The sequence below is a fragment of the Nocardiopsis rhodophaea genome (assembly GCF_039530945.1).
Taxonomy (GTDB): Bacteria; Actinomycetota; Actinomycetes; order Streptosporangiales; family Streptosporangiaceae; genus Nocardiopsis_C; species Nocardiopsis_C rhodophaea.
In genome coordinates this window covers 57,672-114,596 of the sequence record NZ_BAAAPC010000011.1, presented here as the reverse complement: position 1 = coordinate 114,596, position 56,925 = coordinate 57,672, and the positions used below count along the sequence as shown (strand labels likewise).

Sequence of the window (56,925 nt, the reverse complement as noted above, 5' to 3'; positions counted from 1 at the left end):
CCGGCTGCTCCGGATGGAGATCGAGGAGCTCAACCCGGAGGGCGGCGACGGCGGTCCGCGGACGCGGCTGAACTTCACCGAGCCGGGGAGCGCGGACGTCGACAAGGTCTTCGAGGACCTGATCGGCGCGGCCGAGGACGACCTGTCCGATTCGCGTGACGCCCGCGTCCCGGTGGCCTGGGAGAGCCAGCTCGAACTCAACTGCCAGACCGGCGGTAAGTGCACGGTCAGCGGCACCGTGGAGGACGACTCCACGGGCGGGCAGAAGGCCGAGGGCACCGTCCTGGTGCGGCTCGACGCCACGCTCCAGAACGACGAGTTGGGCGAGAAGAAGTGCGACGACACCGCCTCGCTGAAGGCCGGGGGAACCGCCGACGTCTCCTGCAGCGTCGACTACAAGCTCGGCGCCAGCTCCAGCCCGAAGTCCTACGAGGTCACGGGCAAGGGCCTGCTGTCCACCCGGGGCCTGAGCGGTAAGGACAAGGACCAGCTGGTGAAGTCCCTCAAGGAGCAGCGCAAGGCCGCCAATGAGGGCGGAGCGGGCGACAAGCAGGACTCCTCTGAGGAGCCCTCCGACAACTGATCGCGCTGGAGTGGCGGGGCGGTCCTGGGGCGGCGGCACGGGTGCGTCGCCCCGAGGGGCCGCCCCGTCGGCGTGGAAGCGGCGGTTGGCGGGAGCCGCCGCCGGCAGGGCGCACCCGGCCGCCCCAGCAGGTAGCCTAGGAAGCCAATCCCGAGACGAAGGACTGGCCAGACTCGTGTTCGAGACGCTTTCCGACCGGTTGACATCGGTCTTCTCCTCGCTGCGCGGCAAGGGCCGGCTGTCCGAGGAGGACATCAACGCCACCGCGCGCGAGATCCGTCTCGCGCTGCTGGAAGCCGACGTCGCGCTGCCCGTCGTCCGCGAGTTCATCGGACACATCAAGGAGCGCGCCCGCGGCGAAGAGGTCTCCAAGGCGCTGAACCCGGCGCAGCAGGTCATCAAGATCGTCAACGAGGAGCTCGTTCAGATCCTCGGTGGCGAGACCCGTGAGATCCGCTTCGCGAAGAACCCGCCGACCGTCATCATGCTGGCGGGTCTGCAGGGTTCCGGTAAGACCACCCTCGCGGGCAAGCTCGCCCGGTGGCTGGCGGGGCAGCGGAACACGCCACTGCTCGTCGCGGCCGACCTGCAGCGCCCCAACGCCGTAACGCAGCTGCAGGTGGTGGGCGAGCGCGCGGGAACCCCGGTCTTCGCACCGGAGCCGGGCAACGGCGTCGGCGACCCGGTCGCGGTCGCCAAGGCGTCGATCGAGCACGCCGAGCGCAACAACCACAACGTCGTCATCATCGACACCGCCGGCCGCCTGGGCATCGACTCCGAGATGATGCAGCAGGCCGCCGACATCCGCGACGCGGTCACGCCCGACGAGATCCTGTTCGTCGTCGACGCGATGATCGGTCAGGACGCGGTCAACACGGCGCAGGCGTTCCTCGACGGGGTCGGCTACGACGCGGTGGCGCTCACCAAGCTCGACGGCGACGCGCGCGGCGGTGCGGCGCTGTCCATCCGGCACATCACCGGGCGGCCGATTATGTTCGCCTCCACCGGTGAGAAGCTGGAGGACTTCGACCTCTTCCACCCGGACCGGATGGCCGGGCGCATCCTCGACATGGGTGACGTCCTCACCCTCATCGAGCAGGCGCAGCGGACGTTCGAGGAGTCCGAGGTCGAGAAGATGGCCAGCGCGCTGGCCTCCGACGAGGACTTCACGCTCGACGACTTCCTGCAGCAGATGTCGATGGTCCGCAAGCTCGGACCGATCAGCAGCCTGCTCGGCATGATGCCCGGTATGGGGCAGATGCGCGACCAGATCAACAACGTCGACGACAAGGACCTGGACCGCATCGCGGCCATCATCCAGTCGATGACACCCGGCGAGCGCGCCAACCCGAAGATCATCAACGGGTCGCGGCGGCTGCGTATCGCCAACGGCTCCGGTACGCAGGTCAGCGACGTCAACGGCCTGGTCACCCGTTTCTTCGACGCGCAGAAGATGATGCGCCAGATGAAGAACGGCGGCATGCCCGGCATGCCTGGGATGCCGGGCATGCCGGGGGGTGGCGGCCGGAAGAAGGCCAAGGCCCAGGCGAAGAAGCCCAAGAAGGGCAAGCAGCGCAGCGGCAACCCGATGAAGGCCAAGGAGCAGGAGGCCCAGAAGGCGGCCGAGCGCCAGAAGCGCCGCGAGGAGGGGGGCGCGGCAGGCCAGCCGCAGCTGCCCCCGGGCCTCGGCGGTGGCGCTGGCGGCGCACAGGTTCCGCCCGGCCTTGGCGGGGGCAAGATGCCCGACCTGTCGGACTTCAAGCTGCCCAAGAAGTAGCAGCGGCCGCGGTGCCGCGCCGTGGGGGTGTCACCCGGGACGACCGGGTGGCACCCCCACGCTCGTTGGGTGTGATGTGCCGCTCATCGCGGCGGCGCGGCGACCGCGCGCGTCGCGCGGCGCGGGCCGGTGCGGCGTCTGCTGAGCGGTTGGCGGCCGGGGGTGGCGGTGCGGACGCGCCGAGGAACCTTCGGGCGCGCACGCGGGCCCGTCAACATCTGGCACAATTGAGTGTTGACTAACGGCGAACCGGACCGGCCCTCTACTTGTCCGGTCGCCCACGTCCTCGCTTCGGTGGCGTGCCGCAACCCCACGCGGCGCTGATCCGGGCACCCATACCGTAATCAGGAGAAGACCACTCCGTGGCTGTCAAGATCAAGCTCAAGCGACTGGGGAAGATCCGCACGCCCCAGTACCGCATCATCGTCTCCGACGCTCGCACCAAGCGCGATGGCAAGCCCATTGAGGAGATCGGCCTCTACCACCCGAAGGAAGAGCCGAGCCGCATCGAGGTGAACTCCGAGCGGGCGCAGTACTGGCTGTCCGTGGGGGCCCAGCCCACCGGCCCGGTGAAGACCCTCCTGCGTCGCACCGGCGACTGGCAGAAGTTCAAGGGCCTTCCCGCGCCGCAGAACCCGCTCAAGGTCGCCGAGCCGCGCGACAAGGAGGCCGAGGAAGCCGCCTTCCAGGCCGTCCTGAAGGAGCTCGTCCTGCCCGGTGATGAGGGCAAGGGCAAGGGTAAGAAGGCAGACAAGAAGGCTGAGAAGGCCGACAAGTCGGAAAAGGCCGAGGAGAAGACCGCCGAGGCCGCGGAGAAGTCCGAGGGCGAGGCCTAACGTGCTGGAAGAGGCGCTTGAGCATCTGGTCAGGGGGATCGTTGAGAACTCTGACGATGTCCAGGTGAGAGCCAGGAGGCTCCGCAAGGGCAAGGTGCTCGAAGTCCGGGTCCACCCCGATGACCTCGGGAAGGTGATCGGCCGCAACGGCCGTACCGCCAAGGCCCTGCGGACCGTTATCGGTTCGCTCGCCGGCGGTCGGTACGTCCGTGTCGATCTGCTGGACCTGCACGAAGTGCGCTGAATCGCGCGCTAGGGCGTCGACCGATCACCGGATGGGTCGGCGCCCTAACGTCGTGTCCGGACACCCCACTATCGCGGGGGCGTGGACACCTGCCTCAAGGAGAAGGATGCGTCTCGTCGTCGGTCGGATCGGCCGGGCGCACGGGATCCGCGGCGACGTCGCGGTGGACGTGCGCACGGATGATCCGGCGGAGCGTTTCGTGGCCGGTGCGAAGCTGCTGACCGACCCGGTCGGGGCCGGACCGCTCACCGTGAAGTCAGTCCGCACGCACGCGGGTCGGCTGCTCGTGCGCTTCGAGGGGGTCTCGGACCGGAACGGCGCCGAGGAGCTGCGCGGTGTGACCCTGCTCGTCGAGTCCGCCGACATCCCGCCCGTGGACGACCCCGACGAGTTCCACGACCACGAGCTCATCGGTATGCGCGTCCTGACCGTGGAGGGGGGCGAGGTCGGCGTCGTCGATGACATCCTGCACCACGCCCAGGACGTCCTGGTTATCAAGGACCCCTCCGGCGAGGACGTGCTCGTCCCGTTCGTCCGAGAGCTCGTGCCCCAGGTCGACACCAGCGCCGGGCGCATGGTGATCGACCCGCCACCCGGCCTGCTGGACCTGGGCCGTTAACCGCAGGTCACGGCCCCGAGAGAGCCGCACACGCTTATGCGCATCGACATCATCACCATCTTCCCCGACTACTTCACCCCGCTGGAGCTGTCGCTGATCGGCAAGGCGCGGGCGTCGGGGATCCTCGACGTGCGCCTGCACGACCTGCGGTCCTGGACCTATGACCGGCACAACACCGTCGACGACACCCCGTACGGCGGCGGTCCCGGCATGGTCATGAAGCCCGAGCCGTGGGGCGAGGCGCTGGACGCCGTCACCGCGGACCCTCCTGAGGGCGCGCCCGAGGGTGAGACCGCCGCCCCGCCCGTGCCGCGGCTGATCCTGCCCACGCCCAGCGGGGTCCCCTTCACGCAGGCGCACGCCGACCGGTTGGCGGGTGAGCCGTGGCTGGTCTTCGCGTGCGGCCGCTACGAGGGAATCGACTCCCGCGTCGCCGAGGACGCCGCGCGGCGGATGCCGGTGGAGGAGCTCAGCATCGGTGACTACGTCCTGGCGGGCGGAGAGTCGGCGACGCTGGTCATGGTGGAGACGATCTCCCGGCTGCTGCCGGGGGTGCTGGGCAACCGCGACTCGGTGGACCAGGACTCCTTCGCGACCGGCGAGATGGAGTATCTGGTGGAGGGGCCGGTCTACACCAAGCCCGCGGTCTGGCGCGACCACGAGGTCCCGCCCGTGCTCCTGTCCGGAAACCACGGTGCCGTCGACCGCTGGCGGCGTGACCAATCGCTCCGAAAGACCGCCCGCAACCGCCCGGATCTGCTGGAGAAGATGCCGCCCGACCGGCTTGACCAGCGGGACCGGGACGTCCTGGAGGAGGCTCGGTTACAGACCGGTGCCGAATCTGTGGCAGACTAGACGAGTTGCCCCTGCCGATGAACATCTTCTGCGTGTCGTCATCGCCGTTGGAACCAGAGCGAACGGCCGCGGATGAGCCGCCAGAGGCACGCCATTTCGACCCGAGCAGCAGATCCGCCCGCGCGAACCGCCATGTCCGTCGCCGCGGCGCGCAATCGATGAGGAACCGCTGAGATGCACACCGCTATTCAGGAGCTTGAGAAGGCGCAGCTGCGCTCCGACATCCCCGACTTCCGCCCGGGCGACACGCTGAACGTTCACGTTCGGGTCACGGAGGGCAACCGCTCCCGGATCCAGGTTTTCAAGGGTGTCGTCATCCGGCGGCAGGGCGCCGGGAACCGCGAGACCTTCACGGTCCGCAAGATCAGCTACAGCGTCGGCGTGGAGCGGACCTTCCCGATCCACACCCCGGCGATCGAGAAGATCGAGATCGCGGCTCGCGGCCGCGTCCGTCGCGCCAAGCTGTACTACCTGCGTGACCTGCGCGGCAAGGCCGCCCGCATCCCCGAGCGCCGCGAGCCCTCCAAGGGCTAGGCGCACCCGGCCGCGGCCGTCGCCCCCGTCGGGGATCAGCCTTTACCGACGAGCGGCGTCCCGCTCGGCTAGGCTTCGTTGCCGATGAGCAACGAGGAATCGCAGTCGCGACCGGACGGGCAGCCCGACGCCGAAGCCGATCGGAGTGAATCGGGCGGTCCGACCGATGACACTGGCTCCCCCATGACCGATCATGGGGGAGCCAGAGTTATATCCGGGGGTACCGGGAACACTGCGTCAAATGAGGGCCCGGCCGCGGACGCGGCCGACACGGAGGAGAGCGTTGGCAAGACGATGAGCGCCAAGAACGAGGGCTCGAAGGAGAAGCAGGGTTCCTTCTGGAAGGAACTGCCGATCCTGATCGTGATCGCGCTGGTCCTGGCGTTCGTCATCAAGACGTGGGTCGTCCAGGCGTTCTACATCCCGTCGAAGTCGATGGAGGAGACCCTCCTCGTCGGTGACCGGGTGCTGGTCAACAAGCTCGTCTACCAGGTGCGCGATATCAAGCGGGGCGACGTCGTGGTCTTCAACGGCTCCGGCTCCTGGGACGAGGGCGAGACCGTGGTCGTGGAGGAGCCGACCAACCCGGTGTCGCGGTTGTTCACCTGGGTGGGGCAGCAGCTCGGTGTGCAGCCCACCGGCAAGGACTACATCAAGCGCGTCATCGCGCTGCCCGGCGACACCGTCGCGTGCTGCGACGCGAAGAACCGGGTCACCGTCAACGGCGTCCCGCTGAACGAGGAGGACTACCTCTTCCCGGGCAGCGCCGCCACCGAATCCGAGTTCGGACCCGTGACCGTGCCCAAGGGCCGGGTGTGGCTCATGGGCGACCATCGCTCCATCTCGTATGACTCCCGCCTGCACCAGAACGATCCGGGGGAGGGGAGCGTCGCCATCGACAGCGTGGTCGGCCGCGCCTTTGTGATCGTCTGGCCACTGGACCGGTGGGGCACATTGCCGATCCCCGATACGTTCGACAGGCTGAACGACGAGACCGAGGGCGGCGAAGAGTCGGCGAGCGGATCGGACGTCGCGGGTGAACCCGATATCGCGAGCGCACCCGTGGCCGCCGCCGCACTCCCGTTCGCCCCCCTCGCTCTGGGAACCGCTGCTGCTGTCCCCCTCCACCTGGGCGGACGTAGCGCTCAGCGGGCGCTGCGCCGACGGTTCCGGAGGTCACACGCCGGAGATTCCGGGGATTGATCGCGCGTGGTTGACATGTGTCGCATCATGGATTGAGTGACGACGAATTCGTCGGGTCCCGCGCCGGGCCGGGCGACGTCACCGACACGTGTACAGCTACGGGGTCGAAGGGGGCCAGAAGACCGAACCGGGAGTGCACGACGAAAGCGAGCGCGAAATGAGTTCTGAGGACCTGGAGAAGTACGAAGCCGAGATGGAGCTGCAGCTCTATCGCGAGTACCGAGATGTCGTCGGCCTCTTCGGGTACGTGGTGGAGACCGAACGCAGGTTCTACCTGACCAACCACGTCGACCTCCAGCCGCGCAGCACCGAGAACGGTGAGATGTACTTCGAGGTCACGATGGAAGACGCCTGGGTCTGGGACATGTACCGCCCCGCCCGGTTCGTCCGCAACGTGCGCGTGGTGACGTTCAAAGACGTCAATGTCGAAGAGATCACCAAGTCCGACCTCGAAGTCCCCGGTTCCGGCCACACGGTCTAGGGAATCTCGACGGCGTCTCCCAACCCCGTTGCCTGACCACCCGCGGTTGCGCGGTGGCACACGGCGATCAGGAACCGCATGACCGGCCCCTCCGGTCATGCGGTTCTTTTTTGCGCGCATAGCGCCTCGCGGGCCGCGAGCGACTGCGGTCCCGTCCTCCAGGACGGGACCGGCGCGCCCAGCCCGCTCCGGCGTCGGTGCCGCCTCGTACCGCCGAGCATCGGGCAGGCGATCGCGGGCGAGGCAGCCCAGCGGCCCCAGGTTCCCCGCCCGCCGGTGGGGCATGTCGGAATGTGGTGGGCACGAGGTTTTTCCACAGCCGGGAAAACGCGGGTCGCGCCGGACTTCTCCACCCCCGCACCTTGGGGTGGGGAGGTGATCGCGCATGGCGGTCGAAGTCCGGGCATGGGTCCGGCGCAGGAGGGACCTGGGACAGCGAGGGGAGGAGCTGGCCGCCGCCTTTCTGGAGCGCCAGGGGATGCGCGTACTGGCACGCAACTGGCGATGCCCCGAGGGCGAGATCGACATCGTGGCCCGTTACGGGGCCACACTCGTCATCGCGGAGGTCAAGACCCGGACCAGCCTGCGGTTCGGGTCGCCACTAGAGGCGGTCGACCGCCGGAAGCGCGACCGGTTGCGCTCGCTGGCGCGGCTGTGGTCGGCGCGCAACGGGGGAGCGGCCGCGCGGATTCGGATTGATGTCGTGGCCGTCCTGGTCCGATCCGACGGCCGCACCTATATCGGTCACCACAAGGCGGTGGCGTGAGATGGGGCTGGCGCGCGCCCGGTCCATGGCCCTGATAGGGGTCGATGGGCACCTTGTGGAGGTGGAGGCGCACATCGGTGATGGTCCGGCGGGGCTCACCCTGGTCGGGTTGCCGGATACCGCTTTGCGGGAGGCCCGCGACCGCATCCGCGCGGCCGTGGCCAACTCGGGAGAGCGCTGGCCCGAGGGCCACATCACGGTCAGCCTGTCGCCCGCCAGCCTGCCCAAACGCGGCAGCGGCTTCGACCTCGCCATCGCCGCCGCCGTCATCGCGGCCGACGGCGCCATTCCGGTCGAAGGCGTTCAGAACTCGGTCTTCCTCGCCGAGCTCGGCCTTGATGGCCGCACCCGGCCGGTCCCCGGGGTGCTGCCCGCCGTCCTGTCCGGCGTCCGCGCCGGGTACCCGAGTTTCGCGGTCGCGCGCGGAAACGCGGACGAAGCCCGGCTTGTCCCCGATGCCGAGGTCGCCCCCACCGGCTCGCTCGCCGAACTCTTCGCCCAGCTGCGCGGCCACCCCATCGAACCGCCGCTCTTCGACGAGGACACCGCGTCCTCCGCCCCGGCAGCACGCCCGGAGCGACAGCTGGACCTCGCCGATGTCCTGGGGCAGCCCGTGGCCCGCCGCGCGCTCGAAATCGCGGCGGCCGGAGGCCACCACCTGATGCTCCTCGGCCCACCGGGAACCGGCAAGAGCCTGCTGGCCGAGCGCCTGCCGACCATCCTCCCGCCCCTGAGCCAGGAGGAGGCCATCGAGGTCACCGCCGTCCACTCGGTGGCCGGAGAGTTGCCCGAGGGCGCGCCGCTGGTCGACCGCCCTCCGTTCTGCGCGCCTCACCACACCGCCACCCGGGCCGCGATGATCGGCGGCGGCAGCGCGCGGCTCCACCCCGGCTGCGTCTCACTGGCCCACCGAGGCTGCCTGTTCTTGGACGAGGCTCCCGAATTCGACCGGAACGTCCTCGACTCGCTCCGGCAACCCCTGGAGAGCGGCGAGGTGACGGTGTCCCGGGTGGCGGCCACCGCGCTCTTCCCGGCACGATTCCTCTTGGTCCTGGCCGCTAACCCCTGCCCCTGCGGCAAAGGCGGCCCGGCGTGCGCGTGCCCGTCGGCGCAGCGTCGCCGATACCTGGCACGGTTGTCCGGGCCACTGCTCGACCGTGTCGACCTCAAGGTCGAGCTACAGCCGGTCGCGCACGCCGAGCTTCTCGCCGACCGCGCGTTCGCCGAGTCCTCCGCGACCGTTGGCCAGCGCGTGGTCCAGGCGCGGGAACGGGCGGCCAAGCGGCTCGCCGCGACGCCGTGGTCTACGAACGCCGAGATCCCCGGAGCGGAGCTGCGACGCCGCTTCCCGGTCGCGGCCGACGCGCTGCGCCTCCTCGGAGCAGCACTCGATCGTGGCGAGGTCAGCGCTCGGGGCGTCGACCGCGCGCTGCGTGTCGCCTGGACGCTGGCCGATCTGGCGGGTCGCGACGAACCCGGGATCGACGACACCGCCTACGCGTTCGCGCTGTGGTCGGGGCGGGCGCAGTGAGCGGCGTGGCGACCGACGACGCCCACGCGCGTGCCTGCCTCAGCGCTGTGGCCGACGCCGGGGACCCGCTCATGGGCGCGCTGATCGACGAGTACGGTGCCGCCGAGATCTGGGCCTCGCTGCGCGCGGGGGCCGAGCTCCCCGCCGTGGAAGCGGCGGGCGGACAGCGGCCGGCGACCCCTCCGGCCCGACAGGAGCGGTGGCGCGCCCGCGCCCCGGGGATCGACGCCGATGCCCTGCTGTCCGCCTCGGCCGAGATGGGAGGTCGGCTGGTCGTTCCCGGCGACCCGGAGTGGCCCGGGCGGTTGGACCGGCTGGGTGACCGGCGCCCCTATGCGCTGTGGCTGCGTGGCGTCCAGGACCTGCGCAACGCCTGCCTGCGGTCGGTGGCGATGGTGGGCTCCCGCGCCGCGAGCGGTTATGGGCTGCACGTCGCCGCGGATCTGGCCTGTGGGCTCGCCGAGCGCTCCTGGTCGGTGGTCTCAGGGGGCGCCTACGGCATCGATGGAGCCGCGCACCGCGGGGCGCTCGCGGGCGGCGCGCCCACCGTCGCCATCCTCGCCTGCGGACTCGACATCGACTACCCGCGGGGGCATGAGGCCCTGTTCGCCGACATCGCCGCGCGGGGCACACTGGTCAGCGAACACCCCCTCGGGGCCGGCCCCACCCGCCACGGCTTTCTGGTCCGGAACCGGATCATCGCCGCTCTGACGCCGGGCACGGTCGTGGTCGAGGCGGGACTGCGGAGCGGCGCGCTGAACACCGCCCGGCACGCCCTGGACCTGTGCAGCGCTCTCATGGCGGTACCCGGACCGGTCACCTCCGCTCTGTCAGCCGGCTGCCACCGCCTGCTCCGGGAATGGCAGGCCGCCTGTGTCACCGACGCGGCCGACATCGCGGAACAGCTCGGGCCGATCGGCGAGGAGCTGCGTCCTGGCCGGGGCACCGCGCTGGCACGCGATGGCCTGGACGAAGAGTCACAGCGCGTCCTGGACGCGGTCCCGGACCGCACGGGGGCTGGAACCGCCACCATCGCCCTCGCGGCGGGCCTGGACCTGGATGCCGCCATGGGGCGCCTCGGCCTGCTCGCGGCCGGAGGCTTCATCGAACGGTGCCCCGCTGGCTGGCGCACCCGGCCCGACAGTGGCACGGAGGGGAGGTGACCCGCTCGATCCAGCTGGGGCCGGACCCGCCTCGTCCCCCGTCCCCCTGGCGTGCCTTCCGGCGGGGCTGGCGGGTCCGCGCGCCCACGCCGGATCCGGTCGAACGACGCGCGGCCCCGATTCCCTCGCGCCCCCGACAGTGCCGTGAGGGGGCCAGCCGCGTCCGAAAACCGGTAACTTGAGGGCCTTGGAGGGTAATGTTGCGCCATGACGAGGAACTACAGCGCCGCATTCCTGGCGGATGGACCGCTTGTTTTCGTCTCCGGCCAGACTCCCGAGGCCCCGGACGGCAGTGTCGCCTCCGGTGACGCGGTGGAGCAGACCCGGCAGGTCTTTCGCAACGTCGAGGCGGCACTCGCTCCGTACCAGGCCGATCTGCGGAATCTGGTCAAGGTCAACTACTACCTGCGGCACATCGCCGACCTCCAGGCCGTCCGGCAGGTGTTGAACGAGTTCCTTGTGCAGCGACCACGTCCGGCCAGCACCCTCCTCGAAGTGACCGGACTGGTCGACTCCCGGTTTCTGGTAGAGATCGACGCGGTGGCGTGCCTCCCCGGTTCGGGGAGCACGGGTGGGCCGAGATGAGTGAGGATCACCCCCCACACGGGACGAGCCGCGGGCAGGGGGAGGACGCCGCCGCGGACCCGCACGCAGCGCACGCCGAACTCCTCGCCGCGTTTCGCGGCCACCTCGAAAGCGCGGGGCGTTCGCGGCACACGGTCCGCGCCTACCTCAGCGATCTGCGCGGCCTCCTCGCCCACCTCGACGACGCCGGTGGCGGAATCCGCGACATCGACATCGCCCTGCTGCGCGATTGGCTCTCCCGGTCGCATGAGGCGGGCGCCGCACGCTCCACCATGGCGCGGCGCACGGCCGCGGCCCGTGGCTTCACCGCCTTCCTCCACCGTTCCGGGCGACTCGCGGTCGACCCGGGGCCGCTGCTCGCCACCCCGGCCCCCCGGCGGCCGCTTCCCGACGTCCTCGACGAGGAACAGGCGCACATGGCACTGCGGCCGAACGGTGAGGACGACGAGTCCCCGACCTCCCTCCGCCGCACCGCCATCGTCGAGGTCCTCTACGCCACCGGTATCCGCGTGGCCGAGCTCTGCGCGCTCGATCTCGACGATGTCGACCGCGACCGCCGCACCCTCCGCGTCCACGGCAAGGGCGGCAAGGACCGCGTCGTGCCGATCGGTGTCCCCGCGCTGGACGCGGTGGACCGCTGGCTGTACGCGGGACGCCCGCACTGGGCGACCCCCAACAGCGGCCCCGCCCTCTTCCTCGGCGCGCGCGGTGGACGACTGGGAACCCGCACGGCCCGCCGCGACGTCCACGAACGGATGCGGAACGAAGAGACGGGCGACGGCATCAGCCCGCACGGCCTCCGGCACAGCGCCGCCACCCACCTGCTGAACGGTGGCGCCGACCTGCGCAGTGTCCAGGAGATCCTCGGCCACTCCTCACTGCGCAGCACGCAGATCTACACCCACGTCTCCATCGAGCGTCTCACCCGCGCCTACAACCAGGCCCACCCCCGCGCGTGACGCGCGTCCCGTGCCCAGCAGCGGAAGCAGCCGGACCTCACCCACCCCGAGAAGCGCCAGAGGATCGGTGTAGGCGCGCTCGCGCAGTAACCCCCAGTGCAGACAGTCCCGCCGACCGCAGTGCCGCGGCGCGGCCGCGACGGCGCCGATGGTGTCTCCCGCCGCGACCGGGGCGCCGCGCTCCACCTCGGCCTCGACCGGCAGATAGGTCGTGCGCAGATCGCCGTGGGCGACGCTCACCACGCCCGTCCCGCCCACGGGACCGGCGAAGGCCACCCGCCCCGCGCCCGCCGCCACGACCGCCTCGCCCTCCTTCGCCGCGAGGTCGACGCCCCGATGCCCCGGCAGCCACCTCTCCGCCGGCGGCTGGAACGGACGGACGACCTCCGGCTCTCCCTCCAGCGGCCACCGCCACGCCCCGCCGTCCGCCAACGCCGACGGCCCCCAGATCAGGGCCAGGAGGAGAACGGCGACGGCGCTGAGCGCCGTCGGCACGAGCGCGGCGGTGGTCGACGGCGGTACGGCTGGGGCTGAGGCGTGCACAGGAGGGGAGGACAGTGGGATGGGACGGCAGAGGCGGGAGATGGGAGGCCGGTAGCGGCGGCGCGAGATCTTCATGGGCACCAGCGTGGGGAGAGCACGCCCTTTTTCGCCACGAGGATCCTGCCGCCTGTGGACGGTCACGTCGCCCACACAAATCCGATCGGTGGCCTCGACGTGCTTGACATCTCTCCATCGCGGCGTCTGATCGGCGCGCGGAGGCGCTGCTCCGGTTAGAATCTTCTGTGGCTCATCTTGAGTCACCAACTACGCACGTCCCCGTGCTTTCCCCGGAAGGGGTCGGTCTTACGGTCCGCGTCGCCGCAGGCGGTGCGGCGGATCGGCCGGGACGTCAGGAACAACCGAGGCGGGATCCGTCCCGCCGCACAGGAAGGACCCGGTCATGGCCACCACAGTCGTGACGATCCGTCAGCTGCTCGAAAGCGGCGTTCACTTCGGGCACCAGACCCGTCGCTGGAACCCGAAGATGAAGCGCTTCATCTTCACCGAGCGCAACGGCATCTACATCATCGACCTGCAGAAGTCGCTCGCCTACATCGACCGCGCCTACGAGTTCGTCAAGGAGACGGTCGCCCACGGTGGCACCATCCTCTTCGTCGGCACGAAGAAGCAGGCGCAGGAGGCCATCGACGAGCAGGCTCGCCGCGTCGGCATGCCGTACGTCAACCAGCGCTGGCTCGGTGGCATGCTCACCAACTTCTCCACCGTCCACAAGCGGCTGCAGCGTCTGAAGGAGCTGGAGGAGATCGACTTCGACGACGTCCCCGGCTCCGGCCTGACCAAGAAGGAGCTTCTTGGCCTGCGCCGCGAGAAGGAGAAGCTGGAGCGTACGCTCGGCGGTATCCGCGACATGGCCCGCGTGCCCAGCGCTGTGTGGATCGTGGACACCAAGAAGGAGCACATCGCGATCAGCGAGGCTCGCAAGCTGAACATCCCGGTCGTCGCCATCCTCGACACCAACTGCGACCCGGACGAGGTCGACTACCCGATCCCGGGTAACGACGACGCCATCCGCAGCGTCAGCCTGCTCACCCGCGTCGTCGCCGACGCGGTCGCCGACGGCCTGCTGGCTCGCTCCGGTGCCTCCACCGACGAGCAGAAGGCCGCCGCGGAGGAGCCGCTGGCCGAGTGGGAGCGGGAGCTCCTTGAGGGTAAGGGCGAGGAGGCCAAGGCTGAGGCCCCGGCCGAGGCTGAGGCCAAGGACGAGGCTCCGGCTGCTGAGGCGCCGGCCGCCGAGGCGCCGGCCGCCGACGCTGAGGCCCCGAAGGAAGCCTGAGCCGCCGACTGCCTCAGGTAGCGCTCCGCCCTCCACACGGACATGCCTCGCGCCGCGGCGCGAGCGCGTGTGGAGGGCACCTTTGAGACACCGTAGACCCACTCTCCTAGGGGATGAGAGAACAGCAATGGCGAACTACACCGCCGCTGACGTCAAGAAGCTGCGCGACACGACCGGTGCCGGCATGATGGCCTGCAAGAAGGCGCTGGAGGAGCACGACGGCGACTTCGACAAGGCCGTCGAGTTCCTGCGCGTCAAGGGCGCCAAGGACGTCGGCAAGCGGGCCGACCGCACCGCCGCCAACGGCCTCGTCGTCCTCAAGCAGGACAGCGACTCCGCCGCCGTTCTCGTTGAGCTGAACTGCGAGACGGACTTCGTCGCCAAGAACGACCAGTTCCAGGCCCTCGCCGACGGCATCGCCGACTTCATCGCCGCCAACGACGTCGCCGACGTCGAGACGCTCCTTGCGACCGAGTACGCCGACGGCAAGTCCGTGCAGAAGGTCATCGAGGAGACCAGCGCGGTCATCGGCGAGAAGCTGGAGCTGCGCCGCTTCGCCAAGTACGAGGGCGCCTACGTCGCCAGCTACATGCACAAGTCCGACCCCGACCTGCCCCCGACCATGGGTGTGCTCGTCGAGCTGGACAAGGCTGAGCCCGAGATCGGCAAGGACCTCGCTCAGCAGATCGCCGCTCTGGCTCCGAAGTACGTGAGCAAGGACGAGGTCCCCGAGGACATCGTCGAGAACGAGCGCCGCATCGCCGAGGCCACCGCCCGCGAGGAGGGCAAGCCGGAGCAGGCCCTGCCGAAGATCATCGAGGGCCGCGTCAATGGCTTCTTCAAGGAGGCCACGCTGCTCGGGCAGCCGTTCGTCAAGGACAACAAGAAGACCATCCAGAAGGTGGTCGACGAAGCCGGCGTCGCCGTGCGCCGTTTCGTCCGGTTCAAGGTCGGCCAGGCCTAGACCTTTGACATGATGGAGGTGCCGGGGATTCATTTCCCCGGCACCTTCGGTGGATAAAGGCGGGGTTCGGGCCGAACCTAGGAGGGGACCCCGCGCCGCAAACCGCTCGGGGGAACCAGAAGGAGGCCGATCGCCGTGCCGGAGAACGAAGGTCATAGCAGCACGAAGGACCCGGACATGCACGACACGGGCTGGAAGCGCGTGGTGCTGAAACTGTCGGGGGAGGCCTTCGCCGGCGGTAGCGAGCTGGGCATCGACCCCAGCATCGTGCAGTTCGTGGCGGAGGCCGTGGCCGAGGCCGCGTCCGAGGGCATCCAGGTCGCCATCGTCGTCGGTGGCGGCAACTACATCCGTGGCGCCGAACTGTCCGAGGGCGGCATGGAGCGCGGGCGCGCCGACTACATGGGCATGCTCGGCACCGTCATCAACTGCCTGGCCCTGCAGGACTTCCTGGAGCGCCTGGGTATTGAGACGCGCGTGCAGACCGCGATCCACATGAGCCAGGTCGCCGAGCCCTACATCCCGCGTCGCGCGGTGCGCCACCTCGAAAAGGGCCGCGTCGTCATCTTCGGCGCCGGTCTCGGTGCGCCGTTCTTCTCCACCGACACCACCGCTGCGCAGCGCGCGCTGGAGATCGGTGCGCACGCTGTTCTCAAGGGCACGCAGGTCGACGGTGTCTACGACTCCGACCCGCACCGCAACCCGAACGCGGTCAAGTTCGACCGCCTCGATTACAACGAAGTGCTCACCCGGGGCCTGAAGGTCATGGACGCCACCGCGGTGAGCCAGTGCATGGACAACGGTCTGCCGATCGTCGTCTTCGACCTCATGGGGCAGGGCAACATCGTCCGCGCCGTGCGTGGGGAGAAGATCGGCACCATCGTGTGTCCGGCCGACAGCTGATCCAGTGATCCAGCGCTGACCCAGCGCAGACCTCGAATCGACGGACCACAGCGACACACGGGAGCCGCAATGATCGAAGAGACACTCCTCGAAGCAGAGGAGAAAATGGAAAAGGCGGTCGTGGTCGCCAAGGAGGATTTCGCCGCGATCCGCACGGGCCGCCCTGGCCCGGCGACGTTCAACAAGATCACGGTGGACTACTACGGCGCCCAGACCCCTGTTAACCAGCTCGCGTCGTTCTCCGTCCCCGAAGCGCGCATGGTGGTCGTCTCGCCGTTCGACAAAACCTCGCTGCAGGCCATCGAGAAGGCCATTCGCGACAGTGACCTCGGTGTGAACCCGGCTAACGACGGCAACATCATCCGCGTGGTCTTCCCGGAGCTGTCCGAGGAGCGCCGCAAGGAGTACATCAAGGTGGTTCGCAGCAAGGCCGAGGACGGCAAGGTGTCGATCCGCAACGTGCGTCGGCACGCCAAGGACGCGCTGGACAAGGCCGTCAAGGGCGGTGAGATCGGCGAGGACGAGGGCCACCGTGCGCAGGACGAGCTGGACGAGCTCACCCAGAAGTACACGGGTGAAATCGACGAGCTGCTGAAGCACAAGGAAACCGAACTGCTCGAGGTCTAGGGTCCGTGTCCTACTCTGAGCCCGGTTCGGATTCCACGGACGAGAATGGGCGGGCCGGGTCTGGCCCGTCCGCTGACTCTGGCGACTCCGCGGACGCATCGGTCACGCCGTCTTCCAACGGCACACCGTCCGCCGCTGCCAACGGGTCCGCGTCGGACAACGGCTCGGCCGCGGTCGGCGGTCCGTCTGCGGGTGGCTCCGCGTCGGCCGGCGGCCCGGGGTCATCGCCAGAGAACAGCGACGGGTCGGACGTATCGGGCATGAACGGCGCTAGTAACGGAAAGTCCCGCAAGGGGCTGCGCAAGCCCGGCGGCGACCCGATCCGAACCGGCCGCAACCTTCCGCTCGCCATTGGGAGCGGGATCGCCCTCGGTGCCCTTGTCCTGCTGTCGATCTACCCTCTCGCCGCGGCGTTCGTCTTGATCACCTCGGCGGCCGTCCTCATCGGCCTGCGCGAGCTGAAACGCGCTCTCGCGGAGAAGGGCGTGTCCCTGGCGGTCGCCCCGCTCCTCGTCGGCGGGATCGCGATGCAGCCGGCGGCGTACTTCGGCGGCCCGGGCTGGCTGGCGGGCACGACCGCGGTCACCACGATCGCGGCCCTGTCCTGGCGGCTGCGCGGGGGTGCGGAGGGATACGTCCGGGACGCCGCGGGCAGCCTCTTCGTGCTGCTGTACCTGCCGTTCCTGCTGGCCACGTGGCAACTGCTGATCTCCACCCCCGGCGACGGCCCAGAGCGGCTGATCGCCTTCATCATCGTGACGATCAGCAGCGACATCGGGGGCTACTTCGCCGGTATCACCACCGGCCGGCACAAGATGGCGCCGAACATCAGCCCAAACAAGACCTGGGAGGGCTTCGCCGGGTCGGTCCTCGCGTGCATGTTGGCGGGCGCCCTCACGGTCTCGCTGATGCTCGACGGCCCTGTCTGGGCGGGGGTGGTCCTCGGCATCGCCGTGGTGTTCGCCGCCACCGTGGGCGACCTGATCGAGTCGCTCATCAAACGGGACCTCGGCATCAAGGACATGGGCCGCTTCATGCCGGGCCACGGCGGCCTGATGGACCGTCTGGACTCCCTCCTCCTCGGGGGAGCGGTGTCCTGGGTGGTGCTGAGCCTCCTGGTCTAGCCGCACGACGAACCGCCGCCATAGACCGCGGCATCAGCAGGGGCGGAGCGCGCGTCGCGCTCCGCCCCGACGCGTGTCACAGGCGCTTCAGCTGGCGAACACTGCTGCTGGCCAGCGCGCCACCGGTCGCCAGGACGGTGAGCACGGCCATACCGACCAGCGTCGACCCGGGGCCCGCGACGGCGGCGATCGGTCCCACCGCCACCTCACCGAGAGGCATCGCGATGAACGACCCGAGGCCGTCATAGGAGTAGACCCGCGAGAGCCGGTCCGGTGGAATGTTCTGCTGCATCGCGACCTCCCACGCCACACCGAACTGCTCCATCGCGACCCCGGCCACGAACATCGAGGCGAGCAGGAACGGGATCCCTGTCCCCGTGCCCAGCACCGCCATCGGCACCGCGTCGAGCGCCGCGAGCGCCACACCGAAGCACAAGGCCCGGCGCGGCTGCCACCGCGCGGCCAGCACTCCGCCGAGGAGCATGCCGATACTGTTCGTCGCGACGACAAGTCCCCAGGTCGCACGGCCGAAGGAGGCGTCGGCGACGGCCGGGCCGAGAACCGCCACGGTGCCCGACCATGTCGCGTTGATGACCATGAACTGCAGCACGACGATCCACACCCAGGGTCGGGAGGCGACCTCACCCCACCCGTCGCGCAGATCCCGTAGCACGTCAGTGCGCCCCGCGGCGCGGCCGGCCCCGGGCGGCAGCCGGAGCAGGAGGAAGCTGAGGGCGGCTAGGGCGAAGACCAGGGCGTTCACCGCCAGCGCCCACCCGGAGCCGAGCACGCCCGCCAGGCCCGCCGCGGCCGACATGCCGACGAACATCCCGATGTGCACCCCGATCCGCACCAGCGCGTTGGCCGGGCGCAACAGCGACGACGGCACGGTCTGCGGGGTCAACGCGGCCGCGGCGGGCAGGTTCGCGGCCGCAGCCGCCCCATTGACCAGGCTCAGCGCGATCATCACCGGCAGCGACGCGAACCCGAGCAGCACACTCGCCGCGAGCGTGCCCTGCGACAGGGCCGCGAGGGCACACCCGCCGCGCAGGATGAGGTCCCTCGGGAATCGGTCGGCGAGCACGCCGCCGAATAGCAGTAGCGCCACGTTCGCCAGCGAGCGGGTGCCGACGACCAGCCCGAGATGGATCAGCGACCCGGTGACGTCAAGCACGGCGAACGCGAGCGCCACGGTCGCCACGCCGTTGCCGAAGTACATCAGCGCACGTCCAGCGGCCAACGCCCGAAACGCGGGATGCCGCAGCGGCGCCGTGATGGAAAACCGCTCATCGGGAAGGAGGTTCATTCCCCTCCCGCCGTGGCGGCCGACTCATATGGGGGAGATGAGGGCACGGCTACGCAGCATGCGCGAGGCCGCATTCGGGAGTCAACGGATTTTTTCGTCGTCGACGACGGGGCGTTTCGGTCGGCTGCTACCTTCCGAACCCATGGACGACACCGTGTATGTGGGCAATGCGGGCAAGGACGCGGCTGAGGACCGAGGATGGTTGCTCGGGCACTTCAAGGACGTCGCTGACCCGCGCCACAGCGACGCCGTCGAGATCAAGTGGGGAGTCCACCCGCAGGGCGATGAACGGGCTCAGTGGGTGACCGGCGAGGAGCGTACGGCCCTGCTCGTACTCATCAGCGGGCGCTTCCGGGTGGAGCTGCCGGAGCGCAGTGTTCTGCTGTCTCAGCAGGGGGACTACGTCGTATGGGGTAGGGGCACCGACCGCAGGCCCCCTCTGGCGATGATCATGGGGATTCTCCCGGCAAAACGGACAGAACCGGGACCGTTCCCATGATCATCGCGGGGAACTTGTGGCAAACCGGGCATACCCGGCGCGCGGACGCCCGCTAGCCGGATTCCGGGCCCCCGCACGGCCCACCTGGGAGGCGACCGGGGACCCCACCACCCACCTGCCGTCGATGCCGCTTTTCACCCAAGAACACCGGATCAGCCAACCGCCGACAAGGCCGCCCAGCAGACCTCCTGCCCCATCGCGCGGTGATCACGGGGAATCTCCCGGCACAATAGGCAAGACCAGGCTCCCCACCGTGATCACTGGCGGAGGGTGCCAATGGCAGGGCGGTCCTCGCGTGTCGCGGGAGCCCGCTTGCGTGAAGCGAGAGAAACCCCGCGCGCCGAGATACCCGGCCCCGCCGCACCGGCTAGAGGGCAGGGCCCCTCGCCCCCTCCGCCCTCGGCGCTGCTTGTGGAGGCTCGACCGCGGTGGTGCGTTGGGAGCGAGCCGCCGACGCGAATCCAGCTCCGGCGCATCGGAGAGAAGTGGGAAAAAAGCCCCGTCCAGGCCTATCTCGCCGCTACCCCAGCACCCAGCTGCGCCCCTCCGCCGCGAGTTTGTCGATGAGGGTCGCGGCGTCGTGTTCCTTGGCGAAGAGGTGTTCGGGGCGGGTGATGGGGACGATCCAGAGCCAGTGGACCGGGTCGCCGTGGAAGGTGAGGCCCGATGTGTCGGGTGGGAGGTGGCCTTCCGGGGCCGAGAGCGGGGTCGGGTCGGCGATGAGGAGGACGGCGGAGTTGGTGCCGCGGACGGCGCGGTCTTCGGTGTTGTCGAGCCACTTGACGCTGTGGCCGGTGCCGAACCAGGTGACGGCGCGCCAGGGGAAGGCGCCGATCCAGCGGAAGAGGCGGGCGGCCTCGTGGGCGGGGCGGGTGGTGGCCAGGGCCAGTTCGATGCGGGCGTATTGGGAGGTGTCAGCCATGTAGCGGTCGAGCGTGGGCATTCTCTGCCCGCACATGCCGACCGTGCTGAGGATGGTGAACGGCCGGTTCCCCTCGGGTGGGCGCTCGGAGACGCGGATCAGGGGGGCATGGCCGTCGGAGACGTCCCAGTAATGGCCGGGCGTGCCCACGCACCTGGTGAGGTGGTTGAACACGGCCCGCTGGACGCTGCGCCAGGCGCCGGGGACCGCTCGCCAGTCCCAGTAGGCCTCGGCATGGACCACGCGCGGCCACAGCCGGTCGGCTTCGGGGTCGAGCGCCCAGGCGTAGGGGCTGCGGCCGATCGCTTCGCGGGCGTAGCCCGGGAGGCCGTTGTCGGCCTCGGCCCATCCGGGGATGACCGCGAGGAGACCGTCGTGGTCGAGCAGCGCCAGCCCGTCGCCCTCCTCGAACCACACCACGCGCAGGTGCTCGGGGTCGAAGCGGGCGTGGCCCTGGGGGTGTTTGGTATGTGCGGCGGGCATCAGCGGGGCCTGTCCCTCGTACAGGCCGCTGGGGTCGCTGGTCTCCGGGGCCAGCTCGTGGTTGGCGAGCCACACCGGAACGCGGATCCGGTCACGGGCGTCGAGCAGGTACGCCGCCGTGGTCCGGGAGTCGCACTCGACGATGACGCGGCGGCTGCGGTAGGGGCTGAACTGGTCCAGCAGGATGTGCGTTCCGCTCAACTGACCTCCCGAGCTCAGCCACCGTCAACGCCGCCACCGCACGACCGTGTCCACGCGTCGCATAGCATGAACCGTAATGCCCTGACGGGCGGTGCCGCATCTCAGAAGGCCCCAACTGGCCGCCGAATCGCGGACCATGCGGACATCCCGCCCGGACCCTGTCGCCCAAGATCCGTCTAGGACCTGCATGCCTGCCGAGCTCACCTTCGTCGCCCCGCGCCGTGCCAAGCCGCCGCGGCACCTCGCTGACCTCAGCCCGGAGGAGCGCCGCACTGCCGTTACCGAGCTCGGAGAGAAGCCCTTCCGCGCCAAGCAGCTGGCCCAGCACTACTTCGGCCACCTGGAATCGGACACCTCGGCGATGACCGATCTCCCCGCCGAATCCCGCGATCGGCTCGGTGAGGCGCTGCTCCCCAAGCTGCTCACGCCGGTCAAGCACATCACCTGCGACAACGGTATGACCCGCAAGACGCTGTGGCGCGCCTTCGACGGTGTCCTGTTCGAGTCGGTGCTGATGCGCTACCCCGACCGCGTCACGCTGTGCGTGTCCTCCCAGGCCGGGTGCGGCATGAACTGCCCGTTCTGCGCGACGGGACAGAACGGCCTCACCCGGAACCTGTCCACCGGCGAGATCGTCGACCAGATCGTGTCCGTCGCGCGCGACCTGGACCGCGGCGAGGTCGCGGGCGGCCCGGGACGCATCAGCAACATCGTCTTCATGGGCATGGGTGAGCCGCTGGCCAACTACCGGCGGGTGCTCGAATCCGTGCGCCGCATCACCGACCCGGTGCCCGGTGGGCTCGGCATCTCGCAGCGCGGCGTCACCGTCTCGACGGTCGGCCTGGTCCCGGCCATCGAGAAGTTGACCGCCGAGCGCATGCAGGTGCGGCTGGCCATCTCGCTGCACGCTCCCGATGACGAGCTGCGCGACGAACTCGTGCCGGTCAATAACCGGTGGAAGGTCGCGGAGGTGCTCGACTCCGCCTGGAAGTACGCCGCGACGACCGGCCGCCGGGTGTCGATCGAGTACGCGCTCATCCGCGACATCAACGATCAGGCCTGGCGCGCCGACCTGCTGGGCCGCCTGCTCAAGGGCAAGCTGGTGCACGTCAACCTGATCCCGCTGAACCCGACCCCCGGGTCGAAGTGGACCGCGTCGCGCCCGGAGGACGAGCGTGAGTTCGTCCGCCGCTTGGAGGCGCACGGGGTCTCGGTCACCATCCGCGACACCCGCGGCCAGGAGATCGACGGGGCCTGCGGCCAGCTCGCCGCCGCCGAGAACTAGGCGGCGGCGATCCGCCGCGCTCGCCCGACCGCCCCTGAGGAGCGCCGGACGTGACCGAGACCGCTCTGGCCTTCAGCTTCGGCCTGGTCTCGGCGTTGCTGCCGTTTCTCAACGTGGAGCTGTACCTGCTGGGCGCGGCCGCTCTGATGGGGGACGGCGCCCTGTTCGCGATGGCGGTGGCGGCCGGGCTCGGCCAGACGCTCGGCAAGATCGTCTACTACTACCTCGGCAAGGGCGTCCTCACCATCCCCTGGCTCAAGCGGCGGTCGGCGACCCCGAGCCGCTGGAGTGAGCGGGTGGCCCAGTGGCGGGCCAAGGCCGAGGGACGGCCCTGGTGGGCGGCGGGCCTCCTGGGCGTCAGCTCGTTCTCCAGCATTCCGCCGTTCATGGTCATCGCGGTGCTGGCGGGGACCGTGCGCATGCCCCTGTGGTCTTTCGTCACCGTCACCATGGCGACGCGGACGGCGCGTTTCCTGCTGCTCGTCTACGCGCCGGGGACGGTCATGGCCGTCCTGCCCGGCTGACGTACTGCGTGGTCCGATCAGCCGTTTCTCCGGGTGCGCCGAGGCCTACCGGGTCCCCCAGGCGTACGTTTGCTTGCGCAGCTTCAGGTACAGGAAGCTCTCCGTCCCGGTGACACCGGGGACGGCGCGGATCCGGGCGAGGACTTCCAGGAGCTGCTCGTCGTCCGCGGCCACGACCTCGACCAAGAGGTCGAAAGAGCCCGCGGTGATGACCACGTACTCCACGCCCGCCACGTCGGAGAGCGCGTCGGCGGCCTCGTTGAGGTCGCCGTTGCACTTGACGCCGATCATGGCCTGGCGGCTGAAGCCCAGCATCATCGGGTCGGTGACGCCCACGACCTGGACCACCCCGGTCTCCAGCAGGCGCTGCACCCGCTGGCGCACCGCTGCCTCCGAGAGGCCGACCGCCTTGCCGATGGCCGCGTACGAGCGGCGCCCGTCCTCCTGCAGCTGCTCGATGATGCGCTTTGCGGTGTCATCGAGCGCGGGACCGGGGGTGTTCTTCCGGCCCGACGGCTGGGGGTCGCCCTTGTCGGTCACGTGCTCCTCCGAGCTGTGCATGAGACGTTCGTTATGGATGGTTCTTGCGGGTGAGAATCAAGGATTTGATTGCTTGGGCCGCATTGCACGACGGAATCAATGCTACGTGCAGTATCCCATGGTGTCCGTCGGCTATTGCGAGAGGCGGTCGCGTACCGAGTCCAACGACAGGAGGGCGACGTGGAGGGACAGGCAGGTCTCCACCGACTCCAGGTCGGCGTCGAGAACATGGGAGATTCTGCGCAGCCGTTCGTAGAACGCCGGCCGGGAGAGGTGGGCGCGTGACGCCGCCAGGGCCTTGTTCCGTCCCGCCGCCAGGTAGTGGCGGAGCATATCGGTCAGGTCGCTGGAGTGGCGGTCGTCGTAGGCCAGCAGCGGCCCCAGCTCGCGCTCGACGTAGGTCTGCAGCCGCTCGTCGTCGCGGAAGAGGTGGAGCAGCCCTCGCAGGTGCAGGTCGGGAAGGCGGTAGAACGGCCGCTGGTCGGTCTGGTGGACCGCGACGTCCCCGACCTGGCGCGCCTCCAAGAAGGAACGGCGCACGTCGCGGATGTCCTCGGTGCTCGAACCGACCGCGAGGACGCTCGCGCCGCCGACGCGATCGCGGATCCGGTCGGCCAGCCGGTGCAGCCACGAGTCCAGGTCCTCCTGGGGCGCGAGCGCGAGCAAAATGCCCACGCGCAGATCGTCGAGTGAACCGACGAGGGCGGGCAGCCGCAGTTCGCGGCAGGCGCGCGCGGCCCCTTCGGCGGTGTCGGCGAGACGGGCCTGCGCCGCCAGCCCGGTTCCGCCCTCCCGGAGGCGCAGGACCAGGCCGATGAGGTGGCGTCCGGCCAGCGGCACCCCCACGGCGCGGGCGCGCACCAGCGCCTCCTCCGGGTCGGAGTAGGAGCGGTCCACGATCCCGGCGATGATCGTGCGGTGTGTCTGGCGCTCCAGGCTCTCCTGGTGGCGCTCCAGGAGGCGGCCCAGCGCCAGCGTGGTCGCCGCCCGCTCCACGAGCATGGTCTGCCGCGGCGCCGGGGAGGCGCCGCAGACGAGGATCAGGCGTCCCCAGTCCTGGCCGCGCGCGCCCACCATGGTGACGAGCCACCCGGTGGCCGGGTCGTGCACGGTCCGCTGGCCGCCGCGCACCGCCCGCGAACGGCTTTCCCAGGAGGCGAGGACGGTGGCCGGGTCCTCGCCGTTGAGGTCGCAGGCGAGTACCTGGTGGGCGAGGTTCTCCAGCACAACCGGGCAGCCGGACAGGTGCGCCACCTCCCGGAGCACATGCGCGGGGCGCGCGCCCTCGACCGACAGCTGGGTGAAGACCTCGTGCAGCCGCTCGGACTCGCGCAGCTCCTCAAGCTGCTCGTTGACCACCCGGATGTGCACGGCCTCGGTGATCTCGACGAACCGCGTCTCGCGTTCCAGCGAGACGATCGGGATGCCCGCCTCGGTGGCGGCGTCCAGCAGCGCCTTGGGCAGGTCGCTCTCGGCGGGGTACTTGCGGCCCAACTCGACGGCGATGCCGCTCACCCCGACGGCGGCCAGGTCCTCCACATAGCGCCGCAGTTCCTCGGGGGAGTCGGGCATCGCGATGCCCGTCGTGAGCACGAGCTCACCCCCGCGGAGCAGGTGGGCGAGGTCGGTGACCTCGGCGATATGCACCCATCGCACGGGTGTGTCCAGGTGCTTGGCACCGGCCACGACCTTGGGGCGGGCGCGCTGAAGCGCGGGCAGGCGGAGCACGTCGGCAAGGGTGGGCAGCACGGCATCAGTCTAGATCGGCACGTCAGGTCCACCACGCGACGCTTTACAGGGTGATGCCGCGTTCGGCGGCGGAATTCGCCGCGAATACGGGCCGCGATGCCCCGATTCGTGGCCAGTCGTCACGGGTCTCGGGTGGCTCTTCACGCTGCGTCAGTGGCGAATTGACAGCCTGTCAGATCCCCCTGTGCGAAATCAACAGTGTGACGCTGGTCAATCCAGGGCGGAGAGCGTGAGACTGAGGTCATGTCGGAACTTCTCGCTCGCCACCGCGCTGTCATGCCGTCCTGGCTGTCCCTCTACTACGAGACGCCCATCGAGATCACCAGCGGATCGGGGTCCCGCGTCACCGACGCCGAGGGCCGCACCTACCTGGACTTCTTCTGCGGAATCGTGACCAACATGCTCGGTTACGACATCGCCGAGGTCCGCGAGGCCGTGGAGCGCCAGATCGCCACGGGGGTCGTGCACACCTCCACCCTTTACCTGCTGCGCGGCCAGGTGGAGCTGGCCGAGAAGATCGCCCGCCTCTCCGGTATCCCCGACGCCAAGGTGTTCTTCACCAACTCCGGAACCGAGGCGAACGAGACCGCGTTGCTGCTGGCGACCTGCGCCCGCGGCACCGACCAGGTCCTGGCGCTTCGCAACAGCTACCACGGCCGCTCGTACGGCACCATCGCCGTCACCGGCAACCGGGGCTGGAAGCACTCCTCGCTCTCCCCGCTCAACGTGCACTACCTGCACGGCACCGACCGGACCGCGCCCGCCTTCCGCGGGATGTCGGACGCCGAGTACATCGAGGCCTGCGTCGCCGACCTGCGCGACGTCCTGGTCACCGCCACCGCCCCCGACGTCGCCTGCATGATCGCCGAACCGATCCAGGGCGTCGGAGGGTTCGCCATGGCCCCCGAGGGGCTGCTCGCCGCCTACAAGGAGGTGCTGGACGAGCACGGCATCCTGTTCGTCTCCGACGAGGTGCAGACCGGGTGGGGCCGCACTGGCTCCAGCTTCTTCGGCATCGGCGACCACGGGGTGGTCCCGGACGCCATGACCTTCGCCAAGGGCCTGGGTAACGGGTTCGCGGTCGGCGGCGTGGTGGCGCGCGGCGACCTGATGGACGGGCTCACGGCCAAGGGGGTCGCCACCTTCGGCGGCAACCCGGTGTCCATGGCGGCGGCCAACGCCACCCTCGACTACGTCCTCGACCACGACCTGCAGGGCAACGCCGCCCGCAGGGGCGCGTTCATCATGGAGGGGCTGCGGCCGCTCACCGACCTGTCCAGTGTCGCCGATGTGCGCGGCAAGGGACTGATGTTCGCCATCGAGATGGTCGACCCCGTCAGCGGCGCGCCCGCTCCCGCGCTGGCCGGCGCCGTGCTGGAGGGCGCCCGTGAGCGCGGCCTGCTGGTCGGCCAGGGCGGGGTGCACAACAACGTCCTGCGCATGGCGCCGCCGCTGACACTGAATGAGGAGGACGCCCGCGAAGGCCGCGACATCCTCGTCGACACCGTCACCGCGGTGGACACCAAGGTGCGTACCGCATGAGCGCCCGCCCCCTCCCCGGTCCCCGTCCCAGCAGCCAGCCGAGAAGAAAAAGGTCGTCTTGAGATGAGTAAGCACGTCACCCACTGGATCGACGGCAAGCCGTTCGCGGGTACCGCCGAGCGACGCGGCGACATCTACAACCCCGCCACCGGCGAGGTCGCCGGAACGGTCGACTTCGCTGGGGCCGCCGAGGTCGACGCCGCGGTGGCGGCCGCCCGCGCCGCGTTCCCCGCATGGCGCGACACCTCGGTGACCAAGCGCTCCGCGGTCCTCTTCCGGTTCCGCGAGCTGCTGCACGCCAACCGCGACACGTTGGCCCGTGCCATCAGCGCCGAACACGGCAAGGTGGTCTCCGATGCCTTCGGCGAGGTCTCCCGCGGCCTGGAGGTCGTGGAGTTCGCCTGCGGCATCCCGCACCTCCTCAAGGGGGGATACTCGGAGAACGTCTCGACCAAGGTCGACGCGTACTCCATCCTGCAGCCGCTGGGCGTCGTCGCCGGGATCACCCCGTTCAACTTCCCGGCCATGGTGCCGATGTGGATGTTCCCCATCGCCATCGCCTGCGGCAACACCTTTGTGCTCAAGCCGAGCGAGAAGGACCCGTCGGCCGCGATGCTGCTCGCCGAGCTGTGGGCGGAGGCGGGCCTGCCCGAGGGCGTGTTCAACGTCGTGCACGGAGACAAGGCCGCGGTGGACGGGTTGCTGGAGCACGACGACGTCAAGGCGGTCAGCTTTGTCGGCTCCACCCCGATCGCCCACTACATCTACGAGACCGCCGCCCGCCACGGCAAGCGGGTGCAGGCGCTGGGCGGGGCCAAGAACCACATGGTGGTGCTGCCCGACGCCGACCTCGATCTCGCGGCGGATGCGGCTGTCTCGGCCGGATTCGGGTCGGCGGGGGAGCGGTGCATGGCGATCTCGGCCGTGGTCGCGATCGAGAGCATCGCCGACGAACTGGTGGAGCGCGTCAAGGACCGGGTAGCCCGGTTGCGGGTGGGGCCGGGCGACGACGAGCGCAGTGAGATGGGCCCCCTGGTGACCGGCCCGCACCGCGACAAGGTGGCCTCCTACCTGGAGTCGGGTGTGCGCGAGGGCGCGACGTTGGCCATCGACGGCCGGGTCCACCCGGTGCTCGGCGGCGAGAACGGCGGGTTCTGGCTCGGTCCGTCGTTGCTCGACCATGTCACGCCGGAGATGAGCTGCTACCGTGACGAGATCTTCGGCCCGGTGCTGAGTCTGCTGCGGGCGCCCACCTATGACGCCGCGCTGGATCTGGTCAACGCCAATCCCTATGGGAACGGCACGGCGATCTTCACCAACGATGGCGGCGCCGCGCGGCGCTTCCAGAACGAGGTCGAGGTGGGCATGGTCGGGATCAATGTGCCGATCCCGGTGCCGATGGCGTTCTACTCCTTCGGCGGGTGGAAGGCGTCGCTGTTCGGCGACTCGCACGCGCACGGTACCGAGGGCGTGCACTTCTATACGCGGACCAAGGCCGTCACCGCGCGCTGGCTTGACCCCAGCCACGGCGGGGTGAATCTGGGGTTCCCCACCAACGGTTGAGCACCGTCTGACCCGCAATTCGGGTTATTCGCCATCGAAATGGCGCGTTCACCGACCACAGGGCGCGTCAAGGAGTAGGGTAGGTACCGGTTCGTCACTCCACGGCACCGCGGGCCGGTGGCGTGGGCTGGCGTTCATGAGCCGATCAGGGAAGACGTACTCATTTCCCCTCCTCCCCCCATGGAAGCGGGTGCGTCGGCCGAGGCGCTCCGGGTCCTGTCTCCCCCTGGACCCGGAGCGTCCTCGCCCCGATCTTTCGGTGGGGTGCCCCGTGTTCCTCGGGTTTCCCCCTCGTTCGGCCCGTGGCTCCGACCGTTTTTGACCCATTTGAAAACGTCGTGACCTATATGTGTTGCCGCGTTGGCTGTTGTGGACCGCTCGTCAGTGGATCGCCAGTGCGTGCTCCATGGAACGGGCGGTGTGCGCCTCGACGATTCCGGCGCACTCATCGCATCCGTAGACTTCGTGACCCTCGGGCAGTCCGCCCAGTGGATTTCGGGGTCGTGGCCACTTCACGTGGCAGATCGCACAGGCATCCCCCATGATCTGTGCGCTGCTCAGCGACCCCGGATCGAAGATGTACCTCTCGGTCGTGGCTGTGTCTGCATTGGCTGCGTCCGATGGGCGCATCATGCTCAGACCGCTCAACGTCCCTGCTCCCCCCGTGGTTTAGGACAGTCTGGCGGGCCTCTCGATTCGGGCTCTTATTGAACCAGAAACACTCTGCGATCGGAATAGCTCGGGCCGATTCTCGTGACTATGAGCTTACCGAGAATAACTCTCGGTAGCAATAGCGGTAATGAGCTGACCAAGAGCGTCATAGAACGCGTAAATTGTCCGCTATGCCCTATCGCCTCGCGGAAACGGTGAACCGCCGTAGTCGGAGAGCCGGGTTTTTAGCGCGGACTTCTGCCACCCGTTCTTCGGTGATCCGGCCGACCGCTACCCCGGTCTGCTCACCCAACGCGATGATGGGCGTCCCCATGGGATCGATGATCATGCTGTTGCCCGCGCCGGTGGGGGCGTTCTGTCCGGCGGCCGCCACGTACATGGTGTTCTCGATGGCGCGCGCCCGCGCCAGGGTGACCCAGTGGTCCTCCTTCAAGGGCCCCGGAACCCAGTCCGCCGCGAGCAGCAGGACGTCGGCCCCCGCATCCGCGATACGTCGAGTGACCTCGGGGAAGCGCAGGTCATAGCAGGTCTGCAAGCCGAAGGTGAGCCCGTCGACGGCGAACGTCTCGGGTTCGTCGATCTCCCCGGGCTCCACCACCTCCGACTCGGTCATCCCGAACGCGTCGTACAGGTGCAGCTTGCGGTAGGCCGCGCAGACCATTCCGTCGGGCCCCACGGCCACCAGCGCGTTGCGGAACCGCTCGGCGTCCGGTCGGCCCTCCAGCACACCGGCCACGACATGCACCCCGTGGCGTTGGGCGAGCTCGGCCAAGCCGGAGGCGAACGGGCCGTCCAGCGGCTCCGCCGCCGCGACGAACCGGCGGTCGATACGGGGCGCGGTGAACATCGCGTATTCGGGGAGCAGCACCACTTGCGCCCCCTGCTCCGCGGCCTCGGCCACCATCCCGCCGACCGCAGCGAGGTTCTCCTTCTTGTCCTCTCCCGGGGCGAATTGCCCCACGGCGACGTGCACCATGTATCCAGCTCCCTCACGCATCGGCGGGCCGCACTGTGGCCCGGTCGGCTGAAGTCCATCGTGGCAAAACGGTGGGGTGCCCGCAGCCGGTGCGGGCACCCCACCGCTGTCAGAGGGGATGAGAGAGCAGAGTGGCGGGGCGCGGGAAGCGGCCGCTACAGCCGGGCGAACGCCTCCTCCAGGATGGACAACCCCTCGTCGAGCAGGTCGTCGCCGATCACCAGCGGCGGCAGCATCCGGATGACATTGCCGTACGTTCCCGCGGTCAGCAGGACCAGGCCCTGGGAGTGGCAGTAGCGCATGACCTCGGCGACGGCGTCGGTCGCCGGGGTCATGTCCCCGCCGCCCTTCACCAGCTCGATCGCGATCATGGCGCCGCGTCCGCGCACGTCGCCGATGATGTCGTGCGTGGCGGCCAGAGCGCGCAGCCGCTTGAGCATCGTCGCGCCGATGGCGCGGGCCCGTCCGGCGAGGTCCGCCGACTCGATGGCCTCCAGCGCGGCCAGAGCGGCGGCGCAGGCCGCCGGGTTACCGCCGTAGGTGCCGCCCAGGCCACCGGAGTGCACGGCGTCCATCAGGTCGGCCCGGCCGGTCACCGCGGCCAGCGGGAGCCCGCCGGCGATGCCCTTCGCCGTCGTGATCAGGTCCGGCACGACGCCCTCGTGCTCGCACGCGAACATCTGCCCGGTCCGGGCGAACCCGGTCTGCACCTCGTCGGCGACGAAGACGATGCCGTTGGCCCGGCAGAACTCCGCCAGCTCGGGCAGGAAGCCCGTACCGGGCTCGATGAAACCGCCTTCGCCCTGAATCGGCTCGATGAGCACCGCGGCCACGTTCTCCGCGCCGATCTGCTTGCTGATCTGGTCGATGGCCTGCCGGGCCGCCTCGGGCCCGCAGTTCTCCGGGCCGGTCGGCCACCGGAAGGGGTAGGCCATCGGCATCCGGTACACCTCGCCCGCGAACGGGCCGAACCCCTGCTTGTAGGGCATGTTCTTGGACGTCAGCGCCATGGTGAGGTTGGTGCGGCCGTGGTAGGCGTGGTCGAACACGATCACGGCCTGGCGCCCGGTGGCGCTCCGCGCGATCTTCACCGCGTTCTCCACCGCCTCGGCGCCGGAGTTCAGCAGAATGGACCGCTTCTCGTGGTCGCCGGGGGTGACCCGGTTGAGCGCCTCACACACCTCCACGTACCCCTCGTAAGGGTTGACCATGAAGCAGGTGTGGGTGAAGCGCGACAGCTGCTCGGTCGCCCGCTCGACCACCCGCGGGTCGGCGTTGCCCACGTTGGTCACGGCGATGCCGGAGCCGAAGTCGATGAGGGCGTTGCCGTCGATGTCCTCGACGATCCCGCCGCCCGCCCGCTCCACGTACACGGGCAGGACACTGCCCACCCCCTGGGCCACCGCCTGTTTGCGGCGCTCCTGCACCGCGCGCGATTTCGGTCCGGGGATCTCGGTGACGATCCGGCGGGCCTGGGCGATCTCCGACGTGGCCATGGGTGTCCTCCCTCAAGTACGCGAGTCGGCTCGACCCTACGGCGCGCGGACCGGTCGGGTTATCTCCGCAGTGGATAAGATCGGGGGGCGTTCTTGGCCAATATGGTGATCGGGGGATTCCGTGCCGCCCACACTCGGCGCCCTGCTGCGCACGCCCCGCCTCCAGCTGCGACTACTCGCCGGGGACGACCGGATCGACCGCGAGGTGCGCTGGGTCGCCGTCAGCGAGCTCACCGACCCCACCCCCTATCTGGAGGGCGGCGAGCTCGTCCTCACCACCGGCGTGCGCTGGACCGCGGGCGCCGACGCCGCCCGCGACTACGTGCGGCGGCTGGTCCGGCGCGAGGTCGCCGGGCTGGGCTTCGGCAGCGGGGTGGCGCACAACAACGTCCCCGCCGACCTCGTGGACGCCGCCCGCAAGCTCGGCCTCCCGCTCGTCGAGGTGCCCCGGCCGACGCCGTTCATCGCGGTCGGCAAGGAGGTTTCCCGCCTGCTGGCCAAGGAGGAGTACGAGGGGCTGAGCCGCGCGTTCGCCGCCCAGCGCAGGCTCACCCAGGCGGCCCTGCGCGGTGCCGAGGCCATCGTCGACCGCCTCGCCGGGGAGGTGGGCGGCTGGCTGCTCCTGCTCGCTCCCGACGGCTCGCCCCGGCACGCCGTTCCCGCCGCGGCCGCGGAGCGCGCCGCAGATCTGGCGGGGGAGGTGCGCCGCCTGCGGCAGGCCCGGCAGCGCGCAGGCGCGTCGGTGACGTCCGGCGGGGAGACCGCCGCGGTGCAGCCGCTGGGCGTGGGCGGCCGGGTCCAGGGGTTCCTCGCCGTCGGGGGTGCCCACCGCCTCGGGGCCGATGAGCGGACCCTGGTCAACGCGGCGGTGTCACTGCTCTCCCTGGAACTGGAGCGCACCGCACCCGGGCGGGGTGAGGGACTGCGCGGCGGCCTGCTGGAGGCCCTGCTCAGCGGGGCGATCGACGTGGATCGAGCGGCATCGGCGCGGCTGCTCTCCGCTCTCCCCGCAGAACCGGTGGTCGTGGCGTTCGCCGCCGCGGCGGCGTCCGGCGGCGCTCCACGCGACCCGGCCCTGGACGGCTGCCTTGTGGCCGAACTGGACGACCGCCTCGTGGTGCTGAGCTCGGAGGACACCGATCCGGGCGGCGCCCTGGCCCGGCTGACCGGCGGCCCCGTCGGCGTCGGGGGACCGGTCGGCTACCGCGATCTGCCCATGGCACGCGGACAGGCCGAGCGGGCCGTCCAGGCGGCACAGCGCGACGGTCGGCCGGTGGTGCGCGCGGCCGACCTGCCCGGTGGTTTCCTCGGCCTGGTCGACACCCCGGCCGGGACGCGGCTGGCCCACGACCTGCTGGCCCCTCTGCTGTCCCATCGTTCCGCCGACGATCTGGTTCGGTCACTGCGTGCCTACCTGGCCGCCGCCGGCCGCTGGGACGCCGCGGCGGAGGAGCTGCGGGTCCACCGGCACACGCTGCGCTACCGGATCACCCGCATCCGGGAGCTGCTCCCAGGGGACCTCGACGACCCCGATTACCGCGCCGAGCTGTGGATGGCACTGCGTACGCTGGAATCGGATTGAGGCCGAGACCGCCGGCGAGCGCCGCCCGGCCCCTATCGCGGAATTTCGCTGCGGTCGGATGCAATAACCGAGCGTCGTGATAGCGCGAGCGCGATCAGTGGCGAAGTCGAAAGCAATGCCTGCGCATTTTATCGCCCCTGGCGTGCTGATCGTTTCCTTCACGTGCCCATCGCCCGGTTCACCGGCCGGTCCGGCGCACCCCGTGATCGCCGGGAATATGTTCCCCTCCGGCCGGGTGGGGCGGCTCGGACAACAGTCATTCCCGGACTCTCACCGGCGCGCCGAGAGCACCCGAACGGGGCTGGAGGCGCGGCAGGGTAGGCCCTGCCGCGCCTCCCGCGGTTCCTCGGGACACCACTGGATCCCGACACTCGTGCTGTCCGGTCGACAACAGGATGTCAGGGCGGAGAAGTGCGGAATCATGTCGCGCGTTCACCAAGAAATCTTCGAGAAACGATGCGAAAGAAGGTCCTGTCGCAATACGCTCACAATCCCCTGAAGCTATCCATGCGCTCCGGGCGGTCCTGTGGAACCCGGTTGCGGATGGAGACATCTGGAGGCACGCCATGTTCGCGTTCGGTGATCAGTTACGCGAAATCCTGGCAATACCCGGTGTATGCGGCGCGGCTTTGGTGGATTATCAAAACGATCGTGTCGTCGCCGCTATCGGACCGGACCCCGCCGCGGAGCGCGAACAGGCCCGCAGGTCGGCCAGAGCCGTCGGCCAGGTCGTCGGCGACCGCCTCTTCCGCGCGCGGCACGCATGCGGGAAGGGGGCGCTGGACGACCTCGTCATCACCCGGGGGAACACCCGCTTGCTGGTGGCGGCGGTGCGCGCCGGACCGGGAGCGCGATTGTGCGTCCAGGTCAGGATGGACCGCCGCGACGGCAACCTCGCCTTCGCCCGCAGACGGTTGCGCGGGGTCCTGCGCCCGCCCGCGCGCGCCCGGCCCGCACCAGCCCCCGAGCAGCCCCACGCCCCCCTGCCGCCCCGGCCCCGCCGGCCCGAGCGTCCGGTTCCGGGAACCACGCTGGTCGCCGACCGCCCCGACACCGCCACCCTCTACCGTGTCCTGAAGGCGCTGAAAGAACTCTGAGTGCCGCTGCCGCATGGCGTGACAGCAGCCTCGCGCCTGGCGGCGCGGACGGTCTGAGACCGCCGGTCCACCGCCGTCACCTGGACCTTTTTCTCGGTTCTCGCTGCGGGCCCATCAGCGATGGCGCACAATGGGGGCCATTGGCCGGATGTGATCCGCTGCTCACCTCCCGCCCGGCCGGTTCAATCCGCGATACACCATGGGGTGCGACGTGTCGGTCCCTTCTCCCGACTCATCCGTTCGGGACCGCCGCAGAGGCGGCCCGGCGCGTGAGGAAAACAGTCCGCGGTCGGCAGATTCCAACGGCGATGTGACCGTCATGATCGTGCCACCCGCAACACGGTCCCGACCGGCTGCCGCCACCCCCGCCCCGCAGCCGGAACCCCACCCCGGCCATCACCGCACCACCGACGGCCGCGTCCGCGCGCTCCTCGACTACTACCGCGCGTGCGTCCACCGCGAGGCCGTCGTGGACCACCTCATCGAACTCGGAGCCGCCGACACCCCGAGCGCGTCGAGCGGGCACCACTGTCTCCCCGCCGGGGCCGAGACGCTTTTCAGCGGAGCGGCGGAGGACCTCCGCATCCCGGCCGAGGCCGACGGCGTGCTGCGGGCGGCCCGCCGCCACGGCCGCCCCCTGCGCTACGGCTACCCTGTCGTCCTCCTCGCTCCTGGCGCAGAGGGCGGCGACGGCGTCATCGACTCCCGCTGGCACGCCGCCCCACTGCTCGTCACCGACGTCGAACTCGTCCCCGGCACCGACGAACCCCGGGTCCGCGCCGTCTCCGCGCCCGACGTCAACCCCGCGCTGCTCCGCCGGGTCGGGATCACCGACCCCGAGGAACTCGCCGCCCTGCGCGCCGTCCTGCGCCACGGCAGCCCCGAGGGCGACCGCCCGCACGACGCCGTCGTCCTGGACCTGGAGGCCAAGGTCCGCACCCTGCTCACCCGCCTCGACATCGATCGGGTCGACGACATCGTCCCGCATGCGACGCGCGGCACCCTGCCGCGGTCCCCCCGCGCGGGCGCCCACAATGTCGCGGTGCTGTTCCGCGCCGGTCCGGACGAGCACCCCGCGGGCGACGAGGAACGCCCGGGGACGGTCGCCGGGCTGCTCGCCGACCTCGACCCCGGGCACCGCGACGGCCCCCGGCCGGGTCAGGCCGAGGGCACCGCGCTCGAAGCCCTGCTGGAGGGCGAGGTTGGAACGGGCGCGCCGCGCACGGCGCCGCCGGGGCGGGCCGCTCGGGGCTCCGAAGCCACGCGCGACGATTCCGTCCTGCCCGTGGCCGACGGCCGCCTGAGCGAGGCGCAGTACGCGATCCTGCGCTCGGCGATGCGCGAGCACCTGACGACGGCAGCCGCACCGCCCGGGACCGGCATGGCCGACCTCATCGACGCCGCCGTGCGCACCGCCGTGGTCGCGAACCAGAGCGTGCTCGTCGCCGCGGCGGAGGAGCGACTGCTGGACCGGATCGTGCGCCGAGCTGGGGAGGCCCCCGACCACCTGATCCTGCGCACCGGCCACGCCGACCACCGGACCAGGGAGATCCGCACCCTGGAACGGCTCGTCGAACAGCCGGCGGCACCCCCCGACCTCACCCCGTACAACGGCAGCCTGCGGGACGACTGGTCCCGGGTCGACAGCGCGTGGAAATCCATCGACGCGATCGCGCGCAACGGGCACTCTCTCGCGCGTCTGGCCGAGCAGCGCGTCGAGATGATCGGCCAGGGGTGGGACCCCGACGCGCTCTTCACCCCCGAACACGGCGACCCCGGTTACTGGTTGCGGCGCGCCGAACGGGCGCTGGGCGGCGGGTTCGTCGGGCTCGCCCACCGCTCGGCCATTCGCCGCGAACTCGGCGTGGAGCCCACCCCCGAGAACCTCCAGCGGCTGTGCCGGGTGGCTCGGATCGAACTCGACTGGCGCACCGCCCTCGACCGGCGCCGCCGGACCCCGATGCTGGCCGGACTGCTGGCCGACCTGGAAGCGGCGCAGGCCTGCCACCGCCTCTCCGGCGACTCCTGCCTGCGCAGCGTCGTCTCCCGGCGGGCCGGCCAGGGCCGACAGGCGCTGCTTACCCGCCTGGAGACCCTCAACTGGCACCACACCACCGGCTGGCCGGGGTTCGCCCAACTGCTGAGTGTCGTCCCGGCCTGGGCGGTCGGCGTCCGCGCGGCACGTGCCCTGCCGCCGCAGGCCGGGCTGTTCGACCTGGTCGTCGTGGCCGGGGCGGAGCACTGCCGGATGGCCGAGGTGCTGCCGCTGCTCTACCGCGCCAAGCGGGCGCTGGTCGTCGGCGACCCTGCGCAGCCCGCCCCGCCCACCCTCCTCGAACCGGCGGAGGAGCAGCGGCTGCGCGGTGCCGCGGGCCCCACCTGGCTGGAGCGCCGTCCGGAGCTCGGCTACGCGGGATACTCCGCCTACACGGCGTGCGCCGCCGCGACCTCCGCCCGGCACCAGGACCTCTGGCTCGACGAACACGACCGCTCCCACCCGACCATCGCCACGCTGGCCTCCCGCCACTGCTACGGCGGCCGGATCGCCGTGACCACCGAGCCCGAGAACCTCCCGGCGCTGGAGAGCCGGCCGGCGAACGGGGATCGGTCGGCGCCGCCGTCGCCGATGGTCGACAGTGGCGCCCGGGCCGTGGAATGGCGGCACTTCTCCGGGGACTGCGAGCCCGTGCCCGGCGCGTCGGGGATCAACCGCGAGGAGGCCTACCGGGTCGCCGTGGTGTTGCAGGAGCTCGACGGCGCCCTGCCCGAGGAGACCGCGATCGGGGTCATCGCCCCCTTCCAGCCGCAGTGGGCGCTCCTGCGCAGACTCGTTCGGCGGCAGGGCTTTCGCCGGAAGATCATCGTGGGCGGCACCGAGGAGTTCCGGGGCGAGGAGAGCGGCGCGGTGGACGTCATGGTGGTCTCGCCGGCGGTGGCCGCCGGCGCTCCCGCGCGGCTCGTCGACCGCGCCGTGCGTTCCCCGGCGTGGGCCATCGCGCTCACCCACACAAGGTCGCGGCTGATCGTTGTCGGCGACCGCACGTTCTGGTCGGACACCGACAGCCCGCTGCGCGACCTGTGCCCCTGCACCGACCCCGTCGAGGAGGAGAGCGCGGCGCTCGGCGGCCTGCGCTCCGCGCTGCGCGCGCGAGGCGCCCCGGTCACCCAGCGCCCGTCGTTCCACGGACACCAGGCCGACCTGTGCGTCGACACCGGCCGGGGACCGGTCCTGGTCCTGCTGGACCACGCCCGCAGCGGCCTGGAACTGCGGCGACTGCTGGCCCACGGCGAGCTGCTGACCCGCCTCAGCGGCCACCCCACCGTGTGCGTTCCCGCGTGGCGCTGCCTGGACGACCCGAGTTCGGTGGTCGACGAGATCCTGCATGGCGGCGACTGACCCGCTTTCCGCACCACCGTCGCGGCAGCTACCGGCCGGGGTCACGACATGACCAGCTCACCGGCCACGGAGTCCGCGATCGCCCGGGCGTCGGGGGCCGCCAGCAGCGTCGCCCGGACGTCCGCGTGCTTGAGCATGCGCGCCAGCCCCGCGATGATCCGCATGTGCTCCTCACCGCCGCTGGCCGGGGCGGCGATCAGGAAGATGAGCCGGGCGGGACCGTCCGGACCCGCGAAGTCGACGCCGTCGGCGCAGACGCCCACGGCCAGACTCGGCACGGTGACGTGCGCGGAGCGTGCGTGCGGCAGCCCGACGTGTCCGGGCATTCCGGTGGGCATGCGCTCCTCGCGTTCGCGCACGTCGGAGAGGAAACCCTCCAGGTCGGTGACGCGGCCCGTCACGTACAGCAGTTCCCCGAGCCGCCGCATGGCCTCGTCCCGGTCGGCGGCGTCGAGTCCGGTGTCGACCAAATCAGCGGTGATCAGCGGCGTCTCCGAGTCGCTCATCGCAACCCTCTCTCAGCTGGGGGGCGGGCGTGCGCGGGACAGGAGGAGCGGACCGCGCGGGAGAATGGGGACCCCGGCGGCCATGTCGGCCTACACGACCGTATGAATACTCTGCGTCATCAGCCTGTGCGCCGGGTCGGCGGGGTGTCAAGGGCTCGCCGGTACTGACCCGCTTTGGACCGCCTCTGGCGGCCCAAAGCGGGAGGAACGGCCAAGATCGGGCGGGGTTGAGGCGGTCCGGATGGAAAGGGGGACGCTGGACCGTTTGACCGCGGGTGGGCGGTCCGACGGATAGAGTGCGGATCGGCCGCCCCCGGGTGCGGCCGGACGATGACGCGGGAGGAGCGACGTGCCCGAGGGCCACACACTGCACCGGCTTGCCAGCCACTTCACCAAGCACTACGGCGGTTCCCCCGTGCGGGTGAGCAGTCCGCAGGGACGGTTCGCCGACGGGGCGCGGCGGATCGACGGCCGCACCCTCCTCGGCGCCGAAGCCCACGGCAAGCAGCTCTTCTGCGGGTTCGACTCCGGCGAGTGGCTCCGCGTGCACCTCGGCATCTACGGAGCATGGACGTTCGGCGACGCCGATGGCGAGCGCTACCTGGGCGCCCCGCGCGCGGAGAGTGGCGGCCGGCGCGAGCTGGAGCGCGACGCCGACGGGTTCGTCGTCGCGCCGCCACCAGTGGGCGCCGTGCGGGTGCGCATCGTGAACTCCTCGGGCTGGGCCGACCTGCGCGGGCCGACCGCCTGCGAGCTCATCGGCGAGGAGGAGAAACGGGCGGTCCAGGCCAAACTGGGTCCGGACCCTTTGCGCCCCGACGCCGACCCAGAGCGGTCGTGGCGGGTGATCAGCCGGTCGCGTACGACGATCGCCGCGCTGCTGATGCGCCAGGACGTCATCGCCGGGGTAGGCAATATCTACCGGGCCGAGTCGCTGTTCCGTGCGGGGATCGATCCCTACCGGGCGGGCCGCGACCTCACCCGGCGGGAGTGGGACACCCTGTGGGCCGACCTCTCCGGGCTGCTCGCCGACGGTGTGCGGGAGGGCTACATCATCACCACCCGGCCCGAGCACCGCCCCGACCCCGAGGCGCGTCCGGTGCCGCGATCCGACACGCTCTACGTCTGCTACCGCACTGGCGAGCCGTGCCGGGTCTGCTCCTCGCCCATCAGCGCCGCGGAGCTGGCCGGCCGCAACCTCTACTGGTGTCCGGGATGCCAGGCCCGATGACCCCGCGCGGTGCCACCGGGCCGGTGCCCGAGCGGAGGGTCAGTCCATGGGCCGGCGTGGCTCCACGATGCAGTCGGGGCCGGGGAAGATCAGGGATTCGTGGCCGTCCTCGAAGCGCACGCGGTAGGGGGGTTCCCCCTCGGTACCACGGACTTCGACGATCTCCCCGACATGCTCTTTCATACCGACAACGCGACCCTTGATGTGAACTCGGTCGCCGACGGTTGCGTGCATTGGGATCTCCCTGATTGCGGACTCGAACTTCTGCGGTGGCGGCACGAATGTCCCATGCGCCACACAGGTGGGGACGTACCCAGCCGCCTCGGCGCCTGAACGTAGCCGCCCCGACACGCGACGGCGCCCCGGCCGGAGCCGGGCGCCTGGGCCTGCGGACGTGTTCCCCCACAGAGGGGGCGAGGCGGCAACGGACGCCGCCTCTGGCAGCTCACGCGGGGCCACGAGGGCACCGCCCCCGGACACCTCTCCCGCGGGCGGTGGGGTGAGGGACGCCGGGGTCAGCGCACCGGGAAGTCCTGGGCGATCTCGACCCGGTGCTCCTCCTCGAAGTCCTCGATGATCCGGTCGGCCTCGGCCTGCGTGTCGGCCCGTTCCAGGTCATCGGCCACCTCGACGAGGTTGTCCACCTGGGCTTCGGCGTCGCCGCGCTCCAGCGCCTCGGCGGTGGTGGCGCCCGAGCCGCCGTACTGGCGCACGGCGCTGTAATAGATGTCGGCGACGGCACGGCACAGCCAGTCGCCGCCGCAGATGCCGTAGAGGTCGTCGCGGAAGTTGTCGTCGATCTTCAGCCGGTTGGGTTCGGTGAACCGGGTCTGCTTCTTGTAGTTCCGGTAGCCGAAGTCGTGGCGCTTGCACCCGGGGGCGAAGTTGTAGCCCAAGGGCTCGTTCGGGGACCAGCTGCAGGAGTCGGAGCTCCAGTCGAGCTGGTCCGCGTGCGGCGCGCTGTCACGGATGGTGATGAACCGGCTGAGGCTGACGCTGAAGAGGTACTCGTCGGTGACCCGGCGCAGTTCCTCGGGCGTCAGGTCGGCGTGCGCCGTTCCGGCCATACCGAAGGCGAGCAGGGCGGCGGAGGCGACGGCGATCACGGAACGGGATGCACGCCGGGCAAGGGGACGCATGTGGGGGATTCCCTTCCGTCGCTGGATGAAGTCTCAACCATTGACTAATAGATGAGATCCCCGGCGCAGCGGAAGGGCACATCGACGAAGGGACGGTGACGGTTCTGTAATCTTTGGGCAACCTCGGTCCACCTCCCACGCGACCCCGCGTCAGCCTGGCGAGGCCTCGCTGGTGAGTTCCCAGGCGATGGTGTCGGCGAGGTCGTCGGTCAGCTCCGCATCGCCCAGTCGGCGGGCCAGCCGTGCGGCGTCGAACACCACGTGGAACCCGAGCGCGCGGGCCTCGCCCGCGCTCATCAGCGCGTACTCCTGCCACAGCGTCGGGTCCACGGCGATCACGTGCATGTCCTCGTTCTGCGGCACGGCGCCGGGCTCGTGGGCCTCGTAGAGCTCGCGGATGTCGTCGGCCTCCACAGCGGGGACGTTGCGTTCGGTGAGGTAGACCTCCTCCAACACGGCGGCCTGTCCGATGGAGAGGGCTCCGGGGTCGTACCCGAAGTCCGCGGCCAGGACATCCAGCCGCTTCGCGATCACGCCGACCTGCCGGTCGACCGCTTCCGCGCTCGCCGGGCCGTAACTCGCGGCCCTGACACGCGCCGCCAGCTCTTGGATGTCCACTGAGTCGCTCCCTAGCTTCCGAGGGGGTTGTCCTTCTGATGGTGAGGACAGGTTTCTGCCCTCACCATGCTCCCATTCGTCAGGGGCCCCACGCGCCACAATGGCGATATCGGAATTCCGCCCATCGATAAACAGACAGTCCGGGGAAGCGCGGAACGGACACGGTTGCATTGATGATGCGTTACATATTCCCGATCTGTGGTTCGGGCGATTAGGGTTCGTCTCAACGACCGCAGTGCCACCGGCCCCCCATTAGTGAGGTGGACAGTGTTCAATCCGGAGCCGTCCAGACCGCTCTCGATCACTGCGATTGCGATGATCACGGCATTGATCGCCACAGGTTGCGCGGAAAGTACCCGAGACGGCGCTGGCGGTGATTCCAACGAGAGCCAGCCCCTGGTGTTCGCCGGAGCGGGGGATCCGCGTTCGGTCGACCCCGTCCTGACCAACGACGGTGAGACATTCCGCGTCACCCGGCAGATCTACGACACCCTGCTCACCCACGAACCCGGCGGCACCGAGATCGTCGGCGGCCTGGCGGAGTCCTGGGAGCAGTCCGACGACGGTACGGAGTGGACCTTCAAACTGCGCGACGGAGTGAAATTTCATGACGGTGAAGACCTCGACGCCGAGGCGGTATGCGCCAATTTCGACCGCTGGTACAACTTCACCGGCAACTACCAGAACAGCAACCAGACCTACTACTGGCAGAACACTTTCGGGGGATTCGCCGAGAACGAGGACAAGGATACTCCCGAGCCCAACTTCTCCTCGTGTAGCGCGCCCGGCGAACTGACCGCCGTGATCAAGGTGAAGGAGCCCTCGGCCAATTACCCGGGCGCGTTCAGTCTCGCCTCGTTCGGGATCATGAGCCCTAAGGTCATCGCGAAGGTCGCCGAGGAGAAGGTCACCGGCGATCCCGGTTCCCCCGTGCTCCCCGCCTACACCCAGGAGGCCGGGACGGTCGCGGGCACCGGACCCTACCGGCTCGTCGACTGGGACCACGACGCCCAGGAGGTCACGCTCGAACGGTTCGACGACTACTGGGGCGAAAAGGCCAAGGTCAAGACCTTGATCATCAAGACGATCTCCGAGGAGGCCGCCCGCAAGCAGGCCCTGGAGGCCGGTGACATCCACGGCTACGACCTCGTGGCCCCGGCCGACATGGAGCCGCTCAAGGAGGCCGGGTTCCAAGTCCCCGTCCGCGACGTGTTCAACATCCTCTACCTCGCCTACCAGCAGGAGACCAGCGAGGAACTGGCCGACAAGAAGGTACGCCAGGCCATCGCCCACGCCGTCGACCGGCAGCGGATCGTCGACACCATCCTCCCCGAAGGCGCCAAGGTCGCCACCCAGTTCATCCCGGAGACCGTGGAGGGCTGGTCACCGGACGTCACCACCTACGACTTCGACCCCGAGAAGGCCAAGTCGCTGCTCAAGGAGGCCGGACACGCCGACCTCGATATCGACATGTGCTTCCCCACCAAGGTCAGCCGGCCCTACATGCCCGCACCGCAGGACATCTTCGACATCATCAAGGCCGACCTCGAAGCCGTCGGCATCACCGTTACGGCCAACTCGATGCCCTGGGGCGACTACATCCCCTACACCGACAGCGGTGGCTGCAGCCTCTACCTGCTCGGCTGGACCGGTGACTTCAACGAGGCCTTCAACTTCCTCGGCACCTGGTTCGACGGATACGACAGCGGATGGGGGTTCCGCAACGAGGAGCTGTTCGCCCTGATGGACGAGGTGTCCTCCACACCCGGCCAGGAGCAGCGCACCAAGCTGTACCAGGAGGTCAACCGGGAGATCATGGACTACCTCCCGGGCCTGCCGATCTCCCACTCGCCTCCGGCGATCGCGTTCGCGCCCAATGTCGACCCGCCGGCCGTCAGCCCGCTCACCCAGGAGAACTTCTCCGAGGCGTCCTTCTCCTAACCGCCCGTGCGAGCCGCGATGCCCGACCCCGGTCGGCCGACGCCATCGGCCGACCGGGACTGCCCCCGGACCACGTGAGGAGGCGGCCCCCAGGTGCTGCGCTTCATCGTCAGGCGGACACTGCAGCTGGTCCCGACCCTCTTCGGCCTCTCGGTGCTGCTGTTCTTCTGGCTGCGCCAACTGCCCGGCGGGCCGGAATACGCCCTGCTCGGCGAGGACGCCACCGCCGAACAGAGGGCGACGCTGCGCCGAGCGCTGGGCCTCGACGACCCGCTGATCGTCCAGTACTGGCGGTTCCTCACCCGCCTCGCCGAGGGCGACCTCGGCACCTCCCTGCAGACCGGGCGCCCCGTCCTCGACGAGTTCGCCCTGCGGTTCCCGGCGACCGCCGAACTCGCCATCGCCGCCATCGTCATCGCCGTCGGCGTGGGAATCCCCCTCGGCTACCTCGCCGCGCGGCGCCGCGGCGGCATCCTGGACTCCGCCGTGGTCGGCGGATCCCTCATCGGGATCTGCACCCCGGTGTTCTTCCTGGCCTTCGTGCTCAAGGTGATCTTCGCCGAGCACCTCGGCTGGTTCCCCTCCGCCTTCCGGCAGACGCCCGGATTCAGCGCGACCCGCGTCACCGGCTTCTTCGTCCTCGACGGGCTGATGACCCGGGAGTGGGACTCCGCCTGGGACGCCATCACGCACCTGGCGCTGCCCGGGCTCGCCCTGTCCAGCATCCCGCTGGCCGTCATCGTGCGGATGACCCGGGCCAGCGTGCTGGAGGTGCTCGCCGAGGACTACGTGCGGACCGCCGAGGCCAAAGGCCTCCACCGCCACGTCGTGCGCACCCGGCATGTGCTGCGCAACGCCATGCTGCCGGTGACGACCGCGATCGGCCTGCAGACCGGTGCCCTGTTCGCTGGGGCGGTGCTCACCGAGAGCGTCTTCGCCTTCGGCGGCATCGGGTCGTTCGTCTACGCCGCCACCCAGACGCGGGACTACCCGGCGCTGCTCGGCTTCATCCTGATCATCGCCTGCATGTATGTGCTGATCAATCTGCTGGTGGACATCTCCTACAGCCTCCTCGACCCGAGAGTGCGGGTGAGCTGATGCCGACAAAGGCCGAGAGGATCGACCGGCTCGCCGAACTCACCGCCGCCCGCGCCGAGGAAGGGCGCGGACACGGCGTCTGGCGCGAGGCCTTCGACCGGCTGCGCCGCAACCCCATGGCCATGGCCGGGGCCGCCACCGTCCTGGTCTTCGTCGTCGTCGCGGTCGTCGGCCCGTGGCTCGCCCCCTACAGTCCCGTCGCCCAGAACTGGGGCGACGAGGTCTTCCCCAACCAGAACGTGTTTGTCGGGCCGCGCGCCGAAAACTGGCTCGGCCTGGACAACCTCGGCCGCGACCAGTTCTCCCGCATGGTCGTCGGGGCACGCCAGACCCTCCTGGTCGGGGTGGTCGCCACCCTGCTCGGCTTCAGCGTCGGCGCGCTCCTGGGAGGGTCAGCCGGTGCCGCCCACGCTCTCGGCCGACAGTGGGGGCGGCGGCTCGACGCGGTGCTGATGCGGTTCACCGACATGATGCTGGCCGTGCCCGCGCTGCTGCTGGCCGTCAGCGTGGCGGCGCTGCTCGGGCCGAGCCTGGCCACGGTGATGATCGCGGTCGGTGTCGCGCAGGTCCCCATCTTCGCCCGGCTGCTGCGCGGCGCAATGATCGCCCAGGCCGGACGCGACTACGTTCTGGCCGCCCGCGCGCTGGGCGTGCGCACGCGCCGCATCGCCCTCGTCCACATCCTGCCCAACTCCCTGGGGCCGGTGCTGGTCCAGGGGACGCTGACGTTGGCCACCGCGATCATCGACGCCGCCGCACTGTCCTACCTGGGGCTGGGCAACCCGGACCCGTCGATCCCCGAGTGGGGCACCATGCTCGCCGACGCGCAGCGCTTCCTGGCCGGCGCACCGCAGCTCGCGGTGTACCCGGCGCTGGCCATCATCGTCACCGCCCTGGGCTTCACCCTGCTCGGCGAGGCGATGCGGGAATCCCTCGACCCCCGAGTGAGGACGTGACGCCGATGCCCCTGCTCACCGTGGACGACCTGTCGGTCACCTTCTCCGGTCGCGGACGGCGCGACGTCCGGGCGGTGGACCAGGTGTCGTTCACCCTCGACGAGGGACAGGTCGTCGGGCTGGTCGGGGAGTCCGGGTGCGGCAAGAGCGTCACGTCCCTGGCCCTGATGGGGCTGCTGCCGCGGCGGGGCGTCACCGTCTCCGGACGCGCCCTGTTCGATGCGGGCGGTGCGTCCGACGGCCGGTCCGCCCAGAGCCCGGTCGACCTGCTCACGCTGGCCCCGGAGCGAATGCGCGACCTGCGTGGCTCGCAGCTGGCCATGGTCTTCCAGGACCCGTTGTCGTCGCTTAACCCCGTGGTGCCCATTGGCCGCCAGGTCACCGAGGTCCTCGCCCGCCACCGGGGGCTGCGCCGCGCCGCCGCCCGCGCCGAGGCAGCCGACCTGCTGCAGCGCGTGGGTATCCCCGACCCCACCCGGCGGCTCCGGGAGTACCCGCACGAACTGTCGGGAGGCATGCGGCAGCGCGCGCTGATCGCCATGGCGGTCGCCTGCCGCCCCCGGCTGATGATCGCGGACGAGCCCACCACCGCCCTCGACGTCACCATCCAGGCGCAGATCCTGGAACTGCTGAAAAACCTGGTCCGCCAGGAGGGGACCGCCCTGCTGATGATCACCCACGACCTGGGTGTCGTGGCCGGGCTATGCGACGAGATCAACGTGCTCTACGCCGGAAAAGTCGTGGAGGGCGCGGCGCGGCGGCGCCTGTTCGCTGAGCCGGCCCACCCCTACACCGTGGGGCTGCTGGGCTCGATCCCGCGATTGAACGCGCCGCGGGAGGAGGCCCTGACACCGGTCCGGGGATCGGTGAACGACGACATCGCCTGGGCCGACGGCTGCGCGTTCGCGCCCCGCTGCGACTCCTACACCGTCGAGTGCCTGGGCGGGCCACCGGAGCTGCGCGGTGGGCGGGAGGGCCACCACTACCGCTGCGTCCACCCCGTCACCCACCGCCCGGTCGCGGCCCGGGGGAGGCACCGGGCGGTCGGCGACGCACCCCCGAGGGAAGGAGGGTCCCGATGAGCCCGACCGGGCGGGAGACCGTGGCCGGTGCGGACCTGCTGGAGATCGCCAACCTCAAGGTGCACTTCCCGATCCGCAGCGGCGTCCTCGTCGACCGGACCGTCGGCTACGTCTACGCGGTCGACGGCGTGTCGCTGGCGATCCGGCGCGGGAGCACCTACGGCCTGGTGGGGGAGTCGGGCTGCGGAAAGACCACGCTGGGCCGCGCGGTGCTGCGACTGGTCGACATCACCGCCGGGAGGGTGTGGCTGGACAACGCCGACCTGGCGCACATGCCCGCCGAGGAGATGCGGCGCACGCGCCGCCGGGCGCAGATGGTCTTCCAGGATCCCCTGGGCAGCCTCAATCCCCGGCAGAACGTCGAGTCGATCCTGATGGAAGGGTTGATCGCGCACGGCATCGGGGAGAGCAGGGAGGAACGGCGGGCCACGGTCATCGAGGCGCTGGAGGCCGTGGGGCTGTCGAGCGCGGTCCTGCCGCGCTACCCGCACGAGTTCTCCGGCGGACAGCGCCAGCGCATCGGCATCGCCCGCGCGCTGGTGCTCGAACCCGACCTGATCATCTGCGACGAGCCCGTCTCCGCGCTCGACGTGTCGATCCAGGCCCAGGTGCTGAACCTCCTGGAGGAGCTGCAACGGGCGCGCGGCCTGACCTACCTGGTGATCGCGCACGACCTCGCGGTGGTGCGGCACGTGAGCGACACGGTGGGCGTCATGTACCTCGGCGCCCTGGTCGAAGAGGCCGACAGCGACACCCTCTACGCCGCGCCGATGCACCCCTACACTCGCGCGCTGATGTCGGCGGTGCCCGTACCTGATCCGGATGTGGAGGACGCCCGGGAACGCGTCCTCCTGCCGGGGGACCTGCCCTCCCCGGCCTCGCCGCCACCCGGCTGCCGGTTCCATACCCGCTGCCCGTGGCGGCAGGCGGAGCGGTGCGCCACCGAGCGCCCCGCCCTGCGGACCGTGGCGGACGGACACAAGGTGGCCTGCCACTACGCCGAGGAGATCGCGGCGGGCGAGATCCAGCCCGACATTGGCCAGGCCTAAGCGCTCGGTTAACGTCCGGGCAACCGATCCACGTGGGCGACCCGCACGCGATTGTGCCCCTCGGTGAGTTTGCTCAGGTGGGGCAAGTCCGACGTGATGATCAACGCCTCCTGGAGGTGGCCCAGCCGCTCGTGCCGTTCCACGTACAGGGTCGCCGTTGCGGCAAGTGCGGCGTCCACTGACTGATCGGTGTGCAGCCCCGCTGTGCCGATGAGTTCACCTGCGCGAATGCCGATCTCGGGAGTGACGTCTTCGACCTTGATCTTGTTGAGGATGCGGTGAACTCTGGCGTCACGCGGCTCGCCTCGGATGATCTCGGCGAGTACAACCGCGAAGGTGGCGACCCGCGCGCCTCGGATCCGGGCCGCCTCAAGCCGAGCTCGCACCATTTCGCCGCCAGGACTCTTCTCGGTGGCGCGCATGATGCCCTCGTTGTCGAGGAACAAGCACCCACCAACACCTGGCCTGGGCCGTTTGCGAGCGTTCACGCATCATCCCATTCAGCGAGAGCGGCGGCGACCTCGTCCTCCGTCGGCGCTCCGAATTCATCGGAGAGGTCATCGACAAGTTCGGTCAGGCGATCGCGTTCGATCTTTTCGAGTAGTGCCTCGGTCACGTATGCGGAGACATGCCCTTTGCCCGCGCGGTCACGGATTGCGGAGGACAAACCCTTGGGCACTGTGGCGCTGAGCTTCTCCGTCCCTGTGTCCAGCTGTACAGCCTCGTCCATAAAGTAATCATACCATTGGTGGGATTACCCTTGGATGGCCAAGCGAACTCCGAGACGCCGTCGTGCCGCCGAAGCACAGTCCGCCGTGGCGCGTCTGGCTACCAACCGGCCCTGAGCCGTGATAGCTCGGGCGCGCCACCCCGTGCCGTGACCGCGGCGCCGATCGCCGCGATCGCGGTGTCGATGTCGGCGTCACCGATCTCCAGGTGGACGACCAACCGGACGAGGTCGGGGCCGATCGCCACGCACCGCACACCCTGCTCGGCGAAGTCGGCCGCGAAGCCGGGCGCCTCGCCGGGCTCCGTCGTCACCAGGACCATGTTGGTCCGGGACTCGGCGGCCAGGCCGGTGGCCGAGGTGATGCCCTTGGCCAGGCGCGCCGCCCGGCTGTGGTCATCGGCCAGGCGGTCGATGTTGTTGCGCAGGGCGTAGAGCGCGCCCGCCGCGATGATCCCGGCCTGGCGCATGCCGCCGCCGAGGAGTTTGCGGGCGCGCCGCGCCCGCTGGATCGTGTCGGCGTCGCCCGCGACGGCCGAGCCGACGGGGGCGCCCAGGCCCTTGGAGAAGCAGGTGGAGACCGTGTCGAACCCGTCGGCCACCTCGGCGGGGGCGGCGCCGAGTGCCACCGCCGCGTTCCACAGCCGCGCCCCGTCGAGATGCGCGCGCATGCCGTGGGAGTGGGCGAAGGCGGTGACCCGCCGCTGTTCGGACAGCGGGACGACCCTGCCGGTGAACGTGTTCTCCAGGCAGAGCAGGGCCGGGCGGGCGCGGTGCACATCGTCGATCCCCGCGCTCCAGCGTTCGAGCAGCGCGCTGTCGGGAACCGCGTCGGGCGCGTCGAACGTTCGGGGCACGACCCGCGCCAGAACCGAGCTGGCCCCCTGCTCGTTGCCGAGCACGTGGCTGGTGGCGTGGGCCCAGATCTCCTCGCCGCTGCGTGCCGAGACGTACACGGCGATCTGGTTGGCCATGTGGCCGGAGGGGACGTAGAGCGCCTGCTCCTTGCCGAGCAGGCGCGCGGTCTCCTCTTCGAGCGCGCGGATGGTGGGGTCTTCGCCGAAAACGTCGTCGCCGACCTCGGCCTCCGCCATGGCTCGTCGCATGTCGGGGGTGGGTTTGGTGACCGTATCCGAACGAAGGTCGATCATGGTGCGCTGTCCTTCCGTCGGCTCGGGTCCACTGCGTCGGCGGCAATCACCCTAATGAGCGCAGGCCCGTACCCGATTCAGAGGGGCGCCCGAGCCGCCCCCGCCCTCACCCCTGGCCTTCTCACCCCTCGTCCCGCGTGCCCAGGACACCGGCGAGGGCTTCGAAGACCAGGGCAGTGGAGGTCGCGCCGGGGTCCTGATGCCCGATGCTGCGCTCGCCCAGGTACGACGCGCGGCCCTTGCGCGCGAGGAGGGGGATCGTCGCCTGCGCCCCCTCCCCGGCGGCGGTCGCGGCCGCGCGCGCCGCCCCGAGGAGGTCGTGGCCGTCGCCCAAGGCGGCCGTGAACGCGTCCATCGCCGGGGCATAGGCGTCGATGATCGTCTTGTCGCCGGTCTGGGCGCCGCCGAGCTTCTGCACCGCCTCCAGTCCGTCGCGCAGAGCGTCGGCGAGGTCATCGGCGGTGGCTGTGGCGCCCGTGAGTCGTTTTCCCGCCGCACGGAAGATCGAGCCGTAGAGGGGGCCGGAGGCGCCGCCCACCGTGGAGATGAGGGTCCGGCCGCTCAGCGCGAGCAGCTCGCCGACCGTGGCGGGCTCCGTCCCGGCGAGTTTCTCGGTTACGGCGGCGAAGCCGCGCCGCATGTTGGTGCCGTGGTCGCCGTCGCCGATGGCCGCGTCCAGAGCGGAGAGCCGCTCCGCGTTGTCGTTCATGCTCGCGGCCGTCGCCTGCAGCCACGCGCGGGTCATCTCGATGTCCAAGGTGCTCATCGCTGTTCCTCGTCCTGCCCCGTCGGTTTCTCGGGTTCGTTTCTGTTCCGTCTGATCCTCCGCCGCTCAGGTGCCCCACCGCAGCGCCGGAGTGCGTACCGGCGCGTCCCACAGCTCGACCATCCGGTCGTCGGCGTGGCAGACGGTCAGTGACGCCCCGGCCATGTCGAGGCTGGTGACGTAGTTGCCGACGAGGCTGCGGGCGATGCGGACACCGCGCTCTTCCAGCCGCCTGCTCACCTCGCCGAAGAGGACGTAGAGCTCGATCAGCGGGGTGCCGCCCATGCCGTTGAGCATGACGATCGCGGGGGAGTCCGACGACGGCGGAAGGTCCTCCAGGACGGTCTCGACGAGCTCGGCGGCCAGGTCGCTCGCGGGGCGCATCTTCTCCCGGCTCCGGCCGGGCTCGCCGTGGATGCCCACGCCGACCTCGATCTCGTCGGAGGGAAGGTCGAAGCCGGGCTTGCCCGTGGCGGGGGTGGTGCAGGCGGTGAGGGCGATGGCGAACGAGCGCGAGGAGGCGTTGACCCGGCGCCCGATGTCGGCCACGGCGGCCAGGTCGGCGCCCTGCTCGGCCAGCGCACCGGCGATCTTCTCGACGAACAGGGTCGCGCCGGTGCCGCGCCGCCCGGCGGTGAACGTGGAGTCCTGTACGGCCACGTCGTCGTTGACCAGAACACTGGCGGTCTCCCGGCCGTCGTCGGCGGCCAGTTCCGCGGCCATCTCGAAGTTCATGACGTCGCCGGTGTAGTTCTTCACGATGAACAGGACGCCGAAGCCGGAGTCGACGGCGGAGGCGGCGCCGAGCATCTGGTCGGGCACGGGGGACGTGAAGATCTCTCCGGGACACGCGGCGTCCAACATGCCGAGGCCGACGAACCCGGCGTGCAGCGGCTCGTGTCCGGACCCGCCGCCGGAGACCAGGGCGACCTTTCCGGGCCGGGGCGCGTCCGCGCGGGTGACGAACCGCCGTTCGACGTCGACCGAGAGTTCGGGGTGGGCGGCGGCGACTCCGGTGAGGGCGTCGCCCAGGACGGTGTCGGGGCTGTTGACGAACTTCTTCACGACGCGTACCTCCTGCTCGGACTCCGCCCCGCCGCGGTCGGGTGGCAGGAAGGAGCGGACGGATGGAAGAGCGAGATCGGTTGATGGCCCGGTAGGGGAAGTGTGGCGGAAATGGTGAGAATGGGACAGGGGCAAACCGGCGTGATCGGGAAGTGAAAATGACCTACCCGCTGATCCGCGCCCGGAACACCCCTTCCACGTCGGGAAAGGCGGGGGTAGGGTCGGCTTCCATGACAGCCAGGGTGGGCATCGTCCTCGTCTCGCACAGCGCCGAACTCGCCGAGGGAGTGGCGGCGATGATCGGCGAACTCGGCACCGAACACGTGGACGTCGCGGTGGCGGGGGGAACGGACGACGGCGGGCTTGGCACGTCCTACGCCAAGGTGAGCTCGGCGATCGAGAAGGCGGGATCGGGCGCCGGTGTGGTCGTCCTGGCCGACCTCGGCAGCTCGGTGCTGACCACCAAGATGGTGCTGGAGGACCAGCCGGATCCCCAGGTGCGCCTGGTGGACGCGCCCTTCGTGGAGGGCGCGGTCGCGGCCAAGGTGACTGCCGGGAGCGGTGCCGACCTGGCGATGGTCGCCACCGCCGCCGAGGAAGCCCGCGACTTCCGCAAACTCTGACCGACGCCAGGTCCCGGCCCCCCGTCCCCGGTCAGGGGACGGGGGGCCGGGCGTCGGAGGCGTGGGGCACCCCTACACCGTCGTTCTCAGATCGGCGGTCTCGGTGTTCTCGGAACTCTCGGTCGGCGCGGTCGGCCGTCGGCCGAACAGCAGGGGGAGGGCCGTCAGCGCGACGCCCAGGAGGGCGACCGCGGTGACGAAGTACAGGCCGGGCTGGAACTGCGCGAGCATCTGCTCCGCGGTGGCGTCGGAGGTGGCACCCGCGCCGGTGGCGTGGTCGACTGCGATGAGCGCCGTCGTGACGGCGAGCACCAGCGCGCCGCCCACCTGCCCCGAGGTCTGGACCAGACCAGCGGCCAGCCCCTGCTCGTCGTCGTCGACCCCGGCGGTGGCCTGGACGTTGATGGACGGGAAGCCCAGCGCGAAGCCGACACCGAGCAGCAGGGCGGTCGGCAGGATCATCGTGGCGTAGACGGGGTCGGTGTCGACGCGGAGGAAGAGCAGGTACCCCGCCGACAGGGCGAGCAGCCCGGCGGTGATGAGGCGCGGGGTGCCGAACCGGTCGATGAGGCGGTCGGAGAAGAACGCGCTGAGGGCGACCAGCAGTCCGGTGGGGAGGAGGGCCATCGCCATTTCGAGCGGGGTGCGGCCCAGCGCCTGCTGCAGGAAGAGGGTGAGCAGGAACTGGAAGCTCGCGAACGAGCCGAACAGGGCCATCATGGCGACGTTCGCGCGCACGAGGGAGCCGACGCGCAGGATCCCGAGGCGCACGAGCGGGTGGGCGACGCGCCGCTCGGTCATGATGAACGCGGCGACGAGCGCCGCGGCCACGAGGAACAGGCCGACGGTCCGCGGATGCAACCAGCCGATCTCCGGTGCGGTGACAACGGAGTAGACGAGGACCAGCATGGCCGACGTCGAGGTGATCGCGCCGAGCAGGTCGTAGCCGCCGGTGGCGTCGGGGCGGTCGCGGGGGATGAGGGCGAAGCCGACGATGAGCGCGGCGATGGCGATGGGGACCGGGAAGAAGAAGGTCCAGCGCCAGCCGATGCCGGTCATCAGGCCGCCGAAGATGAGCCCGGAGGAGAACCCGCTGGCGCCGAAGATGGTGTAGATGGACAGGGCGCGGTTGCGGTGTCGGCCTTCGGCGAAGGTCGTGGTGATGATCGACAGCCCGGTGGGGGCGGTGAAGGCCGCGGCGACGCCCTTGAGGCAGCGGCTGGCGATGAGCAGCGGCCCGCTGTCGACCACGCCGCCGAGCAGGGAGGCGAGGGCGAATGCGGCCAGGGCGATCAGGAACACCTTGCGCCGCCCCATCAGGTCGGCGGTGCGGCCGCCAAGGAGCAGCAGGCCGCCGAAGCCGAGCACATAACCGCTGACGACCCACTGCAGCTCGGCCGTTGCCAGGCCGAGCTCCGCCCCGATGGACGGCAGCGCCACACCGATCATCGACACGTCGAGGGCGTCGAGGAAGAGCGCGAGGCACAGGACGATGAGCAGGCCCCAGCGGCGGAGGGGCCAGCCCTGCCCACCCGAGGGGGCAGGGGAGGCGTCGGAGGCGGAGTGGGGTTGGGCAGGCGGGACGACAGATGTAGGCGCGGTGGAAGTCACGAGCCGAGAGGTTACATGTCGGCGCATCTAATGTCGAAGCATTAAATGTGGGTGCATAAAATGTTCCTGCATGTTAGGCTCTTGGCCATGACGCCGACACGTGACGTGGATCTGGCCTCCAGATGGCGGGAGCTCCTCGCTCGCTACCACACCCTGTCCTGCGCGCTCGATCGCGCGCTGCAGGAGGGGCACGGCATCGGCATGAGCGACTTCGAGGCCCTCGACCTGCTCATCGACGCGGACCACGAGAAACTCCGCATGCAGGATCTGGCCGCGGGCATGTACCTCAGCCAGAGCGCCCTGTCCCGCACCATCGCCCGCCTGGAAAGCCGAGGCCTCGTCACCCGCGCCATGTGCTCCGACGACCGCCGCGCCGTCTTCGTCGCCCCCACCGACTCCGGCCGAGCCCTGCACACCCAGGCCCGCCCCACCCACCGCGCCGTCCTCGCCGATCACCTCGACCGCCCCGAGGGGCCGCCGAGGCCCGATGGGACGCAGTGCGCCTGAGGTGAGCAACGGCGACGGCGCCCTCCAAAGGCATCGCCCACCGGCCCCGCCACGAGCTGCCCCGCCGCGAGGCCGATCAGGCACACGCTCAACGTGAGCTGCGCCGTAGTGTCGGCCACGCCCAGATCCTCCGCCGCGCTAGGCAGCGCCGGCAGGTCCACGACAGCGGCGCAAAGAGGTCAGCGCCCCCAGCTCCTCCCAGCGCCAACACGATCAGCCGGGGGCACGTTCACCCCCGTTTCTCAACCCCGAGGGGCGCGTCATCGCGCACAGCTCGGGTCGACCCCCGTGTTCTGTCCATTGACGGGGTCACCGGGCTGACCCACCAGCGGAGGCCGACACGAGTATCAATGGACCCGGTGATCCCACCCATACGGTCCGCCGTCACCGAAGCCCCTCCGGTCGACATCCTCAGTGCATGAAGTGATGCTGCTACCTGCGGATCCGTATTCCGACGCCATTTCTCCCCGGAAAACGACTGCGCTGGATCGTCCGGCACGCGCTCGATGAGGGGGTGAAAAGGTTTTTCACGCTGAGGCGTAACGCGGTAGTGCGGTGGCCGGGGGCCTTACTTTCGCGCGGCACCAGCCTGGGTTGGTGCGACGTACTGATGGCTGTGGGTGTCAGGCGCATCCGCTCCTCGGAGGGAAAGTGGGGAGCGGAACCGGAATCAGCGGAGCGGCATGCGTGCCGTTCTCATCCATCGCGGCGGGCGCGAGAAAACTCTGGCCGGAAACGGCCATTGTTAGCCATGCTCGACCGTAGTGGTCCAATGACTGCTAGACGTATCGATCATGTCTGCATCAGGACACTCTCGATATCGCGCGGGGCGATCGTCGAGGAGCGAAGAAAAAGGAAAGCGGAGGGGCGATGGAAGAAGGGCAGGGAGTGGCGGGACTGACGGTCTGCATCGGTTTCGAGGACGACGTCACAGCACGGGAAGCTGATCAGCACACCAGGGACCTGATGCGACAGCTGTGGCAACTCGACATCGACCGGGTCGATATGGCGCGAGGGGCGCCGCGGCCGGGAACGAGGGCCGATGCGCCTACGCTCCTGGGAGCGATCACTCTCGCTGGTCTATCCGTCAAAACCGTCCTGCCGCATATCGTCACTGTCACCACCGCTTGGCTGGAACGGAGCGCCCAGAAGTCCGTCACGGTTGAAGCCGACGGTGTGAAACTGGAAGTGAAGGGCGGAGTGAAGCCGGAGGACGTCGCGGCCTTCCTCGCGATGATCGAGGGCGGAGAAGCCCAAGGCGACAAACGCAGGACCAGCGGCCCTCAAGACGAGGGCGAGGACCGGTGAGACGGGTCGCCATCCTGATCGGAACGTGTAACTACGACGATGGTGCCCTGGAAGACCTGCGATCTCCGCGGGCAGACGTCGACGCCATCGAGCGGGCCCTGAAAGCGAACGGCGAGTTCGATGAGATCGTCCCGCTCCTCGAACCGACACGCGGTGAAGCCAGTCAGGCGATAGAGGCAGCGCTCACCACCGGGAAACCGGACGATCTGATCCTCATCTCGTTCTCCGGGCACGGCGTGCTGGACAGGTACGGGCGCTTGCACCTCACCTTCCGGGATACGCGCCAGAACAGTCCGCTATCCACCGGCCTGTCGTCGGAGGCGCTGCAGCGGATGCTCCAAGACTCCCGGGTGACCAGCAAAGTCCTCCTTCTCGACTGCTGCTACAGCGGTTCCTTCGCCGACGGATTCACCACACGATCCGGCCAGGACACAGACACCATCAACTTCCAGCGGGAGTTTCTTGAGGAACGGGGAGAGGGGACGTACGTCATCGCCTCCTCAGGCGCGAACCAGCCAGCGCATGAGGGAGCTAACGCGGCCGGTGCCCACCCTTCGCCGTTCAGCGACGCCGTGGCCCGGGGGCTGTCCGGCGAGGCGGAGGACACCGACGGTACTGGCTGGATCGACTGGGAAAGCCTGCACAGATTCGTTCGGCGGGAAGTGGAGCGCGATGGGCGGCAGCGGGTCACCGGTTTCGCTCTGGGCGCGGTCGGCCGCGTGAACCTCGCACGGCATGTCGAGTCGGCGACGGCGGTAAGCGCGCATGGGAGTCGCACCCCTCCGTCAGGTTCTGCCGAGAAGGGCGCGGATCGGACCCGTGGCGAGCGAGTCGCGCCGGGGGCAGAGGGCTCGGCGCACGCCGGCTCCAGCGAGTCAGGACCGCGCGGAGACCCGGACGCCGACTTCGGTCTTCGACGGTGGACGTCGCTCTTCACCTACTACCGGGCGTGCTTGTCTCGGCAGAGTGTCCTGCAGCAGCTCCCGGACGCGAAAGCGACGAAGGGCGCGCGGCACGCAGCCTGTGGGATGGGCAAGGAGCGGCTGCTGAGCGGTACCGACGAACGGTGGAGGCTGACCGGTGACGCTGAACGGCTGGTGCGCAGCGCGGCAGCCAGCCACCAGGCACTGCGCTACGGGTATCCCGCCGTGGTATTCGACGCCGCAGCCCGGCGCCGGGGAAAACGCTCGGAGTGGAAGGTCGCGCCGCTCTTCGTGATGGATGTCGAAGCGGTACAAGAGGACGACGGGCTGTACTTGCTACCCGTGGGGGAGATCGAGCTCAACGCCGAACTGGCCGCCTCCGTCGCCGACCTCGACCCACCGGACCTGGAGGAACTGACCACCTGGTTCAAGGCGGATTGGGCCAGTGAAAGCCTGTCCAAACTCGGGGACAAGGCGCGCAGCGTCTGCAAGGTGCTCGACCTGGAGTGCGTGAACGCCCTCGAACCCGGACGTCTGCGTGACCGACTGGATCTGGCGGTGCCTCTGCGGACCGGAGCGCAGAACGTCGCCCTCCTGCATGTGGCGGACCTGGCCGCGAGAGCTGTCAAACAGCTGATAGGGGACCTCGACGCCCCCAGTGAGAACGCCATGAAGCCGGATCGCATCGACGGTACCGCGCTCGCGGCGCTCAGCGGCCGAGCTGAGGCCAGACCTCCCCAGCAGCCCTTCACCCCGGTGATCACCGGACTCAGCAACACCTCCCAGGAGGAGATCCTCGCCTCCGCGATGACCCGGCGACTCACCGTCGCCACCGGAGCCGCGGGAACAGGTAAGAGTGAGCTCATCACCTCCGTCGTCACCAGTGCGGTGACGGCCGGTCAGTCGGTCCTGATCGCCTCCACCAACAACACGGCCGTCGATGAGGTGGTCCGGCGGGCGAACAAGCTGCTTGATGACGCCGACCTGATCGTTCGCACGGGCAACGCCGAAGAACGCCAACGCGAGCGAGGCATCCTGTCCGACCTGCGCGCCGCCCAATTCGACCGGATCGACGTGCGGACACTGGCCGAAAAGCTGAAGGTCCATGAGCGGCAGCTGGGCGAAATCCGCTCGGGCCTCGCCGATATCGCCGGGGCTGAACACCACCTCGCCGTGCTGGCTCCCGACAGGGAGCGAGA

54 protein-coding genes (2 of these 54 running past the window's edge) are annotated in these 56,925 nt (G+C 70.0%); 37 read left to right on the top strand and 17 right to left on the bottom strand.

Features of this window, described 5'->3' with window-relative positions:
- The 14 genes from ABD259_RS14015 to ABD259_RS13950 all read left to right on the top strand — a co-directional run.
- Positions 1-583, top strand: the end of a protein-coding gene (locus tag ABD259_RS14015; protein ID WP_344162758.1) for a LolA-like protein. The gene continues 587 nt to the left of window position 1, outside the view; only the last 583 of its 1,170 coding nucleotides appear in the window; its start codon lies beyond the left edge, outside the window; it ends in the stop codon at positions 581-583.
- 175 nt (positions 584-758) lie between these two features.
- Positions 759-2,360: a signal recognition particle protein gene (ffh, locus tag ABD259_RS14010; protein WP_344101192.1), complete on the top strand. Its 1,602-nt coding sequence runs from the start codon at positions 759-761 to the stop codon at positions 2,358-2,360.
- Between the two features lie 362 nt (positions 2,361-2,722).
- Positions 2,723-3,196: a 30S ribosomal protein S16 gene (gene rpsP, locus ABD259_RS14005; protein WP_344101190.1), complete on the top strand. Its 474-nt coding sequence runs from the start codon at positions 2,723-2,725 to the stop codon at positions 3,194-3,196.
- Position 3,197: 1 nt separating this feature from the next.
- The gene (locus ABD259_RS14000; RefSeq protein ID WP_017617451.1) at positions 3,198-3,440 is read left to right on the top strand and encodes an RNA-binding protein; all 243 of its coding nucleotides are present in this window, start codon (positions 3,198-3,200) and stop codon (positions 3,438-3,440) included.
- 106 nt (positions 3,441-3,546) lie between these two features.
- On the top strand, positions 3,547-4,059 hold the full coding sequence (gene rimM / locus ABD259_RS13995) for a ribosome maturation factor RimM (protein WP_344101186.1): 513 nt from the start codon (positions 3,547-3,549) through the stop codon (positions 4,057-4,059).
- 36 nt (positions 4,060-4,095) lie between these two features.
- Positions 4,096-4,914 (top strand): tRNA (guanosine(37)-N1)-methyltransferase TrmD, encoded by an 819-nt coding sequence (gene trmD / locus ABD259_RS13990; protein WP_344101184.1) that lies wholly within the window; start codon positions 4,096-4,098, stop codon positions 4,912-4,914.
- 174 nt (positions 4,915-5,088) lie between these two features.
- The gene (rplS, locus tag ABD259_RS13985; protein WP_344101182.1) at positions 5,089-5,448 is read left to right on the top strand and encodes a 50S ribosomal protein L19; all 360 of its coding nucleotides are present in this window, start codon (positions 5,089-5,091) and stop codon (positions 5,446-5,448) included.
- Between the two features lie 294 nt (positions 5,449-5,742).
- Positions 5,743-6,651, top strand: coding sequence for a signal peptidase I (gene lepB / locus ABD259_RS13980; RefSeq protein ID WP_344101180.1), 909 nt, complete (start codon positions 5,743-5,745; stop codon positions 6,649-6,651).
- 157 nt (positions 6,652-6,808) lie between these two features.
- Complete coding sequence (locus tag ABD259_RS13975; RefSeq protein WP_026125551.1) at positions 6,809-7,132, top strand: DUF2469 domain-containing protein; 324 nt, start codon at positions 6,809-6,811, stop codon at positions 7,130-7,132.
- Positions 7,133-7,517: 385 nt separating this feature from the next.
- Complete coding sequence (locus ABD259_RS13970) at positions 7,518-7,898, top strand: YraN family protein (protein ID WP_344162755.1); 381 nt, start codon at positions 7,518-7,520, stop codon at positions 7,896-7,898.
- Position 7,899: 1 nt separating this feature from the next.
- A complete protein-coding gene (locus tag ABD259_RS13965; protein ID WP_344101176.1) occupies positions 7,900-9,429 on the top strand; it encodes a YifB family Mg chelatase-like AAA ATPase in 1,530 nt (509 codons plus the stop codon).
- Positions 9,426-10,592, top strand: coding sequence for a DNA-processing protein DprA (dprA, locus tag ABD259_RS13960; protein WP_344101174.1), 1,167 nt, complete (start codon positions 9,426-9,428; stop codon positions 10,590-10,592). Before ABD259_RS13965 ends, dprA begins: the two co-directional genes overlap by 4 nt.
- A gap of 207 nt (positions 10,593-10,799) precedes the next feature.
- Positions 10,800-11,177 carry a RidA family protein gene (locus ABD259_RS13955; protein WP_344101172.1) on the top strand — a complete coding sequence of 126 codons (378 nt, stop codon included), beginning with the start codon at positions 10,800-10,802 and terminating at the stop codon, positions 11,175-11,177.
- The gene (locus ABD259_RS13950; protein WP_344101170.1) at positions 11,174-12,136 is read left to right on the top strand and encodes a tyrosine recombinase XerC; all 963 of its coding nucleotides are present in this window, start codon (positions 11,174-11,176) and stop codon (positions 12,134-12,136) included. Before ABD259_RS13955 ends, ABD259_RS13950 begins: the two co-directional genes overlap by 4 nt.
- On the opposite strand, the gene ABD259_RS13945 is transcribed toward ABD259_RS13950, so the two are convergent.
- Positions 12,053-12,754, bottom strand: a complete 702-nt coding sequence (locus tag ABD259_RS13945; protein WP_344162751.1) for a murein hydrolase activator EnvC family protein — start codon at positions 12,752-12,754, stop codon at positions 12,053-12,055. The genes ABD259_RS13950 and ABD259_RS13945 overlap by 84 nt on opposite strands.
- 325 nt (positions 12,755-13,079) lie before the next feature.
- On the opposite strand from ABD259_RS13945, the gene rpsB reads away from it, so the two are divergent.
- From rpsB to ABD259_RS13920, 5 genes are all read left to right on the top strand, one after another.
- A complete protein-coding gene (gene rpsB, locus ABD259_RS13940; protein ID WP_344162748.1) occupies positions 13,080-13,973 on the top strand; it encodes a 30S ribosomal protein S2 in 894 nt (297 codons plus the stop codon).
- A 127-nt stretch (positions 13,974-14,100) separates the two neighbouring features.
- Positions 14,101-14,937, top strand: coding sequence for a translation elongation factor Ts (gene tsf, locus ABD259_RS13935; RefSeq protein WP_344101164.1), 837 nt, complete (start codon positions 14,101-14,103; stop codon positions 14,935-14,937).
- A 177-nt stretch (positions 14,938-15,114) separates the two neighbouring features.
- Positions 15,115-15,840 (top strand): UMP kinase, encoded by a 726-nt coding sequence (gene pyrH, locus ABD259_RS13930; protein ID WP_344101329.1) that lies wholly within the window; start codon positions 15,115-15,117, stop codon positions 15,838-15,840.
- Between the two features lie 69 nt (positions 15,841-15,909).
- Entirely contained in the window at positions 15,910-16,467 is a 558-nt protein-coding gene (gene frr, locus ABD259_RS13925) for a ribosome recycling factor (protein WP_344101162.1), read from the top strand.
- A gap of 260 nt (positions 16,468-16,727) precedes the next feature.
- Positions 16,728-17,591 (top strand): phosphatidate cytidylyltransferase, encoded by an 864-nt coding sequence (locus ABD259_RS13920; RefSeq protein ID WP_344101160.1) that lies wholly within the window; start codon positions 16,728-16,730, stop codon positions 17,589-17,591.
- 76 nt (positions 17,592-17,667) lie between these two features.
- Here the strand turns inward: ABD259_RS13920 and ABD259_RS13915 are convergent, their stop codons facing one another.
- Positions 17,668-18,897 (bottom strand): MFS transporter, encoded by a 1,230-nt coding sequence (locus ABD259_RS13915; protein WP_344101158.1) that lies wholly within the window; start codon positions 18,895-18,897, stop codon positions 17,668-17,670.
- Positions 18,898-19,039: 142 nt separating this feature from the next.
- On the opposite strand from ABD259_RS13915, the gene ABD259_RS13910 reads away from it, so the two are divergent.
- Complete coding sequence (locus tag ABD259_RS13910; protein WP_344101156.1) at positions 19,040-19,396, top strand: signal peptidase I; 357 nt, start codon at positions 19,040-19,042, stop codon at positions 19,394-19,396.
- Between the two features lie 520 nt (positions 19,397-19,916).
- Here ABD259_RS13910 and ABD259_RS13905 read toward each other — a convergent pair.
- The gene (locus ABD259_RS13905; RefSeq protein WP_344101154.1) at positions 19,917-21,002 is read right to left on the bottom strand and encodes a suppressor of fused domain protein; all 1,086 of its coding nucleotides are present in this window, start codon (positions 21,000-21,002) and stop codon (positions 19,917-19,919) included.
- A 187-nt stretch (positions 21,003-21,189) separates the two neighbouring features.
- On the opposite strand from ABD259_RS13905, the gene rlmN reads away from it, so the two are divergent.
- Together rlmN and ABD259_RS13895 are read left to right on the top strand one after the other, a co-directional pair.
- Positions 21,190-22,287, top strand: coding sequence for a dual-specificity RNA methyltransferase RlmN (gene rlmN, locus ABD259_RS13900; protein ID WP_344101152.1), 1,098 nt, complete (start codon positions 21,190-21,192; stop codon positions 22,285-22,287).
- A 50-nt stretch (positions 22,288-22,337) separates the two neighbouring features.
- Positions 22,338-22,811, top strand: a complete 474-nt coding sequence (locus ABD259_RS13895; RefSeq protein WP_344101150.1) for a VTT domain-containing protein — start codon at positions 22,338-22,340, stop codon at positions 22,809-22,811.
- A 45-nt stretch (positions 22,812-22,856) separates the two neighbouring features.
- Here the strand turns inward: ABD259_RS13895 and ABD259_RS13890 are convergent, their stop codons facing one another.
- Positions 22,857-23,372, bottom strand: a complete 516-nt coding sequence (locus ABD259_RS13890; protein WP_344101148.1) for an Lrp/AsnC family transcriptional regulator — start codon at positions 23,370-23,372, stop codon at positions 22,857-22,859.
- Positions 23,373-23,483: 111 nt separating this feature from the next.
- Positions 23,484-25,100: a PucR family transcriptional regulator gene (locus tag ABD259_RS13885; protein WP_344101146.1), complete on the bottom strand. Its 1,617-nt coding sequence runs from the start codon at positions 25,098-25,100 to the stop codon at positions 23,484-23,486.
- Positions 25,101-25,343: 243 nt separating this feature from the next.
- Between ABD259_RS13885 and ABD259_RS13880 the strand changes: the two genes are divergently transcribed.
- On the top strand, positions 25,344-26,642 hold the full coding sequence (locus ABD259_RS13880) for an aspartate aminotransferase family protein (RefSeq protein WP_344162745.1): 1,299 nt from the start codon (positions 25,344-25,346) through the stop codon (positions 26,640-26,642).
- A gap of 63 nt (positions 26,643-26,705) precedes the next feature.
- On the top strand, positions 26,706-28,205 hold the full coding sequence (locus tag ABD259_RS13875) for a CoA-acylating methylmalonate-semialdehyde dehydrogenase (RefSeq protein WP_344101142.1): 1,500 nt from the start codon (positions 26,706-26,708) through the stop codon (positions 28,203-28,205).
- An 847-nt stretch (positions 28,206-29,052) separates the two neighbouring features.
- Here the strand turns inward: ABD259_RS13875 and ABD259_RS13865 are convergent.
- Positions 29,053-29,853: a carbon-nitrogen hydrolase family protein gene (locus ABD259_RS13865; protein ID WP_344101140.1), complete on the bottom strand. Its 801-nt coding sequence runs from the start codon at positions 29,851-29,853 to the stop codon at positions 29,053-29,055.
- Between the two features lie 155 nt (positions 29,854-30,008).
- A complete protein-coding gene (gene gabT / locus ABD259_RS13860; RefSeq protein WP_344101138.1) occupies positions 30,009-31,349 on the bottom strand; it encodes a 4-aminobutyrate--2-oxoglutarate transaminase in 1,341 nt (446 codons plus the stop codon).
- Between the two features lie 121 nt (positions 31,350-31,470).
- On the opposite strand from gabT, the gene ABD259_RS13855 reads away from it, so the two are divergent.
- The 3 genes from ABD259_RS13855 (at position 31,471) to ABD259_RS13845 (ending at position 37,425) form a co-directional block, all read left to right on the top strand.
- A complete protein-coding gene (locus ABD259_RS13855) occupies positions 31,471-32,931 on the top strand; it encodes a PucR family transcriptional regulator (protein ID WP_344162741.1) in 1,461 nt (486 codons plus the stop codon).
- Positions 32,932-33,563: 632 nt separating this feature from the next.
- Positions 33,564-34,028, top strand: a complete 465-nt coding sequence (locus ABD259_RS13850) for a hypothetical protein (protein ID WP_344101134.1) — start codon at positions 33,564-33,566, stop codon at positions 34,026-34,028.
- A 325-nt stretch (positions 34,029-34,353) separates the two neighbouring features.
- Positions 34,354-37,425 carry a DEAD/DEAH box helicase gene (locus tag ABD259_RS13845; protein ID WP_412759356.1) on the top strand — a complete coding sequence of 1,024 codons (3,072 nt, stop codon included), beginning with the start codon at positions 34,354-34,356 and terminating at the stop codon, positions 37,423-37,425.
- 41 nt (positions 37,426-37,466) lie between these two features.
- Here ABD259_RS13845 and ABD259_RS13840 read toward each other — a convergent pair whose 3' ends face one another.
- Positions 37,467-37,931 (bottom strand): PTS sugar transporter subunit IIA, encoded by a 465-nt coding sequence (locus tag ABD259_RS13840; protein ID WP_344162738.1) that lies wholly within the window; start codon positions 37,929-37,931, stop codon positions 37,467-37,469.
- 349 nt (positions 37,932-38,280) lie between these two features.
- Here ABD259_RS13840 and ABD259_RS13835 point away from each other — a divergent pair, with 349 nt between their 5' ends.
- Entirely contained in the window at positions 38,281-39,162 is an 882-nt protein-coding gene (locus ABD259_RS13835; protein ID WP_344162735.1) for an Fpg/Nei family DNA glycosylase, read from the top strand.
- A gap of 39 nt (positions 39,163-39,201) precedes the next feature.
- Here the strand turns inward: ABD259_RS13835 and ABD259_RS13830 are convergent, their stop codons facing one another.
- From ABD259_RS13830 to ABD259_RS13820, 3 genes are all read right to left on the bottom strand, one after another.
- Complete coding sequence (locus ABD259_RS13830; protein WP_344101126.1) at positions 39,202-39,396, bottom strand: DUF1918 domain-containing protein; 195 nt, start codon at positions 39,394-39,396, stop codon at positions 39,202-39,204.
- A 281-nt stretch (positions 39,397-39,677) separates the two neighbouring features.
- Positions 39,678-40,301 (bottom strand): phospholipase, encoded by a 624-nt coding sequence (locus ABD259_RS13825; RefSeq protein WP_344101124.1) that lies wholly within the window; start codon positions 40,299-40,301, stop codon positions 39,678-39,680.
- 150 nt (positions 40,302-40,451) lie between these two features.
- Positions 40,452-40,919, bottom strand: coding sequence for a hypothetical protein (locus ABD259_RS13820; RefSeq protein ID WP_344101122.1), 468 nt, complete (start codon positions 40,917-40,919; stop codon positions 40,452-40,454).
- Between the two features lie 267 nt (positions 40,920-41,186).
- On the opposite strand from ABD259_RS13820, the gene ABD259_RS13815 reads away from it, so the two are divergent.
- The 5 genes from ABD259_RS13815 (at position 41,187) to ABD259_RS13795 (ending at position 47,045) form a co-directional block, all read left to right on the top strand.
- Entirely contained in the window at positions 41,187-42,860 is a 1,674-nt protein-coding gene (locus ABD259_RS13815) for an ABC transporter substrate-binding protein (protein ID WP_425573520.1), read from the top strand.
- A gap of 93 nt (positions 42,861-42,953) precedes the next feature.
- On the top strand, positions 42,954-43,958 hold the full coding sequence (locus ABD259_RS13810) for an ABC transporter permease (RefSeq protein WP_344101118.1): 1,005 nt from the start codon (positions 42,954-42,956) through the stop codon (positions 43,956-43,958).
- Entirely contained in the window at positions 43,958-44,914 is a 957-nt protein-coding gene (locus ABD259_RS13805; RefSeq protein WP_344101116.1) for an ABC transporter permease, read from the top strand. Before ABD259_RS13810 ends, ABD259_RS13805 begins: the two co-directional genes overlap by 1 nt.
- A 5-nt stretch (positions 44,915-44,919) precedes the next feature.
- On the top strand, positions 44,920-45,996 hold the full coding sequence (locus tag ABD259_RS13800) for an ABC transporter ATP-binding protein (RefSeq protein WP_344101325.1): 1,077 nt from the start codon (positions 44,920-44,922) through the stop codon (positions 45,994-45,996).
- Complete coding sequence (locus tag ABD259_RS13795) at positions 45,993-47,045, top strand: ABC transporter ATP-binding protein (protein ID WP_344101114.1); 1,053 nt, start codon at positions 45,993-45,995, stop codon at positions 47,043-47,045. The genes ABD259_RS13800 and ABD259_RS13795 overlap by 4 nt, the downstream gene beginning before the upstream one ends.
- 8 nt (positions 47,046-47,053) lie before the next feature.
- Here the strand turns inward: ABD259_RS13795 and ABD259_RS13790 are convergent, their stop codons facing one another.
- The 5 genes from ABD259_RS13790 to dhaK form a co-directional block, all read right to left on the bottom strand.
- The gene (locus tag ABD259_RS13790; RefSeq protein WP_344162729.1) at positions 47,054-47,491 is read right to left on the bottom strand and encodes a PIN domain-containing protein; all 438 of its coding nucleotides are present in this window, start codon (positions 47,489-47,491) and stop codon (positions 47,054-47,056) included.
- 38 nt (positions 47,492-47,529) lie between these two features.
- Complete coding sequence (locus tag ABD259_RS13785) at positions 47,530-47,775, bottom strand: CopG family transcriptional regulator (RefSeq protein WP_344101110.1); 246 nt, start codon at positions 47,773-47,775, stop codon at positions 47,530-47,532.
- 98 nt (positions 47,776-47,873) lie between these two features.
- The gene (locus tag ABD259_RS13780) at positions 47,874-48,923 is read right to left on the bottom strand and encodes a threonine aldolase family protein (RefSeq protein ID WP_344162726.1); all 1,050 of its coding nucleotides are present in this window, start codon (positions 48,921-48,923) and stop codon (positions 47,874-47,876) included.
- Between the two features lie 121 nt (positions 48,924-49,044).
- Positions 49,045-49,689 (bottom strand): dihydroxyacetone kinase subunit DhaL, encoded by a 645-nt coding sequence (gene dhaL / locus ABD259_RS13775; protein WP_344101106.1) that lies wholly within the window; start codon positions 49,687-49,689, stop codon positions 49,045-49,047.
- Between the two features lie 66 nt (positions 49,690-49,755).
- Complete coding sequence (gene dhaK / locus ABD259_RS13770; RefSeq protein WP_344101104.1) at positions 49,756-50,754, bottom strand: dihydroxyacetone kinase subunit DhaK; 999 nt, start codon at positions 50,752-50,754, stop codon at positions 49,756-49,758.
- 230 nt (positions 50,755-50,984) lie between these two features.
- On the opposite strand from dhaK, the gene dhaM reads away from it, so the two are divergent.
- Positions 50,985-51,377, top strand: coding sequence for a dihydroxyacetone kinase phosphoryl donor subunit DhaM (gene dhaM / locus ABD259_RS13765; protein WP_344101102.1), 393 nt, complete (start codon positions 50,985-50,987; stop codon positions 51,375-51,377).
- A gap of 72 nt (positions 51,378-51,449) precedes the next feature.
- Here the strand turns inward: dhaM and ABD259_RS13760 are convergent, their stop codons facing one another.
- Positions 51,450-53,015, bottom strand: a complete 1,566-nt coding sequence (locus tag ABD259_RS13760) for an MFS transporter (RefSeq protein ID WP_344162723.1) — start codon at positions 53,013-53,015, stop codon at positions 51,450-51,452.
- Between the two features lie 60 nt (positions 53,016-53,075).
- On the opposite strand from ABD259_RS13760, the gene ABD259_RS13755 reads away from it, so the two are divergent.
- The 3 genes from ABD259_RS13755 to ABD259_RS13745 all read left to right on the top strand — a co-directional run.
- Positions 53,076-53,495, top strand: coding sequence for a MarR family winged helix-turn-helix transcriptional regulator (locus ABD259_RS13755; RefSeq protein WP_344101098.1), 420 nt, complete (start codon positions 53,076-53,078; stop codon positions 53,493-53,495).
- A gap of 870 nt (positions 53,496-54,365) precedes the next feature.
- Positions 54,366-54,803, top strand: coding sequence for a hypothetical protein (locus tag ABD259_RS13750; protein ID WP_344101096.1), 438 nt, complete (start codon positions 54,366-54,368; stop codon positions 54,801-54,803).
- A protein-coding gene (locus ABD259_RS13745; RefSeq protein ID WP_344162721.1) for a caspase, EACC1-associated type crosses the window boundary here: on the top strand, positions 54,800-56,925 show its 5' portion. 1,642 nt of this gene lie beyond the right edge of the window; only the first 2,126 of its 3,768 coding nucleotides appear in the window; the start codon lies at positions 54,800-54,802; its stop codon lies off the right edge, out of view. The genes ABD259_RS13750 and ABD259_RS13745 overlap by 4 nt, the downstream gene beginning before the upstream one ends.

Excerpts from the sequence above, each read along its gene's own strand:
- rimM (WP_344101186.1), top strand. The coding sequence starts at position 3,547 with ATGCGTCTCGTCGTCGGTCGGATCGGCCGGGCGCACGGGATCCGCGGC.
- trmD (WP_344101184.1), top strand. The coding sequence starts at position 4,096 with ATGCGCATCGACATCATCACCATCTTCCCCGACTACTTCACCCCGCTG.
- rplS (WP_344101182.1), top strand. The coding sequence starts at position 5,089 with ATGCACACCGCTATTCAGGAGCTTGAGAAGGCGCAGCTGCGCTCCGAC.
- lepB (WP_344101180.1), top strand. The coding sequence starts at position 5,743 with ATGAGCGCCAAGAACGAGGGCTCGAAGGAGAAGCAGGGTTCCTTCTGG.
- ABD259_RS13975 (WP_026125551.1), top strand. The coding sequence starts at position 6,809 with ATGAGTTCTGAGGACCTGGAGAAGTACGAAGCCGAGATGGAGCTGCAG.
- ABD259_RS13970 (WP_344162755.1), top strand. The coding sequence starts at position 7,518 with ATGGCGGTCGAAGTCCGGGCATGGGTCCGGCGCAGGAGGGACCTGGGA.
- ABD259_RS13965 (WP_344101176.1), top strand. The coding sequence starts at position 7,900 with ATGGGGCTGGCGCGCGCCCGGTCCATGGCCCTGATAGGGGTCGATGGG.
- ABD259_RS13955 (WP_344101172.1), top strand. The coding sequence starts at position 10,800 with ATGACGAGGAACTACAGCGCCGCATTCCTGGCGGATGGACCGCTTGTT.
- ABD259_RS13950 (WP_344101170.1), top strand. The coding sequence starts at position 11,174 with ATGAGTGAGGATCACCCCCCACACGGGACGAGCCGCGGGCAGGGGGAG.
- ABD259_RS13945 (WP_344162751.1), bottom strand. The coding sequence starts at position 12,754 with ATGAAGATCTCGCGCCGCCGCTACCGGCCTCCCATCTCCCGCCTCTGC.
- rpsB (WP_344162748.1), top strand. The coding sequence starts at position 13,080 with ATGGCCACCACAGTCGTGACGATCCGTCAGCTGCTCGAAAGCGGCGTT.
- tsf (WP_344101164.1), top strand. The coding sequence starts at position 14,101 with ATGGCGAACTACACCGCCGCTGACGTCAAGAAGCTGCGCGACACGACC.
- pyrH (WP_344101329.1), top strand. The coding sequence starts at position 15,115 with ATGCACGACACGGGCTGGAAGCGCGTGGTGCTGAAACTGTCGGGGGAG.
- frr (WP_344101162.1), top strand. The coding sequence starts at position 15,910 with ATGATCGAAGAGACACTCCTCGAAGCAGAGGAGAAAATGGAAAAGGCG.
- ABD259_RS13920 (WP_344101160.1), top strand. The coding sequence starts at position 16,728 with ATGAACGGCGCTAGTAACGGAAAGTCCCGCAAGGGGCTGCGCAAGCCC.
- ABD259_RS13915 (WP_344101158.1), bottom strand. The coding sequence starts at position 18,897 with ATGAACCTCCTTCCCGATGAGCGGTTTTCCATCACGGCGCCGCTGCGG.
- ABD259_RS13910 (WP_344101156.1), top strand. The coding sequence starts at position 19,040 with ATGGACGACACCGTGTATGTGGGCAATGCGGGCAAGGACGCGGCTGAG.
- rlmN (WP_344101152.1), top strand. The coding sequence starts at position 21,190 with ATGCCTGCCGAGCTCACCTTCGTCGCCCCGCGCCGTGCCAAGCCGCCG.
- ABD259_RS13890 (WP_344101148.1), bottom strand. The coding sequence starts at position 23,372 with ATGCACAGCTCGGAGGAGCACGTGACCGACAAGGGCGACCCCCAGCCG.
- ABD259_RS13880 (WP_344162745.1), top strand. The coding sequence starts at position 25,344 with ATGTCGGAACTTCTCGCTCGCCACCGCGCTGTCATGCCGTCCTGGCTG.
- ABD259_RS13875 (WP_344101142.1), top strand. The coding sequence starts at position 26,706 with ATGAGTAAGCACGTCACCCACTGGATCGACGGCAAGCCGTTCGCGGGT.
- ABD259_RS13865 (WP_344101140.1), bottom strand. The coding sequence starts at position 29,853 with ATGGTGCACGTCGCCGTGGGGCAATTCGCCCCGGGAGAGGACAAGAAG.
- gabT (WP_344101138.1), bottom strand. The coding sequence starts at position 31,349 with ATGGCCACGTCGGAGATCGCCCAGGCCCGCCGGATCGTCACCGAGATC.
- ABD259_RS13840 (WP_344162738.1), bottom strand. The coding sequence starts at position 37,931 with ATGAGCGACTCGGAGACGCCGCTGATCACCGCTGATTTGGTCGACACC.
- ABD259_RS13830 (WP_344101126.1), bottom strand. The coding sequence starts at position 39,396 with ATGCACGCAACCGTCGGCGACCGAGTTCACATCAAGGGTCGCGTTGTC.
- ABD259_RS13825 (WP_344101124.1), bottom strand. The coding sequence starts at position 40,301 with ATGCGTCCCCTTGCCCGGCGTGCATCCCGTTCCGTGATCGCCGTCGCC.
- ABD259_RS13805 (WP_344101116.1), top strand. The coding sequence starts at position 43,958 with ATGCCGACAAAGGCCGAGAGGATCGACCGGCTCGCCGAACTCACCGCC.
- ABD259_RS13800 (WP_344101325.1), top strand. The coding sequence starts at position 44,920 with ATGCCCCTGCTCACCGTGGACGACCTGTCGGTCACCTTCTCCGGTCGC.
- ABD259_RS13795 (WP_344101114.1), top strand. The coding sequence starts at position 45,993 with ATGAGCCCGACCGGGCGGGAGACCGTGGCCGGTGCGGACCTGCTGGAG.
- ABD259_RS13785 (WP_344101110.1), bottom strand. The coding sequence starts at position 47,775 with ATGGACGAGGCTGTACAGCTGGACACAGGGACGGAGAAGCTCAGCGCC.
- ABD259_RS13780 (WP_344162726.1), bottom strand. The coding sequence starts at position 48,923 with ATGATCGACCTTCGTTCGGATACGGTCACCAAACCCACCCCCGACATG.
- dhaL (WP_344101106.1), bottom strand. The coding sequence starts at position 49,689 with ATGAGCACCTTGGACATCGAGATGACCCGCGCGTGGCTGCAGGCGACG.
- dhaM (WP_344101102.1), top strand. The coding sequence starts at position 50,985 with ATGACAGCCAGGGTGGGCATCGTCCTCGTCTCGCACAGCGCCGAACTC.
- ABD259_RS13760 (WP_344162723.1), bottom strand. The coding sequence starts at position 53,015 with ATGCGCCGACATGTAACCTCTCGGCTCGTGACTTCCACCGCGCCTACA.
- ABD259_RS13755 (WP_344101098.1), top strand. The coding sequence starts at position 53,076 with ATGACGCCGACACGTGACGTGGATCTGGCCTCCAGATGGCGGGAGCTC.
- ABD259_RS13750 (WP_344101096.1), top strand. The coding sequence starts at position 54,366 with ATGGAAGAAGGGCAGGGAGTGGCGGGACTGACGGTCTGCATCGGTTTC.